Raw genomic sequence first — 57,671 nt, 5'->3', positions numbered from 1 at the left:
GGGCGCCGGATTATCATTGCTGCAAACCGCTTCCAACCCTTACGCCAGTATCATCGGGCCAAAGGAAAGTGCGGCCAAGCGTATCAGTATCCTCGGTATCTGTAATAAAAGTGCAGGCGCCCTGGCACCGCTGATCCTCAGCTCTATTGTACTGAAAGGAGCCGACAAGCTGGAAAAAGATATTGCTGCTGCGGTAGACGCGGTACAGAAAAATGCTTTACTCGATAGCCTGGCCTCCCGCGTAATCGGGCCCTATGTAGCTATCGCCATCATATTAACCATACTGGCGTTTCTCCTGAAACGTTCTTCTTTACCGGAAATTGATACGAATACGGAAGATGCAGCCACCGCTGCAGCTACCACCGGTAAAACGAGCGTATTCCAGTTCCCTCAGCTGGTATTGGGCGTGCTCTGTATCTTTGTTTATGTAGGCGTGGAAGTAATGGCCGGCGACGTGATCGGTCAGTACGGAAAAGCCCTCGGCATGAGTGTGGACGATACCAAGTACTTCACCACCTTTACCCTGATAGCTATGCTGGCAGGTTATGTAATAGGTATTGCTACCATCCCGAAATACCTCTCCGGTAAAAAAGGATTACAGATCTCCGCTATACTGGGCGTACTGTTTACCGTAGCCGCCTATTTCGCTACCGGCTTCTCCGCGGTAACGTTTATCGCTTTACTCGGACTGGCCAATGCGCTCATGTGGCCCGCCATTTTCCCAATGGCTATCGACGGACTGGGCCGCTTCACCAAAATAGGCTCCGCCTTACTGGTAATGGGTATCGCCGGTGGTGGCGTAATCCCGCAGATCTACAGCGGTATGTTTGACCAGCACAGCATGTTCAGCTTCCTCTACAGCAGCAGCATCGATTTCAGACACGCATTCCTGTACTGCATGGTGCCCTGCTACCTGTACATCCTGTTTTATGCCCTGGTAGGCGATAAAGTAGGCAAGAATTAACTACTCCTGATATTTTTTGAAAGGTTGTTCTGATTTTCAGAACAACCTTTTTTTATTCTCAATCATTTTTATATTTTTAGGTGTAAATTTTACGTTTAATAATCTTTTAATGATACAAGAAACCAGGGAGCAGTTTATCCACTTATTTGAAAAAGAGCCACTGATGGTCGTTTCCCCCGGACGCATCAACCTGATCGGTGAACATACAGATTATAATGATGGTTTTGTTTTACCCGCAGCTATCGATAAGAAAATTGTATATGCCATCGCGCTCAACAATACACAGCAATGTAATGTACATGCCGTTTTTACCAATGAAACGGTGTCGTTCAGCCTGGAAGAGGTAAAACCAACTCCCGGATGGATCAACTATCTCATGGGAGTAGTGTATCAACTGCAGGAACGCGGGCTGCCCGTACAGGGCTTCGACTGTGTACTGGCCGGCGATATCCCCGTAGGCGCAGGCATGTCTTCTTCCGCCGCTGTGGAAGGAGGTCTTGTTGCCGCTCTGGATCATATCTTCGCATATGGGCTGGATCGCATGCAAATGGCCCTCATCGGTCAGAAAGCAGAACATACCTTCCCGGGTGTAAAATGCGGCATCATGGACCAGTTTGCAAACCTGCATGGTAAAAAAGACCAGGTAATGCGCCTCGACGGCCGCAGCCTGGAATTTGAATATTTCCCTTTCAATTTCCCCGATTACAAAATAGTACTGTGTAATTCTATGGTTCATCACTCCCTCGCTTCTTCTGAATACAATGTACGCAGGCAGCAGTGCGAGGAAGGTGTTAAGGCCATCCAGGCAAATCACCCCGCCGTGAAATCCCTGCGGGACGCAGATATGAACATGCTCAACGAAGTTCGCGCACAGCTTTCTTCCAAAGTATACGACCGCTGTAATTACGTGATCGCTGAAATACAACGGGTACAGGATGCTACCGCACTGCTGAAAAAAGGCGACCTGCAACAGTTCGGTGAACTGATGTATGCCACCCACGAAGGACTGAGCAAACTCTATGAAGTAAGCTGCCCGGAACTGGACTTCCTCGTATCACTGGCCAGGGAGAGAAAAGAAGTAGCCGGCGCCCGCGTAATGGGCGGAGGTTTTGGCGGTTGTACCATCAACCTCGTAAAAGCGGATAAAGTAGAGGAATATGTATCCTTCATTAAATCCCGCTACCTGGATCAATATGGTAAGGAACCGGAAGTATATGTAACCATTATTGAAGAAGGGGTTTCCATTATCGACTGATAAATAAACGACATAAAGAAAAGGCAGCGGAATTTTCCGCTGCCTTTTTTATTAGCTGACAATGATAATTATTAGTACTGATCGTCCAGTGCGAAGATTGGCTTTCTGTTCATCCAGCGGCCACGGGTGAAGTCCGGAATGAACTGCACGCTGCCGCTTTCTGCTACGGATTGCTCACTCAGCGGAGTGATAGCATACCAGGTAGCCATGTCGTAAACATCCAGCGGATAGGGCGCACCACGTTTGATACACTCGAGGAAAGAGTTGAGTACAAACCAGTCCATACCGCCATGACCCGCGCCTGCAGCATCGTTGGCATACTTTTTCCACAATGGGTGGTCGTATTTGCCAAAGTAGCTGTTGGGGTCTTTAAAGTCGCCGGTCTTTTCCCACTCGTCGTGTTTACTTTTCTTTTCTACGTAAATAGATTCCTGGTCATCCATCCACAAACCATTGGTACCCTGCACACGGAAGTTCAGTGAGTAAGGCCGCGGAGAGTTGGTATCGTGCGACAGCATGATCGTTTCACCATTGTTGGTTTTGATCAGGGTAGACACGATATCGCCCAGTTTGAATTCTACTTTCGCATTTGGATGGTTTTCACCGCCGTTATCCACAATGTATTTATGTAAACCACGGGATTTGGTAGCCACAGATGTCAGCGACAACAAGCGGTTACCACGGTTAATATTGATGTAGTTGTTGACCGGACCCAGGCCGTGCGAAGGATACAGATCACCGTTGCGGTATACAGAGTGGGCAGTTCTCCACTTGGCTTCAGACAGTGCTTTTTCTCCGAATTCCACACCACCGCCGTAATACTGCTTGCCGTTATTAAACTTAACGCCACGAAGGTCGTGCTGGTAACCACCCTGCAGGTGGATCAGCTCACCAAATAAACCCTGGCGTACCATGTTCAGTACGGCCATCACATCCCTGCGGTAACACACGTTTTCCATACCAAATACAGGGATACCGGTTTCTTCACTGGTATTTACCAGTTCCCAGCATTCCTGGATATCTGATGCACCACAAACTTCCACCGCCGGTGTTTTACCTGCTTTCATACAGGCTACCGCCATGATAGAATGCCATTCCCACGGAGTGGCAATGATCACCGCATCAATGTCGTCACGTTTCAGCATGTTGCGGAAATCTTCCGGACCGTTCGTGTATTCAGCTACTTTTCTTTTGCCGCCGTATACCTTTTCGATCATGGCCCGTACCTTTGGGAGGGTGTAGGTGGTATCAGGATCCGCGAAAGCAACAACTTCTGCGTCTTCACGATGGAGACAGAAATTCAGGTGACCGAGTCCGCGGGCGCCAACACCTATCAGACCGATTCTAACTTTTGGTTTCTTTTCGTTGGCAAATAATTTGGCAGAAGAGCCGAGCATAGAAAGTCCTACGCCAGCTGCTACCGTGTTTTTCAGAAAACTTCTGCGATGCAGTGGATTTTTATTCATTGTTCAAAGTTTATCAGCGTATACATTATACGTCTTAGGAGGGACTAAATTTATAAAAATTGATTTATCTAAACCAACCCACCATAGAATAATCTTACATTTTTGTGATAAACGGCGGGTTATCACCACTTATCCTGCCCTCTACAGATGAGGGAAAGCGTATCAAGTCCACCTCAAAGGCATGTCAAAAGCATATCAAGGGGTGGGTTTTTGCAGGCGCCATTTAGGGATAACCCGTAGATAAGCCGTATATGAGCCGTATATAAGCCGTAGATAACCCGTACCTGTAGAGATACGGGTTATCTATGAATCATCACCATCTTTTTTATAGACAGAGTATAATTATACCTGGGCAGATCCCAGGATAGTTTATTGTTCAGGGCTTTTCTTATGATGGTATTTCCCTACGGTTAACTAAACCTTTGGGGCCGGTTTAAGCTAAAATTGAATTAATAATAGGGAATTTGAGATTGAAGGGTTCTGATTATCTGCTATATCTTCGCTCACATCGTAATCCGTAACTTTTATTTCAGGCAATGAAGAAAAACACGTTACTCCTCGCGGGGCTGCTCGGCTTCAATATGGCAATGGCCCAGGAGATCAAACCTTACGGCGCCCTGCCTTCCAAAGCGCAGGTATCCTGGAATGACATGGAATATTACATGTTCATTCATTTTGGACCCAACACCTTCACCAACAAAGAATGGGGACATGGCGATGAAGATCCGAAAGTATTCAATCCTACCCATCTGGATGCCCGTCAGTGGGCGCGTACCGCCAAAGCGGCCGGTATGAAAGGAATTGTGATCACCGCCAAACACCATGATGGCTTCTGCCTCTGGCCCAGCAAATACAGTACCCATACTGTGCGTGAAAGCGCCTGGAAAGATGGTAAAGGCGATGTGCTGGCCGAACTGTCGGCCGCCTGTAAGGAGTACGGTCTGAAGTTTGGCGTGTACCTCTCTCCGTGGGACCGCAACCATCCTGAGTACGGGAAGCCTGGTTATAACCGGGTGTTTGCCAATACACTTAATGAAGTGCTTTCCAGCTACGGTCCCGTATTTGAACAGTGGTTCGATGGCGCCAATGGCGGTAATATCAAGCAGCCGTACGACTGGAACCTGTTCCACAGCGTAGTCTATAAAAATCAGCCCAATGCCGTGATCTTTAGTGATGTGGGACCGGGCTGCCGCTGGGTGGGTAATGAGAACGGTATTGCCGGCACTACCAACTGGAGTACACTGAATGTAAAAGGCTTTGCACCGGGCGCAAATGGTCCGGCTACCAAGTCACTCAATGAAGGTAATGAGGATGGCGAACAATGGATCCCCGCAGAATGCGACGTATCTATCCGGCCAGGATGGTTTTACAGCCCCGAAACAAACGATAAGGTAAAATCTGTGTCCTCGTTGCTCGATATTTACTACGGCTCCGTGGGCCGCAACGGTAACCTGATCCTCAATGTGCCGGTAGACCGGGATGGTCTTATCCATCCGAACGACTCTACCCGCCTGATGGAGCTGCGCCGTGTGCTGGATGCGTCTTTCAAAAACAACCTGGCAAAACGTGCAGTAGTAACTGCCACCAACACCCGCAGCAACAATAAAGCTGTAAAGGTGTCTAACCTGAATGATGGCACCAACACCACTTACTGGGCCACTACCGACGATGCCACCACTACTACCATCACGCTTACCTATAAACAGCCGGTTACCTTTAACAGGCTGGTGCTGCAGGAATACATTGCGCTGGGTCAGCGTGTGAAAGCCTTCAATGTAGAAGTGCTGGAACAGGGCGCCTGGAAGCAGATTGCCAGCGAAACCACCATTGGTCACAAGCGTATTTTGCGTTTGAAGGATTACACCACCACACAGGTGCGTATCAATATCCTGGATGCAAAGGCGGCGCCGGTGATCAGTGAAGTGCAGCTGTATAAAGCGCCGGGGTTACTTACTTTGCCGCAGATTGGCCGTACCGCCGACGGAAAAGTATGGATCCACAGCGAATCCGGCGATCCTGATATTCACTACACCCTGGATGGCAGCGAACCTACTGTGAAGTCGCCGAAGTATATATCTGCAGAAACTACTGTTATCAACCTGCCCCGGGGCGGCGTAGTACGCGCCAAAGCGTTCCTGGATAACGGCAAAACTGCCAGCGAAACAGTTACCACCACCTTTGATATCGCTGCTGCCAAATGGAAAGTAATTTCCCCGGAGGCTGCGGCCAAAGACAATGACCCTGCTAAAGCCATAGATGGCAGCAATACTACTGTTTATGTGGCAGGCAATAAAGGATATCCGCATGAGTTGCAGGTGGATCTGGGCGAAACCCTTTCCCTGAAAGGATTTACGTACACTCCTCCGGTTGGCGAAGGCATCATTTACGGCTACGAGTTTTACACCAGCACCGACGGTAAAAACTGGGGCAGCCCGGTAGCCAGCGGTCAGTTTGCCAATATCAAAAACAACCCGGTGCAGCAAACGGTGGCTTTCAAAAAGACCAGCGCCCGCTACATCCGCTTTGTGGCTACTTCGCCGGCAGATGAAAAGCAGCCGCAGGCGGCCATTGCCGAGTTAGGCGTGATTACCCGCTGAGAGCGAAGTTTGTCTTTCTCAGGATTCGGCTGATTATACTGATTACTTTGATTTTACTTTTTGGATTTTAAATGATTTGGGGAGATAGAAATGGATGTTCCATTTTTATCTCCCCAATTTTCTTTAAAATCAGCATAATTGGCTAATTATCAGCATAAAAATCACAATATATAATTAACCAAATCAGCTCAATCAGTGTAATCCCGGGAAAGACAACATCCGCGTTTGTTAAAATTCTTCTCAACTCAAAAAAAATTCGACTATTTAAAAGGATATTGTTATAACTTTGCCGATAATCTAAACTAAAGACAATATTTATAACAATTTAACGCTGAACTGAAGTTGGAAAAAACCGCAACTCATACCAACATTTCTGCATATCATCCCGCTTTAACCGAGGGGGTATATTCTGTTGGGTTCAATGTCTTTAGATTTCTTTCCCGACGACCTAGAATTTGATAGCGCTTGTCTGAATATGGCCGCTATCGCACCGTGATTCCCCAATCCTCCGGTGAACCTTTCCAGCAATGGAATTTCAAGTTAGTTTATTGATTCACGATTTCAATTTAAAAAGTTGGAAAATCAACATATCATCGTTAGGGTAGCCACTCCTGACGATATTCACTATTCAAATACCATCACAGACGAGATGGAATCATCTGCAAAAGCAAGAGGAACCGGCATTGCGAAGCGTTCCCCTGACTATGTAGAGCTGAAAATGAACGAAGGCAAAGCGGTAATTGCTGTTACCGATAAGGGCGAATGGGTAGGCTTCTGCTATATTGAAGCCTGGGGTCATGAGAAATTTGTGGCGAATTCGGGTCTGATCGTTAATCCCGCCTTCAGAGGCCACGGTGTGGCTAAATCGATCAAAAAGAGAATATTCGAACTGTCGAGAGAGAAATACCCGGATGCCAAGATCTTCGGTTTAACCACCGGCCTCGCAGTAATGAAAATCAACTCCGAACTCGGATACGAGCCGGTAACCTATTCTGAACTCACCGATGATGAAGAGTTCTGGAAAGGCTGCAGAAGCTGCGTGAACTTTGATATCCTCACTGCTAAAGAAAGGAAGAACTGCCTGTGCACGGCCATGCTGTACAACCCGCTGGAAAAACTGAAGGAAGCAGAAGAAAAAGCAATGGCCGACAAAGCGCCGGTTCCTGAACCACAACCGCAGCCACAATTATCCGTGAGCGCCAGCGGTCACATGCACCACGCCAGACGCCGCCGCAGATTTAAAGGAAACATAAAGCTCTACGAGCGATGGTTACGTTTTAAAAGATTTGTTTTGCTGAAAAGCAAAAAAGAAGGTGGCGCCACCGGATCTAAAAAGAAATTTTTCCTGTTCTGACTACAGGATCATCAATATTGTTATCTGGATTTATAAAAAAAGATGTCATAATGAAAAAAGTAGTACTGGGATTTAGCGGAGGACTTGATACTTCCTATTGCGTTAAATATCTGACCGAAGAAAAAGGATATGAAGTGCATTCAGTGATTGTAAACACTGGCGGTTTTTCTGAAGAAGAACTGCAGGAAATAGAAAAGCGCGCTTACAGCCTGGGCGTTAAAAGTCATAAAACTGTTAATGCAATACGTTCTTATTATGATGGTGTGATCAAATACCTCATCTTCGGTAATGTACTGAAAAATAATACCTACCCACTGAGCGTAAGTGCAGAGCGCATGAGCCAGGCACTGGCCATCGCGGAATATGTGAAGGAAGTAGGAGCCGACGCAGTAGCGCACGGCAGCACCGGCGCCGGTAACGACCAGGTGCGTTTTGATATGGTGTTCCATATCATGATCCCCGGCGTGGAAATCATTACCCCGATCCGTGATCTGAAACTGAGCCGCGAAGAAGAGATCTCCTACCTCAGATCCAAAGGAGTAGAAGTGAACTTTGAAAAAGCCATGTACTCTATCAACAAAGGTATGTGGGGAACTTCTGTTGGCGGAAAAGAAACACTCACCTCCAACGGTATGCTGCCTGAAGCGGCATGGCCTACCCAGCTCACAAAGCAGGGAGAAGAGCAGGTGAAATTAACTTTTGAAAAAGGTGAGCTTACTGGTGTGAACGACAAAACTTTTGGTCATCCATCTGAAGCTATTCAATATTTACAAACCATCGCCGGTCCTTTTGCCATTGGCCGCGATATCCACGTAGGCGATACCATCATCGGTATCAAAGGACGTGTAGGATTTGAAGCCGCTGCGCCGATGGTGATCATCAAAGCGCACCACGCACTGGAAAAACATGTGTTAACAAAATGGCAGCTGAGCTGGAAAGATCAACTGGCCCAGTTTTATGGTAACTACATGCATGAAGGCCAGATCATGGACCCGGTTATGCGCGACATCGAAGCCTTCCTGCAAAACACCCAGGAAAATGTTTCCGGCGAAGTATTTGTTACCCTTATGCCTTACCGTTTCCAGGTTACCGGTATCAACTCCCCTTACGACCTGATGAGCAGCAAGTTTGGTAAATACGGTGAAATGAACACCGGCTGGAGCGGAGATGACGTAAGAGGATTCAGCAAAATTTTTGGTAACCAGACAATGATCTGGCACCAGGTTAAAAATTCTATCTAAATCAGCAGGCAATGGCAAATGATAAAAAGATAAGAGCAGGAATTGTAGGCGGGGCAGGTTATACAGGCGGTGAAATGATCCGGCTTTTACTGAATCACCCGGATGTTACTATTTCGTTTGTACATAGCCGTAGTAATGCTGGCAATCCTTTGTACGCAGTACACGCAGATCTGTTAGGAGAAACAGAACAACTGTTCACCGGCGATCTGAGCAACGATATTGATGTGATGTTTCTTTGCCTGGGCCACGGCGAATCTAAAAAGTTCCTCGAAGCAAATGAGGTAGCTGCCCATGTAAAAGTGATTGACCTGAGCCAGGATTTTCGTTTAGGCGAAACCGTAAAGGACCGCGCTTTTGTATACGGTTTACCGGAAATGCAACGCGACCTGATAAAAACTGCGCAGAACATTGCCAATCCCGGCTGCTTTGCTACCGGTATCCAGCTGGGCCTGTTACCACTGGCAAAGGCGGGGCTGCTCACAGAAGTACATACCACCGGTATCACCGGTTCCACCGGGGCGGGACAAAGCTTACAGGCTACCTCGCATTTTACCTGGAGGGCCAATAATATTTCCACCTATAAAGTGCTGAATCATCAACACCTGAAAGAAATACGACGAAGCCTGCAGCTGTTGCAGCCAGGCTTCAATGGTGAGGTGAATTTTGTTCCCGTACGCGGCGATTATCCAAGAGGAATCTGGGTAACCTCGTACCTGCAAACCGACTTATCGCTGGAAGACGCTGTGAAGCTGTATAAAGACTTTTACGCCGGTCATCCGTTTACACATGTAAGCGATAAACAGATCGATCTGAAGCAGGTAGTGAACACCAACAAGTGTTTGATTCAACTGGAAAAAACCGGTAACAAACTGGTGATCCATTCCATTGAAGACAACCTGCTGAAAGGCGCTTCCGGTCAGGCAGTGCAAAACATGAACCTGATGTGCGGACTGGATGAAACGGCAGGACTGAAACTGAAGTCCATCGTGTTCTAAGTGTTTTTATCATTTTCAATTTATTGCCAACATGAAACTGTTCGACGTATATCCCGTTAACGATATCATTATAGAAAAAGCCCAGGACTCCCACGTTTGGGACAACAAGGGCACACAATACCTGGACCTGTATGGCGGGCATGCAGTGATCTCTATTGGTCACACGCATCCACATTATGTAAAGCGCCTTACAGACCAGTTGCATAAAGTAGGCTTTTATTCCAATTCTGTAAAGATGCCTTTACAGGAAGAGCTGGCGGCCTTGCTGGGCAAGGTTTCCGGTAAGGAAGACTATCAGCTGTTCCTGTGCAACTCCGGTGCGGAAGCCAATGAAAATGCACTGAAGCTGGCCTCTTTTTACAACGGTAAAAAGAAAGTCATTGCCTTTAAGAAAGCATTTCACGGCAGAACTTCCCTGGCAGTAGCGGCTACCGACAATCCGAAGATTGTAGCGCCGGTAAATGAAACAGATAACGTGGTATTTTTACCCTGGGAAGATGAAGCTGCACTGGAACAGGCTTTCCAGCAGTATGAAGTATCTTCTGTGATCATTGAAGGTATCCAGGGTGTAGGTGGTATCAACGTAGCCAGCGAATCTTTCCTGCGGAAGATCAGGAGCCTGTGTGACGCGCACAACGCCGTGTTCATTGCAGACTCCGTACAGTGTGGATATGGCCGCAGCGGTAAATTCTACTCGCACGATTTTGCGGGTGTAAACGCGGATATCTACAGCATGGCGAAAGGAATGGGAAATGGTTTCCCGATCGGCGCCATCATCATTGCACCTAAATTCCATGCGGTGTATGGTATGCTGGGCACTACCTTTGGTGGTAATCACCTCGCCTGCGCAGCAGCCCTGGCAGTACTGGAAACCGTACAGGCGGAAAAACTGATGGACAACGCAGCTACGGTAGGTAACTATCTTATGGAACAGCTGCGCACATTTGATAAGGTGAAAGAAGTAAGAGGCCGTGGTTTGATGATCGGTATAGATCTCCCGGAAGAATTATCACACGTGAGAAAAGAACTGCTGCATACCCATAAGATCTTCACCGGTGAAGCAAAACCAAACGTGATCCGTTTGCTTCCTTCCCTGGCGCTTACACAGGCCCACGCAGATCAGTTCCTGGAAGCATTCGGAAAAGCATTAAATAAATAAGTAAACAACCATGTACGGCAGGCAGTGTGCCTTTAACATCTTTCCACTGCCTGTTTAAAGCCTATAAGCGAAATGAAACAATTTATTTCTACAGCAGATGTTCCCAGTGTCCCGCGGTTAGTGGACATTGCGCTGAACTACAAGAAAGATCCTTTCAGGGATAAGGAATTAGGTAAGAACAAAACAGTGGGAATGATATTCCTGAATCCCAGTTTGCGAACACGTTTAAGTACACAGATCGCTGCAAAGAACCTGGGTATGGAACCGATCGTATTTAACATCGATAAGGAAGGATGGGCGCTGGAAATGAATGATGGCGTGGTGATGAATGGAAACACCACCGAACACGTGAAAGAAGCGGCGGCAGTAATGGGACAGTACTTCGATATACTGGCCATCCGTACTTTTCCGGGGTTGAAAAATAAAGAAGAAGATTATACAGAGAAATATATTAACCAGTTCATTAAGTATGCCGGTGTGCCGGTAGTAAGCCTCGAAAGCGCTACGCTGCACCCTTTACAGAGTTTAACAGATGTAATTACCATCAAGGAAAACTGGCAGCAAGCCCGTAAACCTAAAGTGGTAATGACCTGGGCGCCTCACGTAAAAGCGCTGCCACAGGCTGTTCCCAACTCCTTTGCACAATGGATGAACGCATGGGGCGAAGCAGATTTTGTGATCACCCATCCGGAAGGCTACGAACTGGATGAGAAATTTTCCGGTAATGCACAGATTGAATACGATCAGGATAAAGCCTTGCAGGACGCGGATTTTGTATATGTGAAAAACTGGTCTTCCTACAAAGACTATGGCAAAATTACCTGTACAGATCCTTCCTGGATGTTTACCAACGAAAAACTCAAACTCACCAATGCTGCCAAAGTAATGCACTGCCTGCCGGTAAGAAGGAATGTAGTGATTGCAGATGAAGTACTGGACGGTCCGCAATCCATCGTTATCCGGGAAGCCGGTAACCGGGTATGGGCAGCCCAGGCAGTGTTGAGTGAAATACTGAAAGGATAATTATGATCGACTTATTTATTATCAAAGTAGGCGGAAACGTAATCGATAACCCGGAATTGCTGCAAACCTTCCTGGAGAAGTTTGCAGCAATTCCCGGTAAAAAGATCCTGATACACGGCGGCGGCAAAATTGCTACCCGTATCGGTGATAAGCTGGGTATTGAATCGAAATACGTAGACGGCAGACGGATCACCGATGCAGACACTATCGACGTGGTAACAATGGTATACGGTGGTTTGGTAAACAAACAGCTGGTAGCCAAATTACAGGCCAATGGCTGTAATGCCATCGGTTTAACCGGTGCAGACGCTAACATCATTCCTGCGGTAAAAAGACCGGTAAAGGAAATCGACTATGGTTTTGTAGGAGATATACGTACGGAGATCCTGCATACCGGTCCGCTGAAAGCATTGCTGGATACCGGTATTACGCCGGTGTTTGCCCCGCTTACGCATGATGGTAATGGCCAGATCCTGAATACCAATGCAGATACCATTGCCTCTTCGCTGGCTATTGCGTTATCGCAACATTACAGCGTACGGCTGATTTACTGCTTTGAAAAGAAAGGGGTGTTGCGTGATCCTGCAGATGATGAATCCGTTATTAATCTCATCAACAAAGAAATTTACCAGCAACTGCTGGAAGAAAAAATACTGACAGACGGGATATTGCCTAAACTGCAAAATGCTTTCGGGGCAATTGACAATGGTGTAAAAGAAGTGCTGATAGGGCATGCAGACGATGTTCTGAGCAATACAACCCCGAAAGTGGCAGGCACTCTAATATGCTAACCTATGTGGAACGAAAAACTATATGATGTGGCGGTGGCCCTGCTCAAACAGATGATCGCCACCCCTTCATTAAGCCGCGAAGAAGACGGCACCGCGCAACTGATCAGTGAGTTCCTGACGGCAATGGATATTCCGCATGAGCGGCATCTCAATAATATCTGGGCCCTCAATAAACATTACGATCCCTCCAAACGTAATATACTCCTGAACTCCCATCATGATACCGTAAAACCCAATCCACAATATACCCGCGATCCTTTTAGTCCGGATGTGGAAGACGGAAAGCTCTACGGCCTCGGTAGCAATGATGCCGGCGGTTGCCTGGTTAGCCTGATTGCGACGTTCCTGCATTTTTATCATCGCAGTGACCTGAGCTACAATATCATCCTCACAGCCACCGCAGAAGAGGAGATCAGTGGCGCCAACGGGATAGAAAGTATCCTGCCGAAACTGCCCGCTATTGAGTTTGCTATTGTGGGAGAACCCACTTTAACACAACTGGCCATCGCCGAAAAAGGACTGATGGTACTGGATTGCACCAGCTACGGCAAAGCAGGGCACGCCGCCAGGGAAGAAGGAGAAAATGCGTTGTATAAAGCATTGCCTGATTTGAACTGGTTCAAAGATTTCCGTTTCCCGAAAGTATCGGAAACACTAGGCCCCGTGAAGATGAGCGTCACCGTGATCAATACCTCCAATAAAGCGCATAACGTAGTACCGGCCGACTGCACCTTTGTAGTGGATGTACGGGCTACCGATCAATATACACTGGAAGAACTGCTGGAAATGATCCGGGCCAATGTATCCTGCGAAGTAAAGCCACGGTCCATGAGAATGCGGCCTTCCTTTATTCCTATGGAACATCCGTTTGTACAGGCAGGCATAAGTGTGGGTAAAACCTGCTACGGATCGCCTACCACGTCCGACCAGGCGCTGATCCCGGCCACCTCTGTGAAAATGGGTCCCGGCGATTCTGCCCGCTCACATACCGCAGATGAATATATTCACCTGCATGAAATCAAAGATGGTATCCAGAGCTATATCCAGTTACTGGAAATGATCCAGTAGTGTATCTTTGGTAAATATGATTTTTAATTTCACGCTTTAACACCGCGTGGAAAAACTATAGTATTATGAAATTGTGGCAAAAAGATAAAGCCTCCTTAGCAGCGGTGGAAACATTCACCGTAGGAAAAGACCGTGAAATGGACGCCTTCCTGGCGCCGTTTGATGTGCTGGGTTCTATGGCACATATCACCATGCTGCAAAGTATAGGATTGCTGGAAGCAGAAGAACTCACGATATTAAAACAGGAACTCAAAAATATCTACCAGGAAATTCAATCCGGTGATTTTAAACTGGAAGAAGGAGTGGAAGATATCCACTCGCAGGTAGAACTGTTGCTGACCCGCCGTTTGGGCGAAGTAGGCAAGAAGATCCATAGTGGCCGTTCCCGCAACGACCAGGTTTTGGTGGATCTGAAGCTATTCCTGCGTCATGAACTGCAAACCATGACCGAGGAAGTGCTTGCGTTGTTCCACCTGTTACAGCAAAAAAGTGAAGCATACAAAGCACACCTGATACCGGGTTACACCCACCTGCAAATTGCCATGCCTTCTTCCTTCGGACTATGGTTTGGCGCTTATGCCGAAAGCCTCGTAGACGACCTCACCATGTTACAGGGCGCTTATAAAGTAGTGAACAAAAACCCGCTCGGCTCCGCAGCCGGTTACGGATCTTCGTTCCCCCTTGACCGTGAGCTTACCACCGCTTTGCTGGGTTTTGATGCGCTCAACTACAACGTAGTATACGCACAGATGGGACGCGGTAAAACGGAAAAAATAGTAGCTTTTGCACTGGCCGGCATCGCAGCTACCATTGCTAAAATGGCAATGGATGCATGTTTGTTCATGAACCAGAACTTCGGCTTTATCAGCTTTCCGGATGAACTCACCACCGGCTCCAGCATTATGCCGCATAAAAAGAACCCGGATGTATGGGAACTGATCCGCTCTCATGGCAACAAACTCCAGGCATTGCCCAATGAAATTGCCATGATGACCACCAACCTGCCTTCCGGCTACCACCGCGATTTGCAGCTGCTGAAAGAAAATTTATTCCCTGCTTTCCAAACGCTGAAAGACTGTATCCGCATGAGCCGCCTGATGCTGGAAAATGTACGCATAAAGGAAAACATTCTGGATGATGATAAGTACCAATACCTGTTCAGTGTAGAAGTGGTAAACAACCTGGTGTTACAGGGTACGCCGTTCCGTGAAGCCTATAAGAAAGTAGGCATGGACATTGAAAACGGTACCTTCTCTCCTGATAAAGCCGTGAAGCATACCCATGCAGGCAGCATCGGCAATTTAGGAACGCAACAGATTGCCGCGCAAATGGATGCGGTGATAAAAGGTTTCCCTTTTGAATCGGTAGATAAAGCGATAGAGAAATTACTAAATAGTTGATAAGATACAGGCATAAAAAAAGCGAGGTGATTACCTCGCTTTTTTTATGCCTGTATCTTTTAGAATCCTATAGTCACTCCGGCAAAGAAATTAATCCCTGCCATCGGGTAATAATAATTGTCGTACACCACGCGGTTGCTGGCCTGATCGTAGCTGCTGTAGGTACTTCCGTTGGGTTCATACTTCACGTTGAAAATATTGTTCAGCATGAATTGCAGTCCTAGTTCACGGAATAACGGTTGCGGCACTACGTAGTTGATACGCAGGTTGTTTACAAAGTAGGCATCCAGGCTGCCAGCTACATTAGAGGTGTTATCCATATACTGGCGGCTTACATATTTACCCAGTACATCGATGTTGAGATTCTTCACCGGTTTCACGGTTAACGTTAACCCACCTACGAAAGAAGGAGAGAACGAGATATCTGTTTTGTTGAACACCTGTGTATGCGGCGTATAGCCGGCATCGTAAGTAATGGCATGATAGTCCAGTACTTTGTTCTGGCTCAAGGCTGCATTGGCGGCTACGCTCATGAGGCTGCCCAGTTTTACATTTCCATTTACTTCAATACCCATGCGGTAGCTTTTGGGAATGTTGGTGCGGATGTATGCGCCAACATCGTTGAGCATACCTGTTTGCACCAGCTGGTTTTTATAGTTCATGTAATAAACGTTCGCCTGGATAGCAGCGATGTTGTTGTTCCATGAATAGCCGGCTTCCACATCGCGGAGTACTTCCGGTTTGGGGGTTGCTGCGCCGAAGTTGTTTTCAAAATCAACACGGTTAGGCTCTTTGTGCGCAATAGCCACCGAAGCGAATACACGGTTGGTAGGGTTAATGTTGTACGAGATCCCTGCTTTCGGATTAAAGAAATTATAATTCACGTGTGCCATGTATGTAGGTGCAGCTTCAAAGCCATCCATGTTGTAGATGATGTTGCGGTACTGCATATCTGCAAAAATGCTCAGTGCAGATGTGAGTTTATATTCTCCTTTCCAGTAAACATTGAAATCGTTTTTGGCGGCGGGATATTTATAATATTCATGGTCTTTACCGATGCCTGTTTGCGCCCAGATGATTTTGCCATAATGATCGCCGGTATAGCGGTTCCAGCCGCCGCCCAGGCTCCAGTTGAATTTGTTGCCGGTGCGGTTTACGGAAAATACGGAACCATAGAAGTAGTTATCCAGCCACAGCTGCCGGACAAGGTCGGTGGTATCTACCTGTTTGCCGTTGATCACTGGTCCTGTCAATCCGTATTCCGAGAAGGCTTGCTGCGCTTTATATTGTTCGTAGTAGCCGCGTCCGCGGGTAAGGTGGAAGGCTACGTTAAAGTTGAGATGTGAATTTATTTCCTGGTTCAGGAATAGCTGGTAATGATCCTGTTGATAGTTATCCGTTTCATTATCGTAGGGAGTGCCTGGTTTATCGGTACCGGCAGAATTGTAGGTGCGGTCTGTTTCCAGGAGTGCCTGTGGTACGCCATTCCATGCCTGGTATGTTTTTTCTTTTCCGGAGAAGACATTGAGCCTGATGGCTGTTTTGGCAGAAACATAGGCGGCGGAAGTATAGAAAGAACGCAGATCGGAAGTGGCGCGGTCGATATACCCGTCTGATGATATTTTGGAGAGGCGTGCATCAATGGTGAAGTGATCGTTGATGAGGCCGGAACCTGCTTTCACCGTGTGTTTCCAGCTATTGAAAGAACCGTAGCTGTTGCTGATTTCGCCGTATGCTTTTTCATTGAATTCGTTGGTGCTGAGGTTCAGCGTGGCGCCAAAAGCGGCGGCGCCGTTGGTAGAGGTACCTACGCCGCGTTGCAGCTGAACGCTGCTAACGGAAGAGGCAAAGTCGGGCATGTTTACAAAAAATGTTCCCTGCGATTCTGCATCGTTTACCGGGATACCATTTACCGTAACGTTGATACGGGTGATATCGGACCCGCGTACACGCATGCCGGTGTAGCCGATACCGGTACCCGCGTCTGAGTTGGTTACCACGCCGGGCTGCTGATCCAGCAGTATGGGCAGATCCTGGCCGAGGTTTTGTTTTTTAATATCCGCCGCTGTTAAAGTGGTGTTTACGAAAGGCGAATTTTTACCGGCGCGTAAGCTGCTGATCTCCACCGGCTTTACAAACAGTGCGGTTGTTTCCAGTGCGATGTCCGTCAGTTGCGTGGTATTATTCGCCGTGATGGTAGTAGTAAATGTTTTGAAGCCGATGTAGCTGGCGGTTAAGGGATAGTTTCCTTTTTTAGGAAGATGAATACTGTAGTGGCCTCTGCTGTCGGTAACAGCGCCGGTTTGGTTGACGGAGATGGTAACACCCTCCAGTGGCTGGCCGCTGGCTTTACTGGTAACGGTACCGGTAACCAGGGATTGTGCATGTAAAGCGCCTGCTATAGATAGCAGCACTAATAACATTAGCTGTTTCATTTTAAGTATGTCTGTTTTCTGTTAGTTCATTCCTAACCAGCATTACCTGGTCCAGGTTCATTGGGTGTGATCTCAGCCTGAAAGTAAGGCACCCCATGTGTTGTGTTAATGCAAAGGTATACTTGTATCTATAATAAATCAGAAATTATTTTTTGGGAGAAGGAAAAAGGCGTAATTTTCAGAGATACTTCTCTCAGTCATCTTTTATAAATTTTTAATCATTTAAATCTTTATTTCTGATGATGAAACTTCAGTTTATCGGGCATCTTGGCCGCGATGTAGTGAAAAAAGAAGTCAACGGCGCCACTGTTTTCAATTTTCCGGTAGCGGTAAATGAGCGTTTTAAAAACGCGCAGGGCATACTGGAAGAAAGAACCACCTGGGTGGATTGCTCGCTCTGGGACAAGGCCAATGTAGCTCCTTATTTAACGCAGGGTGTAATGGTGTACGTAGAAGGCGCTCCAAAACTGGAGGCTTATGTGAGTACTGCTACCGGTGCGTTATGCGGGGCCATCAGGCTCCGGGTGTTTTCGCTGCAGTTACTCAGCCGTAAGGATGAGGAAAAGCGGAAGACACCGGTTGCTGAAATGACCGTACCCGAGGCAGAGCCCGTTCAGGAGCAGCCCGCTGACGATCTTCCATTCTAACAATGTATGAAGCATTCCAATATGAAAGCCAACCAGTTACGGTTGGCTTTTTGTGTTTCTTTTAAAAAAGATTTGGAGTGGATTGAAATATTTGTATCTTTGCACCCTCATTGCGAGGTAGAGCAGAGGTAGCTCGTCGGGCTCATAACCCGAAGGTCAGTGGTTCGAATCCGCTCCTCGCTACAAAATAGGACTGAGGAGTCCATAAAAAAGATTAAGAGCCGAAGAAATTCGGCTTTTTTTATTTCGGTAAGTTTGAGTTGTGAAAGCAACATCACCAGGTTTTAAATGTCATCATGCATAAGGCAGGTTTTGTAAATATTTTTGGTAAGCCCAATGCGGGAAAAAGCACGTTGCTGAACGCCATTATCGGCGAGAAGCTGGCTATTATTTCCCCCAAAGTGCAAACCACGCGGCACCGTATTACAGGCGTATTAACGGATCCTGCGTATCAGATCGTTTTTTCTGACACGCCGGGTATCATTGATCCCAAATACAAGCTGCACGAGAAAATGATGGGTGCGGTTAAATCGGCCCTCGAAGATGCAGATGTGGCTTTGCTGATCATGGATTCGAAAGATTCTATGGAAGAAAACCTGGAATTGTTTGATTCACTGAAACTGAAAGTACCGATTGTTCTCATCCTTAATAAAATGGATAATATCCTCAAGGAGGATATGGAAGTTTTAGTAGAACGCGCCAAAGCCTGGGGCAAAGCAGCAGCGGTAGTACCCGTGTCTGCCATGCAGAAGAAAGGTATTAAGGAGCTGCTGGCTGAAATAATAAAGCTGCTGCCTGATGGCAACCCGTTCTACCCGGATGATACACTAACGGATAAGTCTACACGCTTTTTAGTGGCAGAAATGATCCGTGAAAAAGTATTCCAGCTGTTTGAAGAAGAGATTCCTTATCACACCACGGTAATTGTTACACAATTCCAGGAGAAGGAAACACTGACGAAGATCACTGCTGAAATCATCGTAACCCGCGACACCCAGAAAGGAATTATCCTCGGTGAAAAGGGCAAATCCATCCGCGAGCTGGGAACATTAGCCCGGCAGGAGATAGAGAAATTTATTGAGCGGAAAGTATTCCTGGAACTGTTTGTGAAGGTACGCGGCAAATGGCGCGACAACGACACTTTCCTGAAGGAATACGGATATTAATCATTGAAAAATTCCTGGATGTATTATCCAGGTTAGTACGACAAAATATAATAAAAAATGGCAGGATTTACAGTAGCTATAGTGGGTCGCCCCAACGTAGGCAAGTCAACGTTGTTCAATCGTTTACTGGAACAACGGAAGGCCATCGTGGATGACCAGAGCGGTGTAACCCGCGATCGTCAATACGGTATTGCCGACTGGAACGGCAAAACCTTCAACGTAATCGATACTGGCGGATTTGTAACCAACAGTGATGATGTATTTGAGCGGGAGATTCGCAAGCAGGCAAAAGTGGCAATGGAAGAGGCCAATGTAATCATCTTCATGTGTGATGTAACCACCGGTATTACCGACCTGGATGCAGACGTGGCAAATATCCTGCGTCGTACTTCCAAACCGGTTTTCCTGGTAGTAAATAAAGTAGATAACAGTCAGCGTCAGCTGGAAGCCACAGAATTTTACAGTATGGGCTTCGATCATATCCACTTCCTTTCTTCCATGACCGGTAGCGGTACCGGCGAATTGCTCGACGACGTGGTAAGCTTTATTACCCCGGAGATGGAAGACGCAAGACTGGATACAGATATTCCTAAAATAGCGATCATTGGTCAGCCTAACGTAGGGAAATCATCCCTGCTGAATGCATTGGTAGGCGTAGAGCGTAATATCGTTTCCGATATTGCAGGTACTACCCGCGATACCATTCACACCCGCTATAATATGTTCCAGAAAGATTTCATGCTGATTGATACCGCAGGTATCCGTCGTAAAACAAAGGTGCATGAAGACCTGGAATTTTATTCCGTGATCCGCGCCATCAAGGCGGTAGATGAATCTGATGTGGTAATGCTGTTGCTGGATGCTGAAAAAGGTATCACTGCACAGGATCTCAGCATTTTCAGTCTCGCTGCCCGTAAAGGTAAAGGCGTAGTGGTATTGGTGAACAAATGGGACCTTGTGGAAAAAGGTACCAACACCGCGAGGGATTATGAAAAAACGCTGAAAGAGCGACTGGCGCCATTCTCTGATGTGCCCATCATCTTCACTTCCGTAACTGAAAAGCAGCGTATTTTCAAGGCTATTGAAACAGCGCTCGACGTATACGAAAACCGTAAACGCCGGATCCAGACTTCCGTACTGAATGATGTGTTGCTGAAAGCGATTGAAGCATATCATCCACCGGTGGTAAGGGGTATTCCTATCCGTATCAAGTACGTAACGCAGATTCCTACGCATACACCGGCATTTGCCTTTTTCTGTAACCTCCCGGATGATGTGAAAACACCATACCGTAACTACCTGGAGAACCAGATCCGTACGAAATTTAATTTCACGGGTGTGCCTTTGAAAATCTTCTTCAGAAAAAAATAAATACTTACCGGAAAAAAGGAGTGCAGATTTTGTATTTTATAATTTTTGCATACCTTTGCGGCGGTTTTAAAAATAAAACAACCTAAAAAATGAAAAAATTATTCGTATTCGCTGTTGCCGCTGGCATGTTCTTCGTTGCTTGTAACGGTGGTAGCACTCCTGCTACTGATTCTGTTGCAACTGCACCAGTAGACACTATGAACGCTGCTCCAGTAGCAACTGCTCCAGTTGATTCTGCTGCTCACGTTGATTCTGCTGCTGTAACTGCTCCAGTTGATTCTGCTGCTGCTGCAACTCCAGCTAAGTAAGAGATTATTATAACAATAATATCTTTTCTTGCAAGAAATTAAAAAGCCCATCGCTTATGCGGTGGGCTTTTTAGTGATGTATACCGGTAACAGGATTAATCTTCGAGTATGCTTGCCAGGTTGATCAGCTCATCCTGTTTGTAAGCGTCTTTGTCGTCCCGGAAGCATTTGGATAATTCTTCCAGTAAGAACTGCACAATGCGTTTGTTGGATTGTGGTTTGAAGTAAGAAGGCACCGGTGGTACGGATACTCTTTTCAGATAGGTATCCACATCCTGCTGGGTGTAGATCTGGCCCTGTATGGGATCTATAAAGAAGAGGATCCGGTGGTCGTCAGGTTCTACCGGGGTGGAAAAATCAATGTAGCTGTCGAAATACGCCAGGATAAACTGCCGGGGGATATTCACCGCATACACTGGTAAATCCAGCATGGCGCACAGGCTCTGATAGATGATCCCATTGGTAACAGGGTTACCTTTTTTGGATTCTATCACCTGGTTAATAAAAAATTGATTTTTACGCTGGTAGGAAACTTCTTCTCCTTTGAGGCCAAAGTAGTTATAGATCATGCTGTTGAGCACATTGATCTGTTCCAGTGGTGTAAGATAATTATTGAGTTCCAGCCAGATATTACGTTTGATCCGGTCTATTTCCGCGATGATCTGTGCATCCATGAGATCGGGAAACTGGTACCGGGCGGCCAGTATGGCGCCCTGCATCAGGTCCTGTGTTTCTGAAAGTCCCCATACACGTAACGCCGCCTGCAAATCCTGGTAATGTACCCGGTGAATGAGCAGTTCTATCCTTTCCTGAATAGCCTCGTCAATTGTATTCTCCCACAAATTCTCCAGGTTCGGAATGATATCTTTACCGTACAGTAATATTTTACTGGCAACCGTATCAAATACCTCCAGATCCGGATCATCCAACAGGTGGAACAAAGCGTTTATTTCTCTGTTTTCGTTCATACCATTATTATGATCATGTGGTAATCATTAAATAATGTGATCCTGTCGGCAAATTAAATAATAAGCATACCCTTCACACTGCAGTTATTATCATTGCCCCATTTTTCAGCATATTCTTACCACAGTGTTATTCAGCTTTCTTCTTTCTGGGAGGCGCCTTTTTCTTCGGTGGATTGGCTTTAACGTCTTCAATGATCGCTTTGGCATCTTCCACTGTTAAATCAGCTGCGTTATCTATTTTCTCCTTTGGTATCTTATAGTTCTTCAGGCCTTGCTTAATATAAGGACCATATGGGCCCTTCAGGATCTGAATTTTCTCTTTTTCAAATATCTTAATGGTCCGTTCGTCTTTGGCAGTGCGTTTCTCCGCAATCAGCGGCGCTACTTCATCCAGTTCCACGGTGTAAGGGTCCATTTCCTTTTTCAGGGAATAGAACTTCTTATCGTGCTGTGCATAAGGACCAAAACGGCCAATGTTTACAATTACGTCAGAGTCCTCAAACTGCCCCAGATTACGAGGCAATTTAAACAATTCCATCGCTTCATCCATCGTGATGGTTTCGATACTTTGTGTGGACTTTAATTTGGCAAAGCGTGGCTTTTCCTCATCTTCCACACTGCCTATCTGGATCATCGGGCCATAGCGGCCCATACGGGCTACAATTGGCTTACCGCTGGCGGCATCGGTACCCAGCGGGCGTTCTCCTTTTACACGTTCTGCATTTTCCAGGGTGTTTTCCACATCTTTGTGGAAAGGAGAATAAAATTCGCTGATCATCGTGTTCCACACCTTCTTACCGCTGGCAATTTCATCAAATTCCCCTTCAATTTTGGCGGTAAAGCCGTAGTCCATTACATTATTAAAATACTGGTTCAGGAAGTCGGTTACAATCATTCCCAGATCGGTGGGGAATAATTTTGATTTTTCCGCGCCGGTATTTTCTGCATCGGTTTGTTTAGTGATCTTATCTGCCTTGAGGGTCAGGATACGGAAATCTCTTTTTATTCCTTCCTTATCTCTTTTTTCTACATAATTACGCTTCTGGATAGTGGTAATAGTAGGTGCGTAGGTAGATGGACGGCCAATGCCCAGTTCTTCCAGTTTCTTTACCAGGCTGGCTTCCGTGTAACGCGGAGCCGGGCGGGAGAACCTTTCGGTGGCTTTCATTTCTTTCAGGTCCAGCGACTGTTTTACTGCCAGTGGCGGTAAGGAGCCTTCCTGTTCTTCTTCTGTTTCATCCTCATCGTCGTGGCTCTCCATATATACTTTCAGGAAGCCGTCGAATTTCAGTACTTCCCCGCTGGCGCTCAGCTCTTCGTGGTTGGTAGAGATATCGATTTTTGCGGTGGTTTTTTCCAGTTCCGCATCCGCCATCTGGCTGGCGATGGTACGTTTCCAGATCAGTTCGTACAGTTTGCGGGTATCGCTGTCATCTACCGTGGTGTTTTCCATGTAGGTAGGACGGATGGCCTCATGCGCTTCCTGTGCGGACTCATTTTTATTTTTGAATTTCCGGTGTTGATGGTATTTGTCACCGAAACTGGTTTTAATTGCTTTTTCAATTTCACTGATGGCGGTATCCGACAGGTTTACGGAGTCAGTACGCATGTAGGTGATATTACCGCTTTCATACAGCTTCTGGGCCAGCAACATGGTTTTGGAAACGCTGTAGCCTAATTTGCGGCTGGCTTCCTGTTGCAGGGTGGAAGTGGTAAAAGGCGCTGCGGGCGATTTTTTACCTGGTTTAACCTGTATGTCTTTTACCGTATAGGCAGCTCCAACGCATTGTTCCAGGAATTTCTCCGCATCTTCCGCGGTTTTGAATTTGCCGGGGCCATCTGCCTTGAAAGAAATGCTTTTACCATTTATATCCTTACCGGTGAAATAGGCTTCCACTTTAAAGGTGCTCACTGAAGTAAAGGTATTGATCTCTCTTTCCCTTTCTACGATCAGTCGTACTGCCACGGATTGTACGCGGCCGGCGGACAGGGAGTTGCGCATACTCATTTTGCGCCACAGTACCGGGGAGATTTCAAAACCTACGATGCGATCCAGGATACGGCGGGCCTGCTGTGCGTTTACACGGTCCATATCCAGTTTGCGTGGATGCTGTACTGCGTTTTCTATAGCCGGCTTGGTGATTTCATGGAAAACAATACGTTTGGTCGTTTTAGGGTCCAGGTTCAACACCTCACACAGATGCCAGGAAATGGCCTCCCCTTCACGGTCCTCATCCGTTGCCAGCCATACCTCATCGGTATCCTTCGCCAGCTTCTTCAGCTCTTTCACCACCTTTTCCTTATCTTCCGGGATCACATACTTAGGCTTGAAGTTATTTTCAATGTCTATCCCCATGTCATCCTTCTCCAGGTCACGTATGTGACCGAAGCAGGACCTGACTTCGAAGTCTTTGCCCAATATTTTTTCTATGGTCTTGGCTTTCGCCGGGGACTCAACTATAACTAAATTTTTTGCCATGTATGCTTCTTTATTGTGCTGCTAAATACGCAAAATTCTGTAAAATAATTACTTCAATGAATTCCGCAATAATATAAAAGTACCTTCAAATTAAAAAATAAGGCCACTTTTAAACGTTAAAATACGTTGTAATGTAATGAAAAAAACGGGGACCCGCTAAAACACGTATATTAGAAACCACGAATCAGATGGATACCGGCGGTTTGTTATTTTAAAATTAATTATAATGGATGTAGTTATCGTTGGCACTGGCAATGTTGCGCATTGTTTCGGACACCTCTTAAAAATTCATGGTCACCAGGTAAAACAGGTGCTGAGCCGGAACAAGGAACACGCCAGGGAACTGGGAGAAATGCTCCACGCAGGTTATACAGATGATCTGCAGGATATAAATATGGACGCAGATGTGTACCTGCTCGCGGTAAGTGATGCTGCCATCCCGGAACTGAACGACCAGCTGCGCTTAGGAAAGCGTATGGTGGCGCATACAGCAGGGGCTGTACCCCTGGCAGCTATCTCCCGGATATCGTCTAATACCGGCGTGGTATACCCCTTACAATCGATCCGCAAGGAGGTGAAGAGCTATCCGCCTATCCCGGTGATGCTGGAAGCCAGCAACGACGAAGTGCTGCGGCGGCTGCAATCGCTGGCCCAGAGCATTTCCGGCAGCGTTACCATTACTACTTCGGAACAGCGGCTGAAATATCACCTCACGGCTGTATTGTGTAATAATTTTACCAATCACCTGATTGCGCAGGCAAAGGCGTATTGTGAAAAAGAGCAGCTTGACTTTAATTTGCTGCAACCTATTATAAAGGAAACTTTCGACCGGCTGGAAAAATTTGCACCGGAGTCGGTACAAACCGGTCCGGCGCTGCGCCAGGATGAAACCACCATGAGCCTCCACCGCGAATTGCTGGCCGGTGATCCCTATCTGCAACTGGTTTACCAGGTGATGTCTGACGCCATTTACCAGTTCCATAATAAATAGAGAATAAGCGATTGTTAATGCGTAATTGGCTATTTTTGGCCCCATGAACGTATTGGCTTTATTTAAATCTATCACCACCTTTGTGCTGGACGTGGATGGTGTACTCACCGATGGCACCCTGCAATTGCTGCCGGGTGGCGAAATGTCCCGCAGGATGAACATTAAGGATGGTTATGCTTTACAGCTGGCGGTAAAAAAAGGTTATCGTGTGGTGATTATCTCCGGAGGAAAATCAGAAAGTGTGGTGAGCAGGTTACAGGGACTTGGTATAAAAGATATCTTCACCGGCGTACACGATAAGCAGGAGAAGCTGCAGGATTATGTTTTTGAAAATGATCTTCGCTGGGAAGAGATATTATATATGGGAGATGATATCCCGGATTATCTGCCTATGCAACTGGTGGCTTTGCCCACCTGCCCCGCAGATGCGGCGGCTGAAATAAAAAGTATTTCCAGGTACGTGTCCCCATTGCCCGGAGGCCACGGCTGCGTGAGGGAAGTCATGGAAAAAGTATTGAAACTGAACGGACATTGGTTAATGGATGAAGGAATAGCATCGAAATAATAAAAGAGAAAACTATGAAGCTCTGGGCTGCATTTTTTAAACTGATCAGGTACCCGAATCTGATATATATTGGCCTCACCCAGTTTTTACTGCAATATTGCGTAGTAGAGCCGGTTTTACGCAGCTCCGGCGAAGAGCCGTCACTGCCGGTTCCCCAATTTATTTTACTGAGCCTGTCTACCGTACTGGTGGCTGCTGCCGGCTATATTATCAACGACTATTTTGATATCAACATAGACATTGTTAATAAGCCGGATAAAATGGTGCTGGACAAAATTATCAGCCGCCGCTGGGCAATGGCCTGGCACACCATGCTTAACCTGGCCGGCGTGTCGCTGGGTTTCCTGGTAGCGTGGAAAACAGGACAGTTTTACCTCGGCTTCACCCAGGTGATCTGTTCCCTGCTACTCTGGTTTTATTCTACTTCTTTTAAAAGACAGGTGCTGATCGGGAATGTGGTTATTTCGTTACTAACTGCCCTGGCAGTAGTGGTGGTAGGATTTTATGAAAAACAGATCTATCATAGTTTTGAAGCTATCATGTCGCCCACCGGCAGAAAGCTGATCCAGATAATAGGTGTGTATGCGCTGTTTGCGTTCCTCATTTCTATGGTCAGGGAAATTGTGAAAGACCTGGAAGATATGATGGGCGACAGCAAAGACGGATGCCGCACCCTGCCCATTGTCTGGGGAGTGCTGGCCGCCAAACGTTTTTGTAATGCGCTGCTGCTGGCGCTGATCATTATTATTCTCCTGGTGGAAATCCGCGTGTGGATCCTGGGCTGGTATGTTGCTATCGGTTATTTATTGCTGTTTGTACAGGTGCCCTGCGTATATATTTACCTGGTGCTAAAAAAAGCAAACCTCCCGGAACATTATCACCGGGTGAGTTCCCTGGTAAAAGTGATTATGCTTACCGGTATTTTATCCATGATATTTTTTAAACTTTATTTATAAAGATGTATAACCGCGCACCCGTTATCCTGGCCTCGCAGTCGCCGCGCAGAAAGCAGCTGCTGGAGCAGGCCGGCATCCCTTTCCAGGTGAAGGTGGTAGAAACCGCAGAAACTTTTCCTCCCGAACTGGCCATACCGGATATTCCTGTTCATATTGCGCGTCAGAAAGCGGCCGCTGTGCAGGAGCTGTGTGAAGCCGGCGATATTATCATTGCTGCCGATACGGTAGTAGTACTGGATAACAATATTATCGGCAAGCCCAAAGACCGTGAAGACGCCATTGACATTTTATCACGCCTCAGCGGACGTGAACATCGTGTAGTCACCGGCGTTATAATCCAGCAGGGGGAAAAGGAGGTTGCTTTTTCCAAAACAACGGCGGTACATTTTAAGGCGTTAACTACCGGTCAGATCACTTTTTACGTGGATAAGTACAAACCTTTTGATAAAGCCGGCGCTTATGCGATCCAGGAATGGATCGGCGCTGTGGGTATAGACAGTATTAACGGTTGCTTCTATAATGTAATGGGGCTGCCCGTAAGCAGGGTAGTGGAAGAACTGGAAAATTTTTAAGCAACAGGAACGGCGCAGGGAACTGCGCCGTTTTCATGATTGGTTTTTGCTTATTACATTTCTTTATTCCAATACGAGAATATTCACATCTTTATTTTTCAGCCAGCCGGCTTCTCTCAGTTTCTGTAAGTTGATAGTACCTACCACATAACGCCATTCAGTAGATTCATATTTTTCAGAGATATTAAAGAACTCTGCCAGATCTACCTGGTCGGGTGTTTTGTAGCGCAGGTATACTTTCAGTTTTACATCATTGGTAAAGCTGGGCTGATTGTTTTGTTTGATCTTTTTGTACTCGTAGCGGTAGTTGTATAACAGGGCAGAGATATCGGATAATACAGCGCTACCCGTAGCAGTACCGCCGGCGCCTTTACCTACAAAGAACTGTTTATCGGTGAATGCGCTTTCCAGCAGGATGCCATTGTATTCGTTATACACATCGTAGAGCAGGTTGTGTTCCTTAATGAGATGCGGCAATACGTATGCAAATACGTTACCGTTCTGACGGCGGCATTGTGCAATCAGTTTGATGGTACAGTTTCTTTGTTTGGCAAACTGTATATCAAAATCATTGAGGTGATGAATCCCGAAGTTGAATACTTCTTCCGGTTTCACAAAGGTGCCGAATGCGTGCAGCAGCAGGATCACTATTTTGAATTTCGGGTCATATCCTTCGATGTCGAGTGTAGGATCTGTTTCCGCGAAACCCAGGTCCTGGGCCTGTTGCAGGGCAGTGGCAAAGCTGAGGTTCTCTTCAAATATTTTAGTAAGAATATAATTCGTAGATCCGTTACAGATACCTTCTACGGCATTGAGCAGGTCGTTGTCATAATATTCTTCCAGGTTGCGGATAATGGGAATACTCGCACAGCTGGACGCTTCATACAGGAATGGCACTTTGTTTTCTGCCTGCAGCTGGTAGAGTGCGGGCAGGTTTTCAGCGATCATACGTTTGCTGGCGCTTACTACGGCTTTGCCGTTGCGGAGCGCTTTGCTCACTATTTCAAAAGCTGCTTCAGTGTCATTGATCAGTTCTACTACTACGTCAATGGTAGGATCTTCGAGGATTTCATTTTTATCTGTCGTAAAGTAACTGCTATCGATAGGTCTTGATTTATTAGGGTCTTTAATACAGATTTTTTTGATCCGTGCATTAATACCTTTTGTTCTGTTCAAAACTTCATAGAGTCCTTGTCCTACGACGCCGAATCCGAAAATGCCTAAATTGATGATCTTGTTTTCCATACTTTTTTTTGAGCTTTCAGCCGTAGTAGTCAGTCTTTCGCTGTGCAGAGATGATCAGGTTCTGAACATTGAAAGAGATGTGCTAACCGCCAGCGGCTTATTGTAAAACAGTAATTTGCTTGCCGGCCGGATGGTTTAATTTATCCAGCGCCTGTTTCAGGTCGTTGATCAGGTCATCGGCATCTTCGATGCCTACTGATAAACGGATGCAGGAGTCCTGCAGACCTGTTTTTCTCCGGAATTCTTCCGGAATGGTACGATGCGTCATGGTGGCCGGATGGGCCAGCATGCTTTTCACGCCGCCAAAGCTTTCTGCCAGCTTAAATAATTTGGTGGCGTTTACGATACGGATCGCATTTTTGATATTGTCGCTTTTCAGGGAAAAGCTCACCAGTGCGCCGTAATTTTTTTGTTGTTTACGGGCAATGTGATGGTTTTTATGTGTGGCCAGTCCGGGATAAAACACTTTATCCACCGCGGGATGTGCGGCCAGCCAGTTGGCGATGGCATTGGCGTTGCTGCATTGTTTTTCCAGGCGCAGGTATAATGTTTCAATACCGCGTATGGTGAGCCATGCTTCAAACGGGCTGAGGATACTACCGGAAATATTCTGGTTATACCGGATCTGGTCTGCCAGTGTTTTTGAGTTTACTACTACGAGGCCGGCAATCACATCACAGTGTCCTGCGAGGTATTTGGAAGCGCTGTGGATCACCAGGTCGGCGCCCAGCGTTAACGGCTGTTGCAGTAATGGTGTGCTGAAGGTATTGTCTACCGCCAGCAGGATATTATGTTGTTTAGCGATTTTGCTGATAGATTTAATATCAGAAACGCGCAAAGTAGGATTGGTAGGGGATTCCAGCCAGATGATTTTTGTATTGGGCGTAATGGCGGCCAATACTTTATCGAGGTTGCTGGTATCTACAAAATTCACTTTGATGCCAAAGCGTTCAAACATGTGGTTAAAGATCTGGAAGATGCCACCGTAGGTGTCTTCCACGGCCATGATTTCATCGCCGGTCTTTAACAGCTTCAGCACCGCATCTATGGCCGACATGCCACTGGCAAACGCAAATCCGGCAAACCCTTCTTCCAGGTTGCAGATGAGGTCTTCCAGCACTTTTCTCGTGGGATTGTTTGCCCGCGAAAACTCAAAGCCTTTATTGATGCCGGGTGATTCCTGCACGAAAGTGGACGTTTGATAGATAGGCACAGAAATGGCGCCTGTCAGTTCGTCTACCGGTATGCTATGAATCAGTTGTGTAGCTGTTTTCATGTTATAAATTATTTTTAATGATGTTCAATGTGCACAATTGCCAACTGCAACGATATCATTAAAGATCAACTTAAACAACAACAAATCCATGAAAGGGGTGGGGAAGGGGCATAAAAAAAGCTCTCCCGATTGTTGGAAGAGCTCCTTTAGAAAGTTATATATATCTGTGAAGTATTATCTCTGCCAACTTATCTTTCCCCGATTTGCACCGGGGCAGGAATTAGCACCTTTTTCCTGATTGTAATAATCAGGAAAGGTTGCTAAGGCATCGCAGGGCCAAGTCCCTCCGCCTTTCTGGATAAGTGATGTGTAAGAACTGGCGCAAAGGTAATATCACTTTGAGCAGATTTCCAAATTGGAGTTGGAATTTATTTATTAATCGATGTTTTATTACCTTTGGATGATATTATTTTGTACCCAACCATATCTCTTATGTTTGTTAACCCGTTGCTCTCAGAAGAGCTGTTCCAGCACATCTGGGCATTCCGGCTATTTAAGCAGGATCATCTAACCACTACCGGCGGAGAATCAGTACAGGTACTGTTTCCCGGTATTCACAACCACAATGGCGGGCCGGATTTTTCGGCCGCAAAAATCAGGATCGGGGCTACCCTCTGGGTAGGCCAGGTGGAGCTGCACCTGCGTACATCCGACTGGTTCCGGCATGGGCACCAGCACAATCCCCAATACGGGCGTATCATCCTGCACGTGGTGTTTGTACACGACATGCCCGCCGTCGGGATCAGGGAGGCGCCCTGCCTGGAACTGCAGCAGCATATTCCCAAGCTGCTCCTGCAGCGGTATGAGGAGCTGCGGCGGTTGTCGCCCTTTGTACCGTGTGCGCCGCATGCTTCCCAGGTGCCGTCGCTTATCTGGCTCAGCTGGAAAGAGCGGTTGCTGGCGGAGCGCTGGGAACGTAAGATCGGCAGCCTGCGGGCCTGGCTGCAGCACAACCGTTACAACTGGGAAGAAGTGTGCTACTGGGCAGTGGCGCAAAGTTATGGTACGCCCGTAAATGCCCTGCCGTTCCTGCAGGTGGCACAGTCGCTGCCCTATAAAATGCTGATGCGGTACCGGCATCTGCTGCTCCAGCTGGAGGCCCTGTTGTTTGGTCAGGCCGGGATGCTGGAAACGCCCCAAACAGACGGATATGCGTTACAGTTACAGGATGTTTACGGGCACCTGCAACATAAGTTCCGGCTAAGCCCTATGGCCGGTCATCAATGGAACTGGCTGCGGATGCGGCCCGCCGCCTTCCCTACCATGCGGCTGGCTACTTTCGCCGCGTTGTTGCAGCAATCCCCTCACCTGTTTTCCCGGATACTGGACGCCCCTGACGTAACGGCGCTGGAACAGCTGTTCTTCGTACAGCCATCGGCGTACTGGCATACGCATTACCGCTTCGGACATCCCGTAAACCGTACGCAGCGGCCCGGGAAACAGGCCGTACAGGGTATCCTGATCAACACTGTGTTACCTTTGCTGTTCCTGTACGGACAGGATAAGAATGGGAAATATTACCAGGAAAAAGCGTTGCATTTCCTGCAGCAGCTGCCGCCGGAAAAGAACCACATCACCAGCAGCTGGAGCCAATTGGGTATTACGCAGGAAAGCGCGATGGAATCACAGGCATTATTGCAGCTGAAGCAGCACTACTGTGATGAGAAAAAGTGCCTGCATTGCGCGATAGGAGTGAAGATTATCGCGGGCACCTGAGCAGGGAGAGCGCAGCGGATTTTGTCTTCTTAAAAAAACAAAATCCGCTGTAATTTCTTACCAGTTAAAAGTTACATCCTGCACAATATCCGGATGCACGCTCTTTGCCACAGGGCAGGTGAGCGCTGCTCTTTCCAGAATGGTTCTTTCCTTTTCGCCGAGGGTGTGGCCCGCAGGGAAATCGAATACAATGGTTACGCCGGTAATACGGCGGGGATCAGAACCCATTATTTTCTGAACGCTTACTTTGGTGCCTTCAATAGCCCAGTTATTGTCCAGCGCCTTGATGCCCATGATGCTGAGCATGCAGGAACCGAGGGCGGTGGCCACCAGATCAGTAGGGGAAAATCTTTCTCCCTTGCCACGGTTATCAACAGGTGCATCGGTATCGATAACAGTGCCTGATTGCAGATGGGTGGCGGTTGTACGAAGTTCGCCGGTATAGATAATAGATGCTGTTTGCATGATATCTTTTTAAATGATCAATCCGTAAAATTAAATGTATTTTTATTATAAGTGTATCCCCTGGTAGTGAAGGCCCTGGTAAACTAAAAAAAAATTAGCTACGTTTGTAATATATACATAACAATACCTTTGTTCAAGCGTTTATTTATTATAATAATAGCCCACTGTGAAAAAAATATACTTAATCCTGTTTTTAGCAACAATATCCGGCGGCTTATTTGCGCAATCTACCTCACGGCAGCAGCAAAGCACGAAGAAAAGTGACAAGGAACAGCGTAAGCTGAAGAAGATTTCCATTTTCCGTGAACAGGAAGAGGGGGAGAATGTTTTCCAGCGCGACTTTTCCGCGGGCGCCCGGCTGAATACCGACGGATGGTCTGGTTTTGCGGAACTGGGATACCGGAAAACGAGGAAAAAGGTGAATTATTTCCAGTTTGAGTTTGGAGAGAAGAAAAGTAACAAGGAAGTAAAGATCAACAGCGGTTACGCATTTACCCAACGTCCTTTTATATACGGCAAACAGAATAATTTCTACCAGGCTAAGCTGGGTGTGGGCCAACGGTACCTGATCGGCGGCAAAGCCAATAAAAACGGGGTAGAAGTAGACGCCATCTATTACGGCGGCTTATCCCTGGGGCTGGTGAAACCTTACTACCTGAATGTGCAGGATGAAAACGGTGAGAATGTGGATATCAAATACACCCCGGAAACCGCGGACCTCTTTCTGCATAAGGAACAGATTAACGGCGCCGGCGGTTTTGGAAAGGGCTGGAGCAATCTCAGTGTGGTACCGGGTTTACATGCCAAATTGGGCATGCGGTTCGACTGGGCCCACTTTAACGAGGTGGTGAGCGCCCTGGAAATAGGAGTAAACGGTGAATACTACACCAAAAAGATCCCTATTATGGTGGCAGTAGATGGCGTTGACCCAAATAAACAGTTCTTTTTTAATGCATATGTCAGCATCCAATTCGGGAAGCGCTGGAATAAGAGATAAGTATTAACTTTGCTCTTCTAAAGAAAGGAATAAGCGATGCAAGAACTACCCGTAATAGCCGCCGAACCGGCTACAACAAGAGTAAAAAAGCCAGACTGGCTGCGCGTTAAATTACCCATAGGCGAGAACTATAAACAGGTTAGAAACCTGGTAGATACCCATAAATTACATACGATCTGCGAAAGTGGTAACTGTCCCAATATGGGCGAGTGCTGGGGAGCCGGTACCGCCACTTTCATGATCCTGGGAAATATCTGTACCCGTAGCTGCGGTTTTTGTGCCGTAGCCACCGGCCGTCCGGAAGCAGTGGACTTTGATGAACCACAGCGCGTGGCAGAAGCCATTTACCTGATGAAAGTAAAACATGCCGTTATCACCTCTGTAGACAGGGATGAACTGAAAGACGGCGGTTCCATCATCTGGGCCAATACCATCAATGCCGTAAGGGCATTGAACCCGGAAACAACAATGGAAACCCTGATCCCGGATTTCCGTGGTCAATGGGAAAACCTCCAGCGTATCATTGATGTGGCGCCTGAAATTGTATCACATAACCTGGAAACGGTAGAACGTTTAACCAAACAGGTGAGGATACAGGCCAAATATCACCGCAGCCTGGAAGTGATCCGTCGCCTGAAAGAAGGTGGCATGCGCACCAAGAGCGGTATCATGCTTGGTTTGGGTGAAACAAAAGAAGAAGTGGTACAGGCCATGCAGGATTTGTACGACAACGGTTGTGATGTGGTAACGCTGGGTCAGTATCTCCAGCCAACACCCAAACATTTGCCTGTTGCCCGCTTCGTTCATCCTGATGAATTTGCAGAATTACGCGAGATAGGTTACAACATGGGACTCGACTACGTAGAGTCAGGACCGTTAGTAAGATCCTCCTATCATGCGGAAAAACATATTGTCAGCGGTCGTAATAAAGGATGACCGGAACTGATTTTCACTTATTTGTTAAAATCCACCCAAAGGGTGGATTTTTGTTTTCATAACGTTATCTTAGCGCCCGAATTCGTTTTACCTAAGCAACAGAATCATTTGTTGTTCACCTACTTCGCTGTTATACGTTGTATTCAGATACCTGGAACCATCCTTGAAACCGTGCAGATAAAGTTTCAGAAGATTTTTGAATTCGCAACTCTCTTATCAACCTACCTGTTTGCTGTAACTATTACAGCCTGACATGTTTTTGCGGCAATTAAAAATGTTGTAATGCGCACAGCGTTGCAACAAATACGGGATGATAATGCTATGCCATTAAAGAAGCGATGCATACATTATTTTCTTTCGATTGGTACAATGATGAACTGAATGTCAAAAGCCTTTTATGAAAAGAGCATTTTATTTGTTAGCTGTGGCGTGCGGATTATTTATATCCCCGCAGGTATTTGCACAGCAATCTACGGACTCTCTGTTAACCAGCGCTACCCTGCAGGAATGTGTACGGTATGCCCTTTCCCACCAGCCGGTCATCAGGCAATCGCGCATCGATGAAGCGATTACCGACAGAACAGTGAAAAGTAAGCTGGCCGACTGGTATCCACAGATCAACCTGGATTATAATATCCAGCATTACCTGGAACTGCCTACCTCTGTTTTTGGTGGCAACCCTACTAAAGTAGGTGTGTCCAATACTTCTACCGCGCAATTCGGGCTGAATCAGAACCTCTTTACCCGCGACCTCTTACTGGCCACTAATACGGCAAGGGATGTACGAAAACAAAGCCGGCAAACCACTGCACGCAACCAGATAGACCTGGTGGCAGATGTGAGCAAGGCTTATTATGATGTACTCCTCACCACAGAACAGATCAAGGTATTGAACGAAGACATTACCCGCCTGGAACGCAGCCTGAAAGATGCAAACAACCAGTACGCCAGTGGCATCGTGGATAAAACCGACGCCAAGCGCGCTACCATTTCGCTGAACAATGCCCACGCACAACAGAAGGCGGCACGCGAACTGCTCACTTCCAAACAGGCGTACCTGAAGGAACTGATGGGATATCCGCTGAACAGCGGCGATGTGCCGTTAACGCAGGACTCTTCTGCTGTAGCTGCAGAAGTAACCGGCGCAGATACACTGCTGACAGCCGACTACAAAAACCGCATCGAATACCAGTTACTTGAAACGCAACAAAGTTTGCTGCAGGCTAACCTGAAGTATAATAAATGGAGTTACCTGCCCACTGTATCTGCTTTTGTTAACTACTCTTTTGCTTATCAGAACGAGCAGTTTGGTAAACTATACAGCGAAAATTTTCCTAACTCTTTACTGGGATTAAAATTATCCTTACCCATTTTCCAGGGAGGAAAAAGAGTACATAACATCCGCATGGCCGAACTCCAGATCCAGCGCACACAGTGGGATTTCGCGGCTTTAAGAAGCCAGATCAATTCACAGTATGCGCAGGCGATGGCTACGTATAAAAGTAACTACAACGACTATCTCACATTGAAAGAGAATGTACAGATGGCACAGGATGTATACGATATGTTGCAATTGCAGTATAAGGAAGGAATCAAAACTTATCTCGATGTACTGGTGTCTGAAACAGAACTGCGCTCTGCACAACTGAATTTTTATAATTCCATGTACCAGGTACTGTCCAGCCGGATAGACCTGCAAAAAGCATTAGGAACCTTAACAGCTAATTATTAAATGGTAACCGGAACGGATATGAAAAAAATGAACAACATTGTCTTAATCAGCGCTGCCAGTATCCTGGGCTTTACTGCCTGTAAAGGTCCTGCCCAGAAAGGAGTGCCTGCTATGCCCCCTACACCGGTAAATATTACGGAGGCATCCGTAGCACCGGCCGTTTATTATGATAAATATCCCGCCACGGTAGTAGCGTTGAACCAGGTGGAACTGCGTTCCCAGGTGTCAGGGTTTATTACCGGGATCTTTTTTAAGGAAGGCGAAGTGGTGCAGAAAGGAAAGACCCTGTATGAAATAGACCGTCGTAAATATGAAGCGGCTTATCTGCAGGCGCAGGCGAATGTGGCGAGTGCAAGAGCGAGCTTCGACAGGGCAAAAAAAGATGACGACCGTTACCAGCGGCTGGCCGACCAGGACGCGGTAGCCCGTCAGATCCTGGATAACGCGAAAGCTACCCTGGAAACTTCCCGCAGCCAGCTGGCCGCAGCAGAAGCCAATCTCGCAGCGGTTCGTACTGACCTGGATTATTCCCTGATCAAAGCGCCGTTTACCGGACGTATTGGTATTTCACAGGTAAAGCTGGGTGCACAGGTGAGCCCCGGCACCACGCTGCTGAATACCATCTCCAGCGAAAATCCCATAGGTGTTGATTTCGTGGTAACAGAAAATGATATCTCCCGTTTTGCTGCGATGCAGGGCGGCAAAGCCAGCGACTCTACTTTCCGTTTGCAGTTGTCTGACGGTACAGAATTCGTTCATGCCGGTAAGATCCTCGCGATCGACCGCGGTGTGGATAACCAGACCGGTACCATCCGCGTGCGTATCGAATTCAATAATCCGGACGACCGGCTGAAAGATGGTATGAGCTGCGTATTGCGCGTACTGAATGAACAATCCGGCGAAAGACTGATCATCCCTTATAAAGCGATCACAGAGCAGATGGGTGAATACTTTGTATTCATCGCAAAAGATTCTGTGGCAGCGCAGCAGAAAGTACATCTCGGCCCAAAAATCGGCGACAGGATCGTGATCATGGATGGTGTTCAGGCCGGCGACAAAGTGATTACAGAAGGCTTCCAGCGCTTGCGCGATGGCGGCAAAATACAGATAGGAATACCAGCCGCTCCAACAGGCGCGCCTGCGAAGAAATAGTTTATCAGTAGAATCAACAGCAGAAGATCATGATTGCAGATACTTTTATAAAACGACCCGTAACGGCTATAGTAATATCTATAGTACTGGTACTGGTGGGGATATTGGCGATGATGAACCTGGCCATTGGCCAGTATCCGGAAATTTCGCCGCCCACTGTACAGGTAACAGGTACCTATACCGGTGCGGATGCACAAACGGTAGAACAAACCGTTGCCACACCCGTGGAAGTGCAGGTGAATGGTACGCCGGGCATGACCTATATCAACACCAATAACACCAGCAGTGGTCAGATGAGTATGACGGTAAACTTTGAAGTAGGTACCGACATCAACATTGCCGCACTGGATGTGCAGAACCGTGTGGGTATTGCGCAACCTACCCTGCCGCAGGAAGTACAGCGTTTGGGCTTAACCGTTAGAAAACGTAATCCCAGCATTCTCATGCTGGTGGCCTTGTACTCACCCAAAGGCACACACGATATTACCTTCCTGGATAACTACACCAACGTATACGTAAAGGATGCATTGCTGCGTGCGAAAGGGGTGGGTGATATCTTTACCCGTGCAGATGATTTCAGTATGCGTATCTGGCTGAAGCCCGATAAACTCGCGGAAATGGGCGTAACTGCCGATGATGTCCGCGCAGCGCTGGCAGAACAGAATGCGCAGATCACCGCAGGTTCCGTAGGTGCGCCTCCGCAACAAACCGGGCAAACATTTGAATATAACATCTTCACCAAAGGACGTTTATCTTCTCCGGAAGAATTCGGACAGATAGTGGTGAAAACGCGTCCGTCCGATGGATCACTGGTGTACTTAAAAGATGTGGCCCGCGTACAGCTGGGTAAATTCAACTATGCAGGTAATAACTTTGTGGATGGCAAACGTGCCGCTTACCTGCTGGTATACCAGGCGCCAGGCAGCAATGCCCTTGAAACCGCCGCCAATGTAACTGCCGCGATGGAAGAGCTGAAGAAGCAATTCCCGCAGGATGTGGACTATGTAGTGCCGTTTGAATCCGTATCTGTAGTAAAAGTATCCATTGAAGAGGTGATACACACCCTCGTGGAAGCATTGATACTGGTAGTGATCGTGGTATTCCTGTTCCTGCAGAGCTGGCGCGCCACACTTATTCCGGTGCTGGCTATCCCGGTATCCATTATCGCTACATTTATTTTCTTTATCCCGCTTGGATTTACCATCAACACCCTCACCTTGTTCGGTTTTGTACTGGCCATTGGTATTGTGGTGGATGATGCCATCGTGGTGGTAGAGGCCGTGCAGCATAATATAGATCATGAGAAGATGTCGCCGAGAGATGCTACCGCATTGGCCATGAAAGAAATATCCGGGCCGGTAATTGCGATTGCGCTTATCCTCGCGGCGGTGTTTGTACCGGTAGGGTTTATACCAGGTATCGTAGGCCGCCTGTATCAGCAGTTTGCCATCACCATTGCCATCTCTGTAATGATCTCTGCTTTTGTGGCATTGTCGTTAACACCGGCGTTGTGTATCCTGTTGCTGAAACCGATGCACCTGGACAAAGATTCAAAAGGGCTCAACAAGTTCTTCTTTAAATTCAACCGCTGGTTTGGACATACTACTTCCCGTTATTCAATAGGAGTTAAAAAGAGTATCCGCCTGTTCCGTCTTGTGATAGTGATCCTGGTGTGTATTTTCGTTGGTACGATGATGTTATTCAAGGCGAAACCTACCGGGTTTATTCCTACGGAAGATGAAGGCCGTTTGATCATCACTTTCGATTTGCCGGAATCATCTTCTACTGAACGTACCGTGGATGTAATGACGCATATGATGAAAGACCTGGAAAGTATACCGGGTATTGCCCACTATGCGGCGCTGGGAGGATTGAATGCGGTGAGCTTTGCCACCAAATCCAACAGTGGCACCATCTTCTGTTCACTGGAGCCGTGGAAAAACCGTGAGGCCGATTCCCTGCAAATTACCAACATGGTAGCCAAAGTGAAGAAAACACTCAGTAAATATAAGGAAGCCAACACGGTGGTGATACAACCGCCGGCTATTCCGGGTCTCGGACAAACCGCCGGTTTCTCCTTTGTATTACAGCAAAAGGGTGCAGGTGAAATCAAGGCGTTTGAAGGCGTGTTACAGAACTTCCTGGCGGCCGCCAACAAGCGTCCTGAAATAGCGATGGCATTCTCCTTCTTTACCGCACGCACCCCTGGTTACCAGCTGGACATAGACCGTGAGAAAGCGAAGAAAATGGGTATCAGGATCTCTGATATTGCTACGGCATTGCAAACCTATATGGGTAGTGCGTATATCAACGACTTCACCATTTACGGCCGTAACTTCCGCGTGGTAACGCAGGCAGATTCTACCTACCGGGGAGATATCAAAAACCTGAGCCAGTTATTTGTACGCAATACAGCGGGTTCTATGGTGCCATTGAGTGCGCTCACTTCCTATAAAGTGATAGAAACGGCGCCGGTAATTTCCCACTATAACCTGTTCCGTTCTGCGGAAGTAAATGGTAACCCTGCACCGGGTTACAGTAGTGGTGATGCTATCCAGGCATTAAAAGAAGTAGCAGCAGAAACATTACCGGATGGATATGGTTATGAGTTCTCCGGTTTGAGCCGTGAGGAAATCCTGTCCGGTTCCAAAACGGTTTACATCTTTGCGCTGTCTATCATCTTTGTGTTCCTGTTCCTGGCAGCTTTGTACGAGAGCTGGTCCGTACCATTCTCCGTACTCCTGGCAGTGCCAATTGGCGCCTTTGGGGCCATTACGGTACTTACCTTCCTGCCTAAACTTAGCAACAACGTTTATGCACAGATCGGTTTGATTACCCTGATCGGCTTGTCGGCCAAGAATGCGATCCTGATTGTGGAGTTTGCGAAAGAACGTGTGGATAAGGGAATGGACCTGGTAACGGCAGCCGTGGAAGCAGCCAAGCTGCGTTTACGCCCTATTATCATGACTTCCCTGGCCTTCCTGCTGGGTATCCTGCCGTTGGTATTTTCGTCCGGCGCAGGTGCGGAAGCGCGTAAAACAATGGGCTGGACCGTATTGGGTGGTATGTTCACCGCCACGTTCCTGGCCATCTTTATAGTGCCGGTGCTGTACGTGGTGATTACCCGTTTGGCTTATGGTAAAGAGAAACTCCGTAAGATGAAAGAAAATTATCAGTCCGTACCAGAACACGATGTGCAGGGCAGACTGTAATAAAAAGAGAAGGGTTTATAATTGTACATACACGAAGAGGCGTTGCGCAAGCAGCGCCTTCTTTGTTTTATTCCGGAAGGATCCGCTTACCGTCTTTATCGAAATGACGGGTTAATTCCCACTCCGTATCTCCCACCAGGTACATAGTACCAGCTACTACCGCGCCCACGGTGATATACCAGAACCAATCGGACTGGCTTTGAAAAAGAAGTGCGCATGCAACGCCGGTAACTACCAGTATCACGCCTACACGCCGCGAAATATAAGCGGCATATTCATTGGCGGAACGCCACATTTCAGGAGTTTTGGTAGACAATACGCTGCGGTAACCATACCAGGATTTGGTGCTTTTGGGAGGGAAACGGTGTATGAAATAACCCATGAGATAGAAGACGATGCCCACAAAAATAGCCGCATTACAATAAGTGGAATGTAGAAAGCGTAACCACATGGTCCGGGGGTTTGGTTACCATAAGTTACGAAAAAAAACGCGGATGTTGTCTTTCTCAGGATTAAACTGATTATACTGATTAACTTGATTTTTAATTTTTGGATTTTATAAATGATTTTAAAAGATTAGGGGAGATATAAGCATATACCCGCTTATATCTCCCCTAATCTTTTAAAATCAAAAGTGATCAAATCCCTAAATCAGTATAATCAGTTTAATCCTGAGAAAGACAACATCCGCGTTAATGCTTTGTAGTATCCGCTGCCGGTTTCTTCTTTCCAAACAATCCGTTCAGGGTATTCTTCACAGATTCGCCGGCTTGTTTACCCACATTGTCCAGTGGTTTGCCGGTGGCTGGTTTGGTAGAATCTTTCTTTCCGCTGAGTTGATTTTTCAGTTGATCTTTCAGAGAGTTGACAGCGGTATTTTTGATCTGGTTAAGACTGTCCTTTACCGTATTTTTTACGGTGTCAATTTTGTTCTTTACCAGTTCTGTTGCCTGTGATTTGAGGTTATTGGCTGTTTCACGCAGGTCTGTTTTCACGCTGGGTTTGAGGATGTTTCCGGCCATCAGTACCTGCAGGTGAACGCTGTCGCCCAGGTTAATGGGGATACCTTTGCTTTGTGCCTGCGATGCCAGGTTGTTCACCAGCGTGTTGCCCGCGGCGCCCATCATGCTGCGTGGCAGGGCCAGTTGCAGCGTGTAATCGAGCGACTGGTCAAAGCCGTGGGAACCGGCAATATCCATTCGTATACCGGCCACCGTTACTTTGAACGGGTTTACTTTTACGCGGCCGTTTTCAAAAGAGAAATAGTTTTTGATGTCACGCAGCGAGAGATCTTTCAGCTGTGTTACATTCAGGGTGTTGGCGAGCTGGTCAACCGGGGCAAACTGTTTCAGGAATCCTTGTACAAGCAGCAGGTTGCCATCTCCGGTAAGTGTACTCAGGTCGGGCGACATATCTTTTCCCAGTTTACCGTGCATGGTTAACTGCGAGGTGATTTTACCGGAAAGGAATTTACCGATCGGCATTAATTTCTGTACGGTGTTGAAGGTGTTGAATGTTTGTTGTACATCCAGGTTTTGCACATCGTAGGCCAGGTTGATATCAGGATTTATTTTGCTGGCTTTGGTGCTGTAGCTGCCGTTGATTTCCATAGTACCCTGCAGGGCATTGGCTTTCAGCTGTTGCATGGTTACTGTTTCATCTTTCACCAGCAGCTTGCCGGATACATTGGTAAGATCGGCTTTATCATAGTGGATTTTATTCACATTGGCCTGAAGTCCCAGGTTCAGGTTGGCGGGTACTGCAAACGGTGTAGCAGCAGCGGAATCTTTTTTGGCAGTGGCCGGATCGGCAGAAGTGGTACTGGTGGTGCCCATCCATTTATCAAGATTTATTTCATCTGCTTTAAAATTCATTTGTCCGTCCAGCGGTTCGTTTTTAAACGTATAGGCGAGCAGGTTATTCACTTCCCCGTTGGCTTCAAAGTTAGTACCCAGGTATTGTCCGTTAAGGTCTTTTACCGTTACGTTTTTAGGGTTGAACTGTAAGAAGAGATTATTCACTTTTACACCATCGGGATAATCTTTGCTTTTATAGAGCATATTGCTCAGTTGCAGTGTGCCGGCGGCATAGAAGCGATCGTACTGTTGTTTTTCGATGGCGCTCATGTTGCCTTTGGCGCTGATATCGGCATCCAGCAACCCGGATAAATTGGTGCCTGCTTCGAGTTTTACAAACTGGGTGATTTTAGAAAGATCCAGTTTGCCTTTGGCGGCTGCATCTACATATAAATCAGATACCGGTGTTTTAACGAGCATACGCAGGTCCAGCGGAGTGTTATCCATTTCCAGGTGACCGGTGGGCATGTCTATCACGGTATGATCCGGTACGCCATCTGGGTTGCTGATCTTCATAGCAATCTGGATATTTTTTACCGGTTTGGGAAGATCAGGATATTGGAAGAAACCATCTTTTACGGCGAGGTCCAGTCCAAATGAAGGCATTTGCACGGGAGAATAATTGCCTTTTACGAACCCGCCAAAAGCGGCGGTACCGCTGGTTTTTATCTTATCAAAATCTGTTTTATATACCGCAGGTATTAAAGACAACAGGTCTTTAAAATTGGTGGAAGGAGCTTTGAAGCTCATATCCATACCATAGGTAGAATCATTTACCAGTTTGAAAAAGCCTTGCAGCGCCAGTTCCAGGTTGTTGAGCGATGCTTTACCATCTTTAAACGTATAGGTGTTGGTGTTATTATCTACCTGGATACCTGCATCCAGCGTGGTTTTTACCTGCGACAAGTAAGGAACGAGGCCATAGCGGAAGGTAATGCCGCCGGCGGTGGTGCTGGTTTGCAGGAGAAACTGATCCTGTGTAAAATCGCCTTTACCCTGGTGGTTCAGGCCAGTAACCAGTAATTCCATGTTGCCCTGGCGGTCGTCGTAACTCACCCAGCCATCTTCAATTTTATATTGCTGTAAACTAAGCGCGAAGCTGCTTTTGCCGGTGTCGGCAGGATTTACGGCAGCGGTATCCGGTTTCATGATATCCCAGTTAACAGCGCCGTCTTTATTTACAATAGCGTGTATGCGTGGCTGTAAGAGTGCAATGTTGTAGATATCCATCTTATCTCCCTTTATCACACTCATGAGATTAAGGGCTACATCTATCTGTTTTACAGCGAGAAGGGTGTCGGCGGCAAATTCACCGGTGCCGGTCACCTGTAAGTCTTCCAGGCCAACGGCCAGCCGTGGGAAGTGGCGGAATAAGCTGATATCCACATCTTTAAAATCCACTTTGGCGTTCAGCTGTTTATTCAGCTCTGTTTTTACTTTCGCTATTATCTTGTCTTTAAAGAAATAGGGGATGGCAATAGCGGCCAGTATCAAGACCACCATTGTGATACCCACAATTTTCAGGATCTTTTTGAGCATAGGTTTTTTATATTTTGGGAGTGAAGATAAGCATAATGTGTAAACGAGGAAATGCGGGTGCAGGACCATCTCTGCACTATTTCGTATTTTTGCGTTAATATTCAGCGTATGACACCGGAAAGAAGAGAAAAATTATTAGCTGTACTGGGCAGGCGGCAGGCAAATTTAACTGTAGTGCTGGAGGATGTACAGGACCCTCATAATGTGTCGGCGGTGATGCGTACATGCGATGCTGTAGGGATACAGGATATTTATATCATCACATCAAAAGCGCCACGGATAAAGAACTGGGGCCACAGAAGCAGCAGCAGTGCCAAACAATGGCTCACAATACATGATTTTGATAATGCAGCAGATTGCTTTGCCGCGTTACGTAGTAAGTATGATAAGATATTAACCACGCATCTGGCCGCGGATGCGGTGAGTCTTTACGATATTGACTTCAGTGGCTCTGTGGCATTGGTATTTGGTAATGAGCAGAATGGTGTGAGCGATGCCGCCAGGGCAATGGCAGATGGTAATTTTATTATTCCGCAGATGGGTATTATCCGTTCGTTAAATATTTCGGTAGCCTGCGCGGTGAGTATTTATGAGGCCATGCGCCAGAAAACCATTGCAGGGCATTACAACACACAGGGATTGCCGGAAGAACAATATCAGACGCTATTGACTGAATGGGGATTCAAAGCTGAAGATCTGGAAGAAGAAAATTAACCGCTCCTTATGGCATTTGCAGGTACACATTTCGAAGTTTCGCCGCCATTGTCGGACATTGTGAAGCACTTTTACGTGATGCAATCCGGCGGGGATTTCGTTACCACCACTGCGCACCTGTCGCCTAACTATGAAATGATGCTGCTGTTCAATTTTGGCGCTCCTGTGCGGTTCTCTTTTGCCGCAGACCTGCTGGGCAGTATGCAGATAGATAAAGTGGCTGTTTTAGGGCCTTTAAGGAAGATGTTGAACTACGAGTTGCTGCCGGAAACGGACCTGTTGGCCGTGGTGTTTAACCTGGATGGTTTTTACCGGCTGTTCCAGGTACCGGCAGATGCCCTTAATGCCGAACAGTTACATCAGTTGGATGATTTGTGGGAAGTATTGAAAAGAACACCTTCTTCAGCAGAAAGGGTAGACCTGCTAAAGGATTATATCTCCACGGCTACCTATCCGGCAGAAGAAGGAGCATTGCCGCTGCTTAACGGGGCTGATTATTTTAATGAGCCGCTGATCCAGCCGGCCAAAGCCATAGCGGCGGATGCAGACCTGTCTGAACGTACCGTGCAGCTGCGGTTTAAAAAATATGTAGGCTATTCTCCCAAAGAAATGCTGCGGTTTCTGCGCTTCAAGCAGGTGATTAACAATATAGAGCATAATGCTGCGGATACGATCGACTGGTTTGATCTGATCCATGATTTCGGGTATCACGACCAGAGCCATTTAATAAAAGATTTCCAGCATTACCTGGGAACTTCACCGGAGACGTTTATTAAGCAGATTGCCCGGAAAGAGTTTTGTACAACGAAGCCGGGAAGACGTTATTAATACAAAAAAAATCCCTGGCCATTTGGCCAGGGATTCGCATTTATACTTACATAAACCCTTATGCACTGCAGGTAACGCAACCTTCTTCCATTGTGCAAACTGCACCCACTACTATTTCTTCTTCTGCATTGCCACTGGTAGCAACCATTGGTTGGATTTGCTGACCGCCTTGTTTTTCCACGGTAAACTGAACCGCCTGAGTGGCTGCCTGAGTACGCAGGTAGTACATACCGGTTTTCAGACCCTTCTTCCAGGCGTAGAAGTGCATGGAGGTAAGTTTACCGGTAGTAGGAGTATCAACGAACAGGTTCAGTGATTGTGACTGGCAGATGAAAGCTCCGCGGTCAGCCGCCATATCAATGAGGTTACGTTGTTTGATTTCCCAAACTGTTTTGTACAGTTCTTTAATATTTGCAGGTATTTCAGCAATGTTCTGGATAGAGCCATTGTGTGAAATAATCTTTGTTTTCATGTCATTATCCCACAGTCCCAGTTCTACCAGGTCTTTCAGCAGGTGTTTGTTTACCACTACAAACTCGCCACTCAGTACACGACGGGTGTAGATGTTGGAAGTGTATGGTTCAAAGCACTCGTTGTTACCGAGGATCTGCGAAGTGGAAGCGGTAGGCATTGGCGCCAGCAGCAGTGAGTTGCGGATACCGTCTTTCACAATTGATTTTTTCAGGGTTTCCCAATCCCAGCGTGCGGAAGGTTTCACATCCCACATATCAAACTGGAGGATACCTTTGGAAGCAGGGGAGCCTTTGAAGGTTTCGTAGGCGCCGTCTACTTTTGCGAGATCGTTGGAAGCGCTTAAACCGGCGAAGTAGATGGTTTCAAATATTTCGCTGTTCAGTTTTTTCGCTTCATCGCTTTCAAACGGATAACGCATCAGGATGAACGCATCAGCAAGACCTTGTACACCCAGTCCTACTGGGCGGTGGCGCATGTTACTGCGTCTGGCCTCTTCGATAGGGTAGTAGTTGTTATCGATGATTTTGTTGAGGTTCAGGGTAGCCTGGTAGGTTACTTCGTATAATTTCTGGTGATCAAATTTACCATCAATTACGAAGCGTGGCAGTGCCAGGGACGCCAGGTTACAAACGGCCACTTCATCTGAATCGGTATACTCGATGATTTCAGTGCACAGGTTGGAACTTTTGATGGTACCCAGGTTCTGCTGGTTGGATTTGCGGTTGGCTGCATCTTTATACAGCAGGTAAGGGTTACCGGTTTCGATTTGCGCATCGAGGATGGCAAACCAGAGATCCTGAGCCTTTACTGTTTTACGGGCGCGTCCTTCCTGTTCGTATTGTGCGTACAGGGCTTCAAACTCATCGCCCCAGCATTCATGCAGTCCTGGCGCTTCGTGCGGGCAGAACAATGACCAGTCGCCATTGGATTCTACACGTTTCATGAACAGGTCTGGCATCCAGAGGGCGTAGAAGAGGTCGCGGGCGCGCATTTCTTCTTTACCGTGGTTCTTGCGCAGATCCAGGAATTCGTAGATGTCGGCATGCCATGGTTCCAGGTAGATAGCGAAAGCGCCTTTGCGTTTACCACCGCCCTGATCCACGTAACGTGCAGTATCATTGAACACGCGCAGCATAGGGATGATACCATTGGAAGTACCGTTGGTACCGCTGATGTAAGATCCTGTAGCGCGGATATTATGAATGCTTAAACCGATACCGCCGGCACTTTGTGAAATTTTAGCCGTTTGTTTCAGGGTATCGTAAATACCTTCGATGCTGTCGTCCTGCATGGTGAGCAGGAAGCAGGAAGACATCTGCGGTTTTGGAGTGCCTGCGTTGAACAGGGTAGGCGTGGCATGTGTAAACCAGCGCTCACTCATCAGGTTGTATGTTTTGATGGCAGACTCAATATCTTCTTTGTGAATGCCGACAGATACGCGCATCAGCATATGCTGCGGGCGTTCCTGTACTTTACCGTCTGTTTTCAGCAGGTAAGAACGTTCCAGTGTTTTGAAACCGAAGTAGTCAAAAGCAAAGTCGCGGTCGTAGATGATGCTGGAATCCAGGATCTCTGCATTCTTCCTGATGATTTCCCAAACGTCGTCAGACAGCAGCGCTGCATTTTTGCCGGTTTTGGGATCAATATAATCATACAGTTTCTTCATCGTTTTGGAAAACGACTTGATGGTATTCTTATGCAGGTTACTTACTGCTATGCGGGAAGCCAGCAGGGCGTAATCCGGGTGTTTCGTAGTAAGGGAGGCGGCCGTTTCGGCAGCCAGGTTGTCGAGTTCGCTGGTGGTTACACCATCGTACAAACCTTGTATCACTTTTTTCGCTACGTCTATGGCATCTACATATTCTGTATTGAAACCATAGCATAGTTTTTCAATACGCGCAGTGATTTTATCGAACTTCACTGCTTCTTTCCTTCCATCTCTTTTGATTACGAACATGGGTTTGCGAATTTAAGAGGTTAGTAATTCAAAATGTTTTAAAAATCTTCTTCCAGGCTGAATGTCTGTGATTCTTTTGTACCACCCATTACGCCGGATTTCTGGTAATCTCCCACACGTTTTTCAAAGAAGTTGGTCTTACCCTGCAAGGAAATCATTTCCATGAAGTCAAACGGATTAGACGCATTAAATATCTTGGTGTAGCCCAGTTCACCGATCCATCTGTCTGCCACAAATTCAATGTATTGCGACATCAGTTCGGCGTTCATGCCGATCAGTCCAACCGGCAGGGCTTCTGTGATAAATTCTTTTTCATAGCTCACGGCATCACGGATGATGTTGTGTACCTGTTCTTCACTCAGTTTGTTTTCCAGCATGCTGTAAAGCAGGCACGCGAATTCGCAGTGCAGTCCTTCATCCCGGCTGATCAGCTCATTGGAGAAGGTTAATCCCGGCATCAGTCCTCTTTTCTTTAACCAGAAAATAGAGCAGAAGCTACCGCTGAAGAAAATACCTTCCACGGCGGCAAATGCCACCAGGCGTTCTGCGAAGTTGCCGTTCTCAATCCAGCGTAATGCCCATTCTGCTTTTTTCTTTACCGCAGGTACGGTGTCGATAGCGTGGAACAAACGATCTTTTTCTGCTGCATCTTTTACATAAGTATCAATCAGCAATGCATATGTTTCAGAGTGGATGTTTTCCATCATGATCTGGAAGCCGTAAAAACACCGGGCTTCCGGGATCTGTACTTCACTCATAAAGTTTACTGCCAGGTTCTCATTAACGATCCCGTCGCTGGCGGCGAAGAATGCCAGTACGTGAGAAATAAAATGACGTTCTCCATCATTCAGTCCTGCCCAATCCTTAAGATCACTGCTTAAATCTATTTCTTCTGCTGTCCAGAAACTTGCTTCATGCTTTTTGTATTGCTCCCAGATTTTCGGGTATTTGATCGGCAATAGCACAAAACGGTCCTTGTTCTCTTTTAAAAGAATTTCATTCTCGTTACTCATCTTTAATTATTTTATGGGTACTGTCGAAGGTTTTTGGTTTTTCTTTTGGGGTCAGCATACCGAAATCTCACTTCTCTTGCCCACAAATCCCATTTCCATGTTTCTGTTTCCTAAAAATCCATACGCTCAGGATTACAAATGTAAGCATCCGGGTAAGGCATGCCCGATATAGTTTTCAACAGGTGTGGAAAAGATATACAACTTTAATGGGAGTATAGTGGCAATGCGTGTTTCACGGGTTTTGCACCTTGTGCATATGTAATATGATTAGCATGTGAAAAGGAGAACGTGAAAATCTGGCTTATATGATAATTTTTTAACTGCTACGGCTAAATGTATGATGGTCAGTATAAAAATGTACCCGGAAAATTTTTGTTAAAAAGATAACCTTCTTTAGATATATATGCGAGAATTTTTCATATTTACAGTTTTAAGCTTTTTCATATGCCCGATCCGGTTATTGCCCTTCATGCTGTCAAGAAGAACTACCAGGATGTACCCATCCTGGATATTGCCCGACTGGAGCTGCCCGCCGGCATTTACTGGCTGCAGGGGGAGAACGGCGCCGGCAAAACCACCTGCATGAAGGTAATGGCGGGCTTAATCCCTTTCAAAGGGGAGATATTGCTGCAGGGAAAGGTGAGCAGCCGGGAACACCCGGTACAGTTCCGCCGCCTGATCAACTACGCAGAAGCGGAACCCCTTTATCCCTCTTTCCTCACCGGCCGCGATTTACTGGAGCTTTACCTCAACACAAAAGGAGGGAACCCGGAAGAGATCCGGGCCATCAGCGAAAAGCTGGGGGTACATATATTTGTGAATAACCCGGTAAGCAGCTATTCGAGCGGCATGCTGAAGAAATTATCCCTGCTGCTGGCCTTCACCGGCACTCCGGCCCTCATCCTGCTGGACGAACCCCTGATTACCATAGACACCCGCGCACTGGCCGTTTTGTACGACCTGATCCGTGAATACAGCGCCAAAGGCGTTTCCTTTTGTATTACTTCCCACCAGCCACTGGATGAGGAAGAATTAACGGTAACGGGCACACTGAAAGTAGCTCATAAAAACATTACGCTCAGCTAACATGCGTACCACCTCAGCGATACTCAGTAAGATATTCACACAACGGTTCTATATTCAGAATACGGGCTTTTTCCTGGTACTGTTTTACCTGCTGTTCGGCGTGGTAAATGGCGCCAACCTGCTCGCCTATCATAAGGGATTGATGCTCGGGTTCCTGGGCAATTATACGTTCCTGGTCCTGGTGCTCCTGCTGTGGACTTCCTACGCACTCAAATGCGTGGGCTTTATGCTGAAAACCTTTCAGCTGCAGGGATATGATTTCCTGTATCCTACCATGGGCAGCATCGCCAAACCGGCCCGCCGCATCATCTGGCTGCGGCTTCATACTGCTATTTATATGCCGGTACTGGTGTATGTGGCGATTGCACTTGTTATTGCTGTTCAACAGGGATATTATCCACAGGCAGTGATCATCGCCGTTGTTAATATTGCCAATTGCATATGGCCGTTGGCGTTATATGAAAGAAAGCTGGAGCAACCCGATGTGATCTTTTTTACCGGCCACCTGCAACGCTGGATTAACCGCCACTTTACGAAGCCGCCGGTACTGTTTTTCCTGTATGAACTGTTTACCAATTTTCCCCGTCGTATTGTGAGCACGAAACTGTTTTCCGCAGGGGTGTTGTGGCTTACATTCCTTATTATGGCAAGAGGGGATTATTTTGATCTACGCGGATTGCAGCTGGGCGTTATGATCAGCGTGCTGTCGCATATGCAGCTGATGGTGCATCATCGCGCGTTTGATGACACGTACCTCAATTTCATGGAAAATCTTCCTGTTAGTTTGTTCACCCATTATATGCGGCTGGTGGGAGTGTATGTGATTACTTTTTTACCGGAGATGATCATCATTACCGCTAATGCATATACGAAAACAACACCGTGGGGACTGATAACAGTTTTCTGCACGGCATTGTCATTAATGATCCTGTTCCGTACCCTATTGTTTTTCCCGAAAATGAATCCGGAGGTGCATGTACGTTATACCATGCTTACTTCTTTCATTGTGCTGTTCATGATACTCGGACATTATGAATGGCCGGCTGTACTGTTGTTACAGACAGCATCGGCCATTATCTTCTTTACAAAATATCGTACCTACGAACCTTATATAGAAACAGGTTCATGACCCATTTTGTCGCTCAGCCGCGCCAGTGAAAGCAACAGCTGTGGTATCTGTTTAATGGCCAGTTCATCTGTCAGGTTGCCATCAGTATCAAATTTATGCTGGGCGTTGCCGATCATGATCTCTGGTTTGTTGATCACAAACGCATTCAGGAACACCATTACCTGCCGTAAATGATATTGCATCCTGGCGGTGCCGATCTGCCCCTGCGATGCGCCCATAATAGCTACGGCCTTTTCGCTGAATGGTTTGTCGGGGTGCCTGGAAACCACGTCTATCGCGTTTTTCAGGGCGCCGGGTATAGAGTAGTTGTATTCCGGTGAAACAATGATCACCCCATCCGATTCCTTAATCTTATGTACCAGCGGCACTACTTCTTCCGGCAACTGCTCGGTATGCAGGTCCGCATTGTACATCGGTATTGTATCAAAAAATACCTGCTCTACTGTGATGTTTGAAGGACATAGTTTTTGCAGTGCTTTCAGCGCCATTGTGTTGTAGGAGCCTTTCCGTAAACTGCCGGAAATGGCAACGAAATGATAGTGTTTTTCAGCAGACATATGCTCGTATATTTATTTAAATGCGTTTTTCTTTGTTCACAAATTTCCGGTGAATAACTTCCTGCACCGGTATGCTCTCGATTTTACTTTCCAGCCAGGAAATAATATCCAGGTAAAGGAAGGAACGGCGTTCATACGGATCTTCCGAAATCTGCTCCAGCCGGTCTTTCAGGTCCACGAAAGCATTGCGTAATGCTTTTGGATTGGCGTAAATATAACGGCGGAGGAATTTCATAATTTCTTCCATCACCAAACCAAGATCCTTGTGTTTTGAGATGAAATGGTAAACAGATTTGATCAGGTATTCCACCAGGCTGTAATTCTCCAGTTCGTAATGTGCAATGAGGTGCAGGATTCGCGCAAAACACTGGATATCTGCCCGGAGGTTACCAATTTTTAAATTGATAATTTTATTAAGATAAACAATGGCTTTGCTGTTATCACCGCTACCAAAGTATAAGCAGGCAATCTTATAGTAAAATACCAGCACCCGGTGCTGGTCTATTTTCAGGGTATGCCTGCTGATCTCTGTTTCGAGTTCCGGCACCATCGCCAAACCCTGGCTGAACGTGCCTTCCAGGAAGTAGCGGTTTATTTTGGCAGTATACAGGTATACAAAAGCAGAGGTGCGGGTGTTTTCGTGAAAGTTATCCTGGTTGTCCCGGATAAATTCTTCCAGGTCCTGCAGGGCGGTCTTGAACTTTTCAAAGTTGGAGGTATAAAAATGCGCGGTCAGTAAATTATGCTGCGCTTTAATATACAGGTCCATATCCGTTTGCTGCAGGGAGGGGTATTTGCGGAACAGGTCCACCCATTTCTGGGTATAGCGGTAATACATGACAAAGTCCTGCAAAATATAGTAGTACCAACTCGATGCCTGGTACATGTACACCTTTTCATAAAAGCTCATGTGCGCATGTTGTAAAGACGGCAGCTGGCTTTCAAAAAAGGACTTTACCATTTCGGCGTCCCGCTCGTTGCGGGCGTGGCCCAGTTTGAGATACAGGCCATACATCCGCAGGGAAAGGGTAGACAGGCGGCTGATATTGGTGAGCTGCTGCTCTATCTGCCTGGACTCGGCGCTCAGCACCTCTGCCCGGTTCTCCAGGCTCCGCGTGATATGCCTCGATTCAATCAGCTTTTCAAACTCCACAATTTCATAGGTAAGCATCACCTCTTCCTGCTCCAGTGCCATCGTTTTGGCTTTGGCGAGGATCTTCAGGCTCTGGTTGTACAGCCCTTTATTATACAGTACCCGCGCATGATCCAGCTGCTCGCGCAGATCGATCAGGGGGTCCTTTTGTTTATATAACTGCCGCAAACTGGATAACAGGTGTTTGTAAAGATGTGCTTTTACATTCGACAGCTGCTGCTTTTTGATATCCGTTATTTTCTTCAGTATCTGCTCTTCATCGTACTCTTTCATTTTGTCCAGCGTGGTGAATAATTGGATAAAGAGTACGTCTTCCTTGGTGTTGTTTTTGTTGAACGCCAGCTGAAAATTGCGTTTTTCTGCTTTTGTTAAGGTTTTTATTAATATGAATAAAGCATCAGTTTGACTGTTGGGCATCGTTATTAAAATCTTGTAAATTATTGATAAACAGTATGTTAATGTATATCAGAGGTGTTTAAAGGTTGTAATTAAAGCAAATTTAGCGATATGGCAATTAATTAAGGACCATTAGATTTGAAGGTATAAACAATTATAAAAGGAAGCAAAAGGATGGGAAAAACGTTATTTGATAAAATCTGGGATGGCCATATAGTGGTGAGCAAGCCGGGGCATCCCGATGCAGTGTACATCAACACGCACTTTATTCACGAGGTGACGAGTCCCCAGGCATTTGACGGACTCCGCAAGCGTGGCATCCCCGTATTCCGTCCGGCTAAAACCAGGGCTACCGCCGATCACAACGTACCTACCTTACACCAGGATCAGCCTATTAAGGAAGCGTTGAGCCGCCGCCAGGTGGAGATGCTGACGAAGAATACTTCTGAATTCGGCGTGGAACTTTATGGCCTGGGCCACCGGTTCCAGGGCATTGTGCATGTGATAGGGCCGGAGCTGGGCATCACCCTGCCGGGTATGACCATCGTGTGCGGCGACAGCCACACCAGCACCCACGGAGCTTTTGGCGCCGTTGCCTTTGGTATCGGTACCTCCGAAGTGGAACAGGTACTGGCTACCCAGTGCATTTTGCAATACAAGCCCAAGCGGATGAAGATTGAAGTGAACGGACAACTGGGCAAGGGCGTACTTTCTAAAGACATCATTCTTTATATCATCTCTAAAATATCCGCTTCCGGCGCTACCGGTTACTTTGTGGAATATGCAGGGGAAGCCATCCGGCGCCTCAGTATGGAGGCCCGCATGACCATCTGTAACATGAGCATCGAAATGGGCGCCCGCGGAGGACTGATAGCCCCCGACGAGATCACGTTCGATTATATCAAAGGCCGCGAGTTCGCTCCTAAAGGAGCCGATTGGGATAAATCCCTGGAATACTGGAAAACCCTTTACTCCGACAGCGACGCCGAATTTGACCAGGTGCTCACCTTTGACGCCGCCGATATAGAACCACAAATCACTTATGGCACCAACCCCGGTATGGGCATGGGCGTTACCCGCCACATCCCTTCACTGGAGCAGCTCGACGAGAAAGAAAGACCTTCTTTCAAAAAATCGCTTGAGTATATGGACCTGCAACCCGGCGCTGAACTGCTGGGCAAAAAAGTGGATTATGTATTCATTGGCAGCTGCACCAACTCCCGTATTGAAGATTTACGCCTTGTAGCAGATTTTGTGAAAGGCAAACATAAAGCAGATGACGTAGTGGTATGGATCGTTCCGGGCTCCAAACAGGTAGAAGCCCAGGCAATGGAAGAAGGCATCGACAAAATATTTGCCGAAGCCGGTTTCCAGCTGCGTGAACCAGGTTGCTCCGCCTGCCTGGCCATGAACGAAGACAAAGTGCCTGCCGGTATGTACTGCATTTCTACCTCCAACCGTAACTTCGAAGGCCGTCAGGGTCCCAACGCCCGCACCTTCCTGGCCAGCCCGCTCACTGCGGCCGCAGCAGCCATTACGGGCAAGGTTACAGATGTAAGGGAATTGTTAGGACAATAGTTAACAAGAAGAACCAGTTAAAGCCGAAAGCAATGGATCAATGGAACGCTGACTTATACAAAGAAAAACACGCCTTCGTGTTTGAATATGGCAACAGCCTGATCGACTGGCTGCAGCCACAATCAGGGGAAAGTATCCTGGACCTGGGTTGCGGCACCGGTGAACTCACCGCGCAGCTGGCGCAAAAAGGCGCCACCGTAACCGGGATAGATGCTTCCGCCGCCATGATAAGCAGCGCCCGCGAACATTTCTCTGGCATCTCTTTTGAAGTAGGCGACGCAACTACCTTTTCCCTGCCACAGCAGTTCGACGGTATCTTCTCCAACGCTACCCTCCACTGGGTGCGGGAAAAGGAAAAGGCCATCAGCCGGATGTATGCACAGCTGAAGAAAGGCGGCAGACTGGTGATAGAAATGGGCGGCAAAGGCAATGTGCAGCAGATCCTTACTTACCTGGAAAAAGCCATGCAGCAGCGGGGTTATACCTACGAACCATTCTGGTATTTCCCTTCTCCCGCAGAATATACTACCCTGCTGGAAAAGGAAGGCTTTAAAATAGACAGGGTGCATTTTTTTGACCGCCCTTCCAAACTGGTGGACCCGGAAACGGGTATCAGCGACTGGCTGGAGATGTTTGGCGCTCATTTTTTTGCCGGTGTACCGGAACAGGACAAAGGCGCTATCCTGCAGCAGGTGCAACATGAACTGGCGCCACACCTGATGAAGAACGGCGAATTGTATGCGGATTATGTGCGCCTGAGAGTGGCCGCCACAAAAATTTAAACTGTAAAATCACTATGAGTAAAATATTTCAACACCTCGTTTCATCTGCGGTACCTGTACCCATCGAAAATATAGATACAGACCAGATCATCCCGGCACGCTTTCTGAAAGCTACCACCCGGGAAGGTTTTGGTGAAAACCTGTTCCGTGACTGGCGCTATGAAGCAGATAATACACCGAAGGCGGATTTTGTGATGAACAACCCCATCTACAGTGGCCAGATCCTGGTAGGCGGCAAAAACTTTGGTTGCGGCTCCTCCCGTGAACACGCTGCCTGGGCTATTGCTGATGCCGGGTTTAAAGTAGTAGTGAGCAGCTTCTTCGCAGACATCTTTAAAAATAACGCCCTCAACACCTTCATTTTACCCATCCAGGTATCGGAAGATTTTCTGGACCGGATCTTTAAAGCCATAGAAGCCGATCCTAAAGCCCAACTGGAAGTAGACCTGGAAAACCAGTTCATAAAAATTGTGAGCACCGGCGAAAAAGAAAACTTCGATATCAACCAGTACAAAAAAACATGCCTGCTCAACGGCTATGATGATATCGATTACCTGCTGAGCCTCCGTAAAGAAATTGAACAATACGAAACCACAAGAACATATAATTTCTAATCATCAAAAAAGCTAAATACTAAAAGCTACACACATATATGGGCGTTGAGAAGAAAATACTAGTTATACCCGGAGATGGGATCGGACAGGAAGTGACCGCATGGGGACAAAAAGTGCTGACAACAATAGCCAAAAATTATCATCACACTTTTACCTTCGAAGAAGGAATCATGGGCCACGTAGCCATTGAAGCTACCGGTGATCCGCTGCCTGAAGAAACACTGCAGAAGGCAAGGAACTCCGATGCTATCCTGTTCGGCGCTATCGGTCATGCTAAATACGATAACGATCCTACCCTGAAAGTAAGACCAGAACAAGGTTTGCTGAAAATCAGGAAAGAACTGGGATTGTATGCCAACCTCCGCCCGATAAAGTTATTTGATGAACTGCTGGAAGCATCCAGCATCAAACCGGAAATTTTACGCGGTTCAGATATTCTCTTTTTCCGTGAGCTGACCGGCGATGTGTACTTCGGTGAAAAGATCAGGACTGCCGACCGTAATACGGCGTCTGACCTGATGATCTACCACCGTTATGAAGTAGAGCGTATTGCCCGTAAAGCCTATGAAGCAGCACGCACCCGCCGCAAAAAGCTGTGCTCTGTGGATAAAGCAAACGTACTGGAAGCAAGCCGTCTGTGGAGAGAAGTAGTACAGGAAGTAGCCAAAGAATATCCTGATGTGGAAACAGAACATATGTTTATTGACAACGCGGCCATGCAGCTGATCAAAGATCCTAAACGCTTTGATGTAGTAGTTACCGGTAACCTGTTTGGCGATATCCTTACGGATGAAGCTTCACAGATCGCCGGTTCTATGGGGATGCTGGCATCTGCCTCTATCGGCGACAGCACCGGTTTCTTTGAGCCTATCCACGGATCTGCACATGATATTGCCGGTAAAGGTATTGCTAACCCGCTGGCTTCTATCTTATCTGCTGCCCTCATGCTGGATATTTCCTTTGGTCTGAAAACAGAATCACAACGCGTGATCAAAGCGGTGGAGGCTACCCTCAGACAAGGTTACAGAACAATGGACATCGCCAACAAACACACCGTGAACGATTTCATTATGGGCACCGACGCTATGGGCGCCAAAGTATTAGAGAATCTGAATTAATCATTCAATAAAATTATTACACTATCATGGATAAAAATCGTGTATACGTCTTTGATACCACCTTGCGTGATGGAGAACAGGTCCCCGGCTGTCAGCTGACAACCGTTGAAAAAATTGAAGTAGCTAAAAAACTCGAAGCATTAGGCGTAGATATCATCGAAGCAGGTTTCCCGATTTCAAGTCCGGGCGACTTCCAGAGCGTGGTGGAAATTTCCAAAGCGGTTACAGAGCCCGTGATCTGCGCACTTACCCGTGCCAATAATAAAGATATCGACGCTGCCGCGGATGCCCTGCGCTTCGCAAAACGCAAGCGTATCCATACCGGTATCGGTTCTTCCGATATGCACATCAAGTATAAATTCAACAGCACCCGCG

47 protein-coding genes, 1 tRNA gene and 1 riboswitch (2 of these 49 running past the window's edge) are annotated in these 57,671 nt (G+C 47.0%); of the genes, 35 read left to right on the top strand and 13 right to left on the bottom strand.

Annotated elements, in window-relative coordinates:
• Window positions 1–964, top strand: partial view of a sugar MFS transporter gene (locus B5Z18_RS08820; RefSeq protein ID WP_079468999.1) — the 3' portion only. It extends 359 nt beyond the left edge of the window; the window shows 964 of its 1,323 coding nt (coding positions 360–1,323); its start codon lies off the left edge, out of view; the stop codon is at window positions 962–964.
• Window positions 965–1,073: 109 nt separating this feature from the next.
• The gene (gene galK / locus B5Z18_RS08815; RefSeq protein WP_079468998.1) at window positions 1,074–2,219 is read left to right on the top strand and encodes a galactokinase; all 1,146 of its coding nucleotides are present in this window, start codon (window positions 1,074–1,076) and stop codon (window positions 2,217–2,219) included.
• Between the two features lie 71 nt (window positions 2,220–2,290).
• Here the strand turns inward: galK and B5Z18_RS08810 are convergent, their stop codons facing one another.
• On the bottom strand, window positions 2,291–3,685 hold the full coding sequence (locus tag B5Z18_RS08810; protein ID WP_079468997.1) for a Gfo/Idh/MocA family protein: 1,395 nt from the start codon (window positions 3,683–3,685) through the stop codon (window positions 2,291–2,293).
• A 536-nt stretch (window positions 3,686–4,221) separates the two neighbouring features.
• On the opposite strand from B5Z18_RS08810, the gene B5Z18_RS08805 reads away from it, so the two are divergent.
• The 9 genes from B5Z18_RS08805 to argH all read left to right on the top strand — a co-directional run bounded on the left by B5Z18_RS08805 (window position 4,222) and on the right by argH (window position 15,313).
• Window positions 4,222–6,282 carry an alpha-L-fucosidase gene (locus B5Z18_RS08805; RefSeq protein ID WP_079468996.1) on the top strand — a complete coding sequence of 687 codons (2,061 nt, stop codon included), beginning with the start codon at window positions 4,222–4,224 and terminating at the stop codon, window positions 6,280–6,282.
• A gap of 574 nt (window positions 6,283–6,856) precedes the next feature.
• The gene (locus B5Z18_RS08800) at window positions 6,857–7,636 is read left to right on the top strand and encodes a GNAT family N-acetyltransferase (RefSeq protein ID WP_079468995.1); all 780 of its coding nucleotides are present in this window, start codon (window positions 6,857–6,859) and stop codon (window positions 7,634–7,636) included.
• Window positions 7,637–7,686: 50 nt separating this feature from the next.
• Complete coding sequence (gene argG, locus B5Z18_RS08795) at window positions 7,687–8,877, top strand: argininosuccinate synthase (protein WP_227024651.1); 1,191 nt, start codon at window positions 7,687–7,689, stop codon at window positions 8,875–8,877.
• Between the two features lie 11 nt (window positions 8,878–8,888).
• Window positions 8,889–9,872 (top strand): N-acetyl-gamma-glutamyl-phosphate reductase, encoded by a 984-nt coding sequence (argC, locus tag B5Z18_RS08790; RefSeq protein ID WP_079468993.1) that lies wholly within the window; start codon window positions 8,889–8,891, stop codon window positions 9,870–9,872.
• A gap of 31 nt (window positions 9,873–9,903) precedes the next feature.
• Window positions 9,904–11,031, top strand: coding sequence for an aspartate aminotransferase family protein (locus tag B5Z18_RS08785; protein ID WP_079468992.1), 1,128 nt, complete (start codon window positions 9,904–9,906; stop codon window positions 11,029–11,031).
• 72 nt (window positions 11,032–11,103) lie between these two features.
• Window positions 11,104–12,054 carry an N-acetylornithine carbamoyltransferase gene (locus B5Z18_RS08780; RefSeq protein WP_079468990.1) on the top strand — a complete coding sequence of 317 codons (951 nt, stop codon included), beginning with the start codon at window positions 11,104–11,106 and terminating at the stop codon, window positions 12,052–12,054.
• A 2-nt stretch (window positions 12,055–12,056) separates the two neighbouring features.
• Window positions 12,057–12,845, top strand: a complete 789-nt coding sequence (gene argB, locus B5Z18_RS08775) for an acetylglutamate kinase (RefSeq protein WP_079468989.1) — start codon at window positions 12,057–12,059, stop codon at window positions 12,843–12,845.
• A gap of 3 nt (window positions 12,846–12,848) precedes the next feature.
• Window positions 12,849–13,913, top strand: a complete 1,065-nt coding sequence (locus B5Z18_RS08770; RefSeq protein ID WP_079468988.1) for a M20 family metallo-hydrolase — start codon at window positions 12,849–12,851, stop codon at window positions 13,911–13,913.
• A 65-nt stretch (window positions 13,914–13,978) separates the two neighbouring features.
• Window positions 13,979–15,313 (top strand): argininosuccinate lyase, encoded by a 1,335-nt coding sequence (gene argH, locus B5Z18_RS08765; protein ID WP_079468987.1) that lies wholly within the window; start codon window positions 13,979–13,981, stop codon window positions 15,311–15,313.
• Window positions 15,314–15,372: 59 nt separating this feature from the next.
• Here the strand turns inward: argH and B5Z18_RS08760 are convergent, their stop codons facing one another.
• Window positions 15,373–17,748: a TonB-dependent receptor gene (locus B5Z18_RS08760; RefSeq protein WP_079468986.1), complete on the bottom strand. Its 2,376-nt coding sequence runs from the start codon at window positions 17,746–17,748 to the stop codon at window positions 15,373–15,375.
• A gap of 239 nt (window positions 17,749–17,987) precedes the next feature.
• Between B5Z18_RS08760 and B5Z18_RS08755 the strand changes: the two genes are divergently transcribed.
• The 5 genes from B5Z18_RS08755 (at window position 17,988) to B5Z18_RS08735 (ending at window position 21,240) form a co-directional block, all read left to right on the top strand.
• The gene (locus B5Z18_RS08755) at window positions 17,988–18,395 is read left to right on the top strand and encodes a single-stranded DNA-binding protein (RefSeq protein WP_079468985.1); all 408 of its coding nucleotides are present in this window, start codon (window positions 17,988–17,990) and stop codon (window positions 18,393–18,395) included.
• A gap of 111 nt (window positions 18,396–18,506) precedes the next feature.
• Window positions 18,507–18,578, top strand: a tRNA-Met gene (locus B5Z18_RS08750).
• A gap of 113 nt (window positions 18,579–18,691) precedes the next feature.
• The gene (gene era / locus B5Z18_RS08745) at window positions 18,692–19,561 is read left to right on the top strand and encodes a GTPase Era (RefSeq protein ID WP_079468984.1); all 870 of its coding nucleotides are present in this window, start codon (window positions 18,692–18,694) and stop codon (window positions 19,559–19,561) included.
• Between the two features lie 57 nt (window positions 19,562–19,618).
• Window positions 19,619–20,932, top strand: a complete 1,314-nt coding sequence (der, locus tag B5Z18_RS08740; protein ID WP_079468983.1) for a ribosome biogenesis GTPase Der — start codon at window positions 19,619–19,621, stop codon at window positions 20,930–20,932.
• Between the two features lie 89 nt (window positions 20,933–21,021).
• On the top strand, window positions 21,022–21,240 hold the full coding sequence (locus B5Z18_RS08735) for a hypothetical protein (RefSeq protein ID WP_079468982.1): 219 nt from the start codon (window positions 21,022–21,024) through the stop codon (window positions 21,238–21,240).
• 95 nt (window positions 21,241–21,335) lie between these two features.
• Here the strand turns inward: B5Z18_RS08735 and B5Z18_RS08730 are convergent, their stop codons facing one another.
• Window positions 21,336–22,208 carry a transglutaminase-like domain-containing protein gene (locus B5Z18_RS08730; protein ID WP_079468981.1) on the bottom strand — a complete coding sequence of 291 codons (873 nt, stop codon included), beginning with the start codon at window positions 22,206–22,208 and terminating at the stop codon, window positions 21,336–21,338.
• A gap of 127 nt (window positions 22,209–22,335) precedes the next feature.
• The gene (gene topA / locus B5Z18_RS08725; protein ID WP_079468980.1) at window positions 22,336–24,687 is read right to left on the bottom strand and encodes a type I DNA topoisomerase; all 2,352 of its coding nucleotides are present in this window, start codon (window positions 24,685–24,687) and stop codon (window positions 22,336–22,338) included.
• Between the two features lie 226 nt (window positions 24,688–24,913).
• Between topA and B5Z18_RS08720 the strand changes: the two genes are divergently transcribed.
• The 4 genes from B5Z18_RS08720 to B5Z18_RS08705 are packed head-to-tail and all read left to right on the top strand — an operon-like array spanning window position 24,914 to window position 27,771.
• Entirely contained in the window at window positions 24,914–25,678 is a 765-nt protein-coding gene (locus tag B5Z18_RS08720; protein WP_079468979.1) for a Rossmann-like and DUF2520 domain-containing protein, read from the top strand.
• A gap of 43 nt (window positions 25,679–25,721) precedes the next feature.
• A complete protein-coding gene (locus B5Z18_RS08715; protein WP_079470014.1) occupies window positions 25,722–26,243 on the top strand; it encodes a KdsC family phosphatase in 522 nt (173 codons plus the stop codon).
• A 14-nt stretch (window positions 26,244–26,257) separates the two neighbouring features.
• The gene (locus B5Z18_RS08710; protein ID WP_079468978.1) at window positions 26,258–27,199 is read left to right on the top strand and encodes a geranylgeranylglycerol-phosphate geranylgeranyltransferase; all 942 of its coding nucleotides are present in this window, start codon (window positions 26,258–26,260) and stop codon (window positions 27,197–27,199) included.
• Window positions 27,200–27,201: 2 nt separating this feature from the next.
• Complete coding sequence (locus tag B5Z18_RS08705) at window positions 27,202–27,771, top strand: Maf family protein (RefSeq protein WP_079468977.1); 570 nt, start codon at window positions 27,202–27,204, stop codon at window positions 27,769–27,771.
• A 63-nt stretch (window positions 27,772–27,834) separates the two neighbouring features.
• Here B5Z18_RS08705 and B5Z18_RS08700 read toward each other — a convergent pair whose 3' ends face one another.
• Complete coding sequence (locus B5Z18_RS08700; protein WP_079468976.1) at window positions 27,835–29,016, bottom strand: homoserine dehydrogenase; 1,182 nt, start codon at window positions 29,014–29,016, stop codon at window positions 27,835–27,837.
• 97 nt (window positions 29,017–29,113) lie between these two features.
• Window positions 29,114–30,292, bottom strand: coding sequence for a trans-sulfuration enzyme family protein (locus B5Z18_RS08695; protein ID WP_079468975.1), 1,179 nt, complete (start codon window positions 30,290–30,292; stop codon window positions 29,114–29,116).
• A 185-nt stretch (window positions 30,293–30,477) separates the two neighbouring features.
• A riboswitch (SAM riboswitch) is annotated at window positions 30,478–30,597 on the bottom strand.
• Window positions 30,598–30,724: 127 nt separating this feature from the next.
• Between B5Z18_RS08695 and B5Z18_RS08690 the strand changes: the two genes are divergently transcribed.
• Complete coding sequence (locus B5Z18_RS08690) at window positions 30,725–32,008, top strand: DUF2851 family protein (RefSeq protein WP_079468974.1); 1,284 nt, start codon at window positions 30,725–30,727, stop codon at window positions 32,006–32,008.
• Window positions 32,009–32,065: 57 nt separating this feature from the next.
• Here B5Z18_RS08690 and B5Z18_RS08685 read toward each other — a convergent pair whose 3' ends face one another.
• Window positions 32,066–32,473, bottom strand: a complete 408-nt coding sequence (locus tag B5Z18_RS08685; protein WP_079468973.1) for an OsmC family protein — start codon at window positions 32,471–32,473, stop codon at window positions 32,066–32,068.
• A 166-nt stretch (window positions 32,474–32,639) separates the two neighbouring features.
• Here B5Z18_RS08685 and B5Z18_RS08680 point away from each other — a divergent pair, with 166 nt between their 5' ends.
• From B5Z18_RS08680 to B5Z18_RS08655, 5 genes are all read left to right on the top strand, one after another.
• Window positions 32,640–33,470: a hypothetical protein gene (locus B5Z18_RS08680; RefSeq protein WP_079468972.1), complete on the top strand. Its 831-nt coding sequence runs from the start codon at window positions 32,640–32,642 to the stop codon at window positions 33,468–33,470.
• Window positions 33,471–33,506: 36 nt separating this feature from the next.
• Complete coding sequence (gene lipA / locus B5Z18_RS08675) at window positions 33,507–34,406, top strand: lipoyl synthase (RefSeq protein WP_079468971.1); 900 nt, start codon at window positions 33,507–33,509, stop codon at window positions 34,404–34,406.
• 397 nt (window positions 34,407–34,803) lie between these two features.
• On the top strand, window positions 34,804–36,138 hold the full coding sequence (locus B5Z18_RS08665) for a TolC family protein (RefSeq protein WP_079468969.1): 1,335 nt from the start codon (window positions 34,804–34,806) through the stop codon (window positions 36,136–36,138).
• 18 nt (window positions 36,139–36,156) lie between these two features.
• Window positions 36,157–37,290 carry an efflux RND transporter periplasmic adaptor subunit gene (locus B5Z18_RS08660; RefSeq protein ID WP_079470013.1) on the top strand — a complete coding sequence of 378 codons (1,134 nt, stop codon included), beginning with the start codon at window positions 36,157–36,159 and terminating at the stop codon, window positions 37,288–37,290.
• Window positions 37,291–37,319: 29 nt separating this feature from the next.
• Entirely contained in the window at window positions 37,320–40,502 is a 3,183-nt protein-coding gene (locus B5Z18_RS08655) for an efflux RND transporter permease subunit (RefSeq protein ID WP_079468968.1), read from the top strand.
• A 67-nt stretch (window positions 40,503–40,569) separates the two neighbouring features.
• On the opposite strand, the gene B5Z18_RS08650 is transcribed toward B5Z18_RS08655, so the two are convergent.
• Window positions 40,570–40,953: an SdpI family protein gene (locus tag B5Z18_RS08650; RefSeq protein WP_079468967.1), complete on the bottom strand. Its 384-nt coding sequence runs from the start codon at window positions 40,951–40,953 to the stop codon at window positions 40,570–40,572.
• Window positions 40,954–41,194: 241 nt separating this feature from the next.
• Window positions 41,195–43,897 (bottom strand): AsmA family protein, encoded by a 2,703-nt coding sequence (locus B5Z18_RS08645; RefSeq protein WP_159454239.1) that lies wholly within the window; start codon window positions 43,895–43,897, stop codon window positions 41,195–41,197.
• 108 nt (window positions 43,898–44,005) lie between these two features.
• On the opposite strand from B5Z18_RS08645, the gene B5Z18_RS08640 reads away from it, so the two are divergent.
• Complete coding sequence (locus B5Z18_RS08640; RefSeq protein ID WP_079468965.1) at window positions 44,006–44,611, top strand: TrmH family RNA methyltransferase; 606 nt, start codon at window positions 44,006–44,008, stop codon at window positions 44,609–44,611.
• 9 nt (window positions 44,612–44,620) lie between these two features.
• Window positions 44,621–45,439, top strand: a complete 819-nt coding sequence (locus B5Z18_RS08635) for an AraC family transcriptional regulator (protein WP_079468964.1) — start codon at window positions 44,621–44,623, stop codon at window positions 45,437–45,439.
• Between the two features lie 58 nt (window positions 45,440–45,497).
• Here B5Z18_RS08635 and B5Z18_RS08630 read toward each other — a convergent pair whose 3' ends face one another.
• Complete coding sequence (locus B5Z18_RS08630) at window positions 45,498–47,870, bottom strand: ribonucleoside-diphosphate reductase subunit alpha (protein ID WP_079468963.1); 2,373 nt, start codon at window positions 47,868–47,870, stop codon at window positions 45,498–45,500.
• Window positions 47,871–47,908: 38 nt separating this feature from the next.
• Window positions 47,909–48,883, bottom strand: a complete 975-nt coding sequence (locus B5Z18_RS08625; RefSeq protein ID WP_079468962.1) for a ribonucleoside-diphosphate reductase small subunit — start codon at window positions 48,881–48,883, stop codon at window positions 47,909–47,911.
• 444 nt (window positions 48,884–49,327) lie between these two features.
• Between B5Z18_RS08625 and B5Z18_RS08620 the strand changes: the two genes are divergently transcribed.
• Both B5Z18_RS08620 and B5Z18_RS08615 read left to right on the top strand, forming a co-directional pair.
• Window positions 49,328–49,969, top strand: a complete 642-nt coding sequence (locus tag B5Z18_RS08620; RefSeq protein WP_079468961.1) for an ABC transporter ATP-binding protein — start codon at window positions 49,328–49,330, stop codon at window positions 49,967–49,969.
• 1 nt (window position 49,970) lies between these two features.
• The gene (locus B5Z18_RS08615; RefSeq protein WP_079468960.1) at window positions 49,971–51,098 is read left to right on the top strand and encodes a hypothetical protein; all 1,128 of its coding nucleotides are present in this window, start codon (window positions 49,971–49,973) and stop codon (window positions 51,096–51,098) included.
• On the opposite strand, the gene B5Z18_RS08610 is transcribed toward B5Z18_RS08615, so the two are convergent.
• Entirely contained in the window at window positions 51,077–51,655 is a 579-nt protein-coding gene (locus B5Z18_RS08610; protein WP_079468959.1) for an NADPH-dependent FMN reductase, read from the bottom strand. The genes B5Z18_RS08615 and B5Z18_RS08610 overlap by 22 nt on opposite strands.
• 16 nt (window positions 51,656–51,671) lie before the next feature.
• Complete coding sequence (locus tag B5Z18_RS08605; protein ID WP_079468958.1) at window positions 51,672–53,225, bottom strand: hypothetical protein; 1,554 nt, start codon at window positions 53,223–53,225, stop codon at window positions 51,672–51,674.
• 153 nt (window positions 53,226–53,378) lie between these two features.
• Here B5Z18_RS08605 and leuC point away from each other — a divergent pair, with 153 nt between their 5' ends.
• The 5 genes in view from leuC to B5Z18_RS08580 are tightly spaced (at most 38 nt apart) and all read left to right on the top strand, a layout consistent with a single transcriptional unit that may run on beyond the window.
• Complete coding sequence (gene leuC / locus B5Z18_RS08600) at window positions 53,379–54,782, top strand: 3-isopropylmalate dehydratase large subunit (protein WP_079468957.1); 1,404 nt, start codon at window positions 53,379–53,381, stop codon at window positions 54,780–54,782.
• A 32-nt stretch (window positions 54,783–54,814) separates the two neighbouring features.
• Window positions 54,815–55,564 (top strand): class I SAM-dependent methyltransferase, encoded by a 750-nt coding sequence (locus B5Z18_RS08595; RefSeq protein ID WP_079468956.1) that lies wholly within the window; start codon window positions 54,815–54,817, stop codon window positions 55,562–55,564.
• A 14-nt stretch (window positions 55,565–55,578) separates the two neighbouring features.
• Complete coding sequence (gene leuD, locus B5Z18_RS08590) at window positions 55,579–56,178, top strand: 3-isopropylmalate dehydratase small subunit (protein ID WP_079468955.1); 600 nt, start codon at window positions 55,579–55,581, stop codon at window positions 56,176–56,178.
• Between the two features lie 38 nt (window positions 56,179–56,216).
• Window positions 56,217–57,296: a 3-isopropylmalate dehydrogenase gene (gene leuB / locus B5Z18_RS08585; protein ID WP_079468954.1), complete on the top strand. Its 1,080-nt coding sequence runs from the start codon at window positions 56,217–56,219 to the stop codon at window positions 57,294–57,296.
• A 26-nt stretch (window positions 57,297–57,322) separates the two neighbouring features.
• Window positions 57,323–57,671, top strand: partial view of a 2-isopropylmalate synthase gene (locus tag B5Z18_RS08580; RefSeq protein WP_079468953.1) — the start only. The gene runs 1,157 nt beyond the window's last position; 349 of the gene's 1,506 nt are visible here — the first part of the coding sequence; it begins with the start codon at window positions 57,323–57,325; the stop codon falls past the right edge of the window.

Origin of the sequence: Chitinophaga ginsengisegetis (genome assembly GCF_900168065.1) — a bacterium.
Lineage (GTDB): Bacteria > Bacteroidota > Bacteroidia > Chitinophagales > Chitinophagaceae > Chitinophaga > Chitinophaga ginsengisegetis.
This window is presented reverse-complemented; position numbering and strand designations above follow the sequence as displayed.

What these genes read in the sequence shown, in the direction of transcription:
- galK (WP_079468998.1), top strand. Translation starts at nt 1,074, where the DNA reads ATGATACAAGAAACCAGGGAGCAGTTTATCCACTTATTTGAAAAAGAG.
- B5Z18_RS08810 (WP_079468997.1), bottom strand. Translation starts at nt 3,685, where the DNA reads ATGAATAAAAATCCACTGCATCGCAGAAGTTTTCTGAAAAACACGGTA.
- B5Z18_RS08805 (WP_079468996.1), top strand. Translation starts at nt 4,222, where the DNA reads ATGAAGAAAAACACGTTACTCCTCGCGGGGCTGCTCGGCTTCAATATG.
- argG (WP_227024651.1), top strand. Translation starts at nt 7,687, where the DNA reads ATGAAAAAAGTAGTACTGGGATTTAGCGGAGGACTTGATACTTCCTAT.
- argC (WP_079468993.1), top strand. Translation starts at nt 8,889, where the DNA reads ATGGCAAATGATAAAAAGATAAGAGCAGGAATTGTAGGCGGGGCAGGT.
- B5Z18_RS08785 (WP_079468992.1), top strand. Translation starts at nt 9,904, where the DNA reads ATGAAACTGTTCGACGTATATCCCGTTAACGATATCATTATAGAAAAA.
- B5Z18_RS08780 (WP_079468990.1), top strand. Translation starts at nt 11,104, where the DNA reads ATGAAACAATTTATTTCTACAGCAGATGTTCCCAGTGTCCCGCGGTTA.
- argB (WP_079468989.1), top strand. Translation starts at nt 12,057, where the DNA reads ATGATCGACTTATTTATTATCAAAGTAGGCGGAAACGTAATCGATAAC.
- B5Z18_RS08770 (WP_079468988.1), top strand. Translation starts at nt 12,849, where the DNA reads ATGTGGAACGAAAAACTATATGATGTGGCGGTGGCCCTGCTCAAACAG.
- argH (WP_079468987.1), top strand. Translation starts at nt 13,979, where the DNA reads ATGAAATTGTGGCAAAAAGATAAAGCCTCCTTAGCAGCGGTGGAAACA.
- B5Z18_RS08760 (WP_079468986.1), bottom strand. Translation starts at nt 17,748, where the DNA reads ATGAAACAGCTAATGTTATTAGTGCTGCTATCTATAGCAGGCGCTTTA.
- B5Z18_RS08755 (WP_079468985.1), top strand. Translation starts at nt 17,988, where the DNA reads ATGATGAAACTTCAGTTTATCGGGCATCTTGGCCGCGATGTAGTGAAA.
- era (WP_079468984.1), top strand. Translation starts at nt 18,692, where the DNA reads ATGCATAAGGCAGGTTTTGTAAATATTTTTGGTAAGCCCAATGCGGGA.
- der (WP_079468983.1), top strand. Translation starts at nt 19,619, where the DNA reads ATGGCAGGATTTACAGTAGCTATAGTGGGTCGCCCCAACGTAGGCAAG.
- B5Z18_RS08735 (WP_079468982.1), top strand. Translation starts at nt 21,022, where the DNA reads ATGAAAAAATTATTCGTATTCGCTGTTGCCGCTGGCATGTTCTTCGTT.
- B5Z18_RS08730 (WP_079468981.1), bottom strand. Translation starts at nt 22,208, where the DNA reads ATGAACGAAAACAGAGAAATAAACGCTTTGTTCCACCTGTTGGATGAT.
- topA (WP_079468980.1), bottom strand. Translation starts at nt 24,687, where the DNA reads ATGGCAAAAAATTTAGTTATAGTTGAGTCCCCGGCGAAAGCCAAGACC.
- B5Z18_RS08720 (WP_079468979.1), top strand. Translation starts at nt 24,914, where the DNA reads ATGGATGTAGTTATCGTTGGCACTGGCAATGTTGCGCATTGTTTCGGA.
- B5Z18_RS08715 (WP_079470014.1), top strand. Translation starts at nt 25,722, where the DNA reads ATGAACGTATTGGCTTTATTTAAATCTATCACCACCTTTGTGCTGGAC.
- B5Z18_RS08710 (WP_079468978.1), top strand. Translation starts at nt 26,258, where the DNA reads ATGAAGCTCTGGGCTGCATTTTTTAAACTGATCAGGTACCCGAATCTG.
- B5Z18_RS08705 (WP_079468977.1), top strand. Translation starts at nt 27,202, where the DNA reads ATGTATAACCGCGCACCCGTTATCCTGGCCTCGCAGTCGCCGCGCAGA.
- B5Z18_RS08700 (WP_079468976.1), bottom strand. Translation starts at nt 29,016, where the DNA reads ATGGAAAACAAGATCATCAATTTAGGCATTTTCGGATTCGGCGTCGTA.
- B5Z18_RS08695 (WP_079468975.1), bottom strand. Translation starts at nt 30,292, where the DNA reads ATGAAAACAGCTACACAACTGATTCATAGCATACCGGTAGACGAACTG.
- B5Z18_RS08690 (WP_079468974.1), top strand. Translation starts at nt 30,725, where the DNA reads ATGTTTGTTAACCCGTTGCTCTCAGAAGAGCTGTTCCAGCACATCTGG.
- B5Z18_RS08685 (WP_079468973.1), bottom strand. Translation starts at nt 32,473, where the DNA reads ATGCAAACAGCATCTATTATCTATACCGGCGAACTTCGTACAACCGCC.
- lipA (WP_079468971.1), top strand. Translation starts at nt 33,507, where the DNA reads ATGCAAGAACTACCCGTAATAGCCGCCGAACCGGCTACAACAAGAGTA.
- B5Z18_RS08665 (WP_079468969.1), top strand. Translation starts at nt 34,804, where the DNA reads ATGAAAAGAGCATTTTATTTGTTAGCTGTGGCGTGCGGATTATTTATA.
- B5Z18_RS08660 (WP_079470013.1), top strand. Translation starts at nt 36,157, where the DNA reads ATGAAAAAAATGAACAACATTGTCTTAATCAGCGCTGCCAGTATCCTG.
- B5Z18_RS08655 (WP_079468968.1), top strand. Translation starts at nt 37,320, where the DNA reads ATGATTGCAGATACTTTTATAAAACGACCCGTAACGGCTATAGTAATA.
- B5Z18_RS08650 (WP_079468967.1), bottom strand. Translation starts at nt 40,953, where the DNA reads ATGTGGTTACGCTTTCTACATTCCACTTATTGTAATGCGGCTATTTTT.
- B5Z18_RS08645 (WP_159454239.1), bottom strand. Translation starts at nt 43,897, where the DNA reads ATGCTCAAAAAGATCCTGAAAATTGTGGGTATCACAATGGTGGTCTTG.
- B5Z18_RS08640 (WP_079468965.1), top strand. Translation starts at nt 44,006, where the DNA reads ATGACACCGGAAAGAAGAGAAAAATTATTAGCTGTACTGGGCAGGCGG.
- B5Z18_RS08635 (WP_079468964.1), top strand. Translation starts at nt 44,621, where the DNA reads ATGGCATTTGCAGGTACACATTTCGAAGTTTCGCCGCCATTGTCGGAC.
- B5Z18_RS08630 (WP_079468963.1), bottom strand. Translation starts at nt 47,870, where the DNA reads ATGTTCGTAATCAAAAGAGATGGAAGGAAAGAAGCAGTGAAGTTCGAT.
- B5Z18_RS08625 (WP_079468962.1), bottom strand. Translation starts at nt 48,883, where the DNA reads ATGAGTAACGAGAATGAAATTCTTTTAAAAGAGAACAAGGACCGTTTT.
- B5Z18_RS08620 (WP_079468961.1), top strand. Translation starts at nt 49,328, where the DNA reads ATGCCCGATCCGGTTATTGCCCTTCATGCTGTCAAGAAGAACTACCAG.
- B5Z18_RS08615 (WP_079468960.1), top strand. Translation starts at nt 49,971, where the DNA reads ATGCGTACCACCTCAGCGATACTCAGTAAGATATTCACACAACGGTTC.
- B5Z18_RS08610 (WP_079468959.1), bottom strand. Translation starts at nt 51,655, where the DNA reads ATGTCTGCTGAAAAACACTATCATTTCGTTGCCATTTCCGGCAGTTTA.
- B5Z18_RS08605 (WP_079468958.1), bottom strand. Translation starts at nt 53,225, where the DNA reads ATGCCCAACAGTCAAACTGATGCTTTATTCATATTAATAAAAACCTTA.
- leuC (WP_079468957.1), top strand. Translation starts at nt 53,379, where the DNA reads ATGGGAAAAACGTTATTTGATAAAATCTGGGATGGCCATATAGTGGTG.
- B5Z18_RS08595 (WP_079468956.1), top strand. Translation starts at nt 54,815, where the DNA reads ATGGATCAATGGAACGCTGACTTATACAAAGAAAAACACGCCTTCGTG.
- leuD (WP_079468955.1), top strand. Translation starts at nt 55,579, where the DNA reads ATGAGTAAAATATTTCAACACCTCGTTTCATCTGCGGTACCTGTACCC.
- leuB (WP_079468954.1), top strand. Translation starts at nt 56,217, where the DNA reads ATGGGCGTTGAGAAGAAAATACTAGTTATACCCGGAGATGGGATCGGA.